The 56,862-nt window shown below is 69.3% G+C and carries 48 protein-coding genes and 1 pseudogene (2 of these 49 only partly in view); 24 read left to right on the top strand and 25 right to left on the bottom strand.

From position 1 onward, the window contains the following. On the bottom strand, positions 1-119 hold the 5' end (the start) of the coding sequence (gene thiE, locus SYV04_RS29655; RefSeq protein WP_321549314.1) for a thiamine phosphate synthase. Its footprint begins 556 nt before the window's first position; only the first 119 of its 675 coding nucleotides appear in the window; its start codon is at positions 117-119; its stop codon lies off the left edge, out of view. Between the two features lie 92 nt (positions 120-211). On the opposite strand from thiE, the gene SYV04_RS29650 reads away from it, so the two are divergent. The 3 genes from SYV04_RS29650 to SYV04_RS29640 are packed head-to-tail and all read left to right on the top strand — an operon-like array spanning position 212 to position 1,397. Beyond that, complete coding sequence (locus SYV04_RS29650; RefSeq protein WP_321549313.1) at positions 212-451, top strand: hypothetical protein; 240 nt, start codon at positions 212-214, stop codon at positions 449-451. Beyond that, positions 448-759, top strand: coding sequence for a DUF1844 domain-containing protein (locus tag SYV04_RS29645; protein ID WP_321549312.1), 312 nt, complete (start codon positions 448-450; stop codon positions 757-759). Before SYV04_RS29650 ends, SYV04_RS29645 begins: the two co-directional genes overlap by 4 nt. A 26-nt stretch (positions 760-785) precedes the next feature. Beyond that, entirely contained in the window at positions 786-1,397 is a 612-nt protein-coding gene (locus SYV04_RS29640; RefSeq protein WP_321549311.1) for a hypothetical protein, read from the top strand. 18 nt (positions 1,398-1,415) lie between these two features. Here SYV04_RS29640 and SYV04_RS29635 read toward each other — a convergent pair whose 3' ends face one another. The 3 genes from SYV04_RS29635 to SYV04_RS29625 all read right to left on the bottom strand — a co-directional run bounded on the left by SYV04_RS29635 (position 1,416) and on the right by SYV04_RS29625 (position 4,857). Next, on the bottom strand, positions 1,416-2,597 hold the full coding sequence (locus SYV04_RS29635; RefSeq protein WP_321549310.1) for an ARPP-2 domain-containing protein: 1,182 nt from the start codon (positions 2,595-2,597) through the stop codon (positions 1,416-1,418). A 1-nt stretch (position 2,598) separates the two neighbouring features. Next, on the bottom strand, positions 2,599-4,125 hold the full coding sequence (locus SYV04_RS29630) for a hypothetical protein (protein WP_321549342.1): 1,527 nt from the start codon (positions 4,123-4,125) through the stop codon (positions 2,599-2,601). 186 nt (positions 4,126-4,311) lie between these two features. Then, positions 4,312-4,857 (bottom strand): hypothetical protein, encoded by a 546-nt coding sequence (locus SYV04_RS29625; protein WP_321549309.1) that lies wholly within the window; start codon positions 4,855-4,857, stop codon positions 4,312-4,314. Between the two features lie 203 nt (positions 4,858-5,060). On the opposite strand from SYV04_RS29625, the gene clpB reads away from it, so the two are divergent. Continuing rightward, positions 5,061-7,691: an ATP-dependent chaperone ClpB gene (gene clpB, locus SYV04_RS29620; RefSeq protein WP_321549308.1), complete on the top strand. Its 2,631-nt coding sequence runs from the start codon at positions 5,061-5,063 to the stop codon at positions 7,689-7,691. A gap of 87 nt (positions 7,692-7,778) precedes the next feature. On the opposite strand, the gene SYV04_RS29615 is transcribed toward clpB, so the two are convergent. Further along, the gene (locus tag SYV04_RS29615) at positions 7,779-8,231 is read right to left on the bottom strand and encodes an arginine repressor (protein WP_321549307.1); all 453 of its coding nucleotides are present in this window, start codon (positions 8,229-8,231) and stop codon (positions 7,779-7,781) included. Positions 8,232-8,393: 162 nt separating this feature from the next. Here SYV04_RS29615 and SYV04_RS29610 point away from each other — a divergent pair, with 162 nt between their 5' ends. From SYV04_RS29610 to argC, 7 genes are read left to right on the top strand one after another with little or no spacing between them, the layout of a single operon-like run. Beyond that, a complete protein-coding gene (locus tag SYV04_RS29610) occupies positions 8,394-9,398 on the top strand; it encodes an N-acetylornithine carbamoyltransferase (RefSeq protein ID WP_321549306.1) in 1,005 nt (334 codons plus the stop codon). A 19-nt stretch (positions 9,399-9,417) separates the two neighbouring features. Continuing rightward, positions 9,418-10,257, top strand: a complete 840-nt coding sequence (locus tag SYV04_RS29605; protein WP_321549305.1) for an amino acid kinase family protein — start codon at positions 9,418-9,420, stop codon at positions 10,255-10,257. Beyond that, the gene (locus SYV04_RS29600) at positions 10,254-11,324 is read left to right on the top strand and encodes a M20/M25/M40 family metallo-hydrolase (protein ID WP_321549304.1); all 1,071 of its coding nucleotides are present in this window, start codon (positions 10,254-10,256) and stop codon (positions 11,322-11,324) included. Before SYV04_RS29605 ends, SYV04_RS29600 begins: the two co-directional genes overlap by 4 nt. Then, positions 11,317-12,669 (top strand): argininosuccinate lyase, encoded by a 1,353-nt coding sequence (gene argH, locus SYV04_RS29595; protein ID WP_321549303.1) that lies wholly within the window; start codon positions 11,317-11,319, stop codon positions 12,667-12,669. The genes SYV04_RS29600 and argH overlap by 8 nt, the downstream gene beginning before the upstream one ends. A 23-nt stretch (positions 12,670-12,692) precedes the next feature. Further along, positions 12,693-13,883, top strand: coding sequence for an argininosuccinate synthase (gene argG / locus SYV04_RS29590; RefSeq protein ID WP_321549302.1), 1,191 nt, complete (start codon positions 12,693-12,695; stop codon positions 13,881-13,883). Continuing rightward, positions 13,880-14,941: a DUF1611 domain-containing protein gene (locus SYV04_RS29585; protein ID WP_321549301.1), complete on the top strand. Its 1,062-nt coding sequence runs from the start codon at positions 13,880-13,882 to the stop codon at positions 14,939-14,941. Before argG ends, SYV04_RS29585 begins: the two co-directional genes overlap by 4 nt. Further along, positions 14,938-16,008 carry an N-acetyl-gamma-glutamyl-phosphate reductase gene (gene argC, locus SYV04_RS29580; protein ID WP_321549300.1) on the top strand — a complete coding sequence of 357 codons (1,071 nt, stop codon included), beginning with the start codon at positions 14,938-14,940 and terminating at the stop codon, positions 16,006-16,008. Before SYV04_RS29585 ends, argC begins: the two co-directional genes overlap by 4 nt. A 22-nt stretch (positions 16,009-16,030) precedes the next feature. On the opposite strand, the gene SYV04_RS29575 is transcribed toward argC, so the two are convergent. Together SYV04_RS29575 and truA are read right to left on the bottom strand one after the other, a co-directional pair. After that, on the bottom strand, positions 16,031-16,762 hold the full coding sequence (locus tag SYV04_RS29575; protein WP_321549299.1) for a hypothetical protein: 732 nt from the start codon (positions 16,760-16,762) through the stop codon (positions 16,031-16,033). A 37-nt stretch (positions 16,763-16,799) separates the two neighbouring features. Then, a complete protein-coding gene (gene truA, locus SYV04_RS29570) occupies positions 16,800-17,597 on the bottom strand; it encodes a tRNA pseudouridine(38-40) synthase TruA (RefSeq protein ID WP_321549298.1) in 798 nt (265 codons plus the stop codon). A gap of 112 nt (positions 17,598-17,709) precedes the next feature. Between truA and SYV04_RS29565 the strand changes: the two genes are divergently transcribed. Continuing rightward, entirely contained in the window at positions 17,710-19,821 is a 2,112-nt protein-coding gene (locus tag SYV04_RS29565; RefSeq protein WP_321549297.1) for an STT3 domain-containing protein, read from the top strand. A 66-nt stretch (positions 19,822-19,887) separates the two neighbouring features. Then, positions 19,888-20,508: a hypothetical protein gene (locus tag SYV04_RS29560; protein ID WP_321549296.1), complete on the top strand. Its 621-nt coding sequence runs from the start codon at positions 19,888-19,890 to the stop codon at positions 20,506-20,508. On the opposite strand, the gene SYV04_RS29555 is transcribed toward SYV04_RS29560, so the two are convergent. Further along, positions 20,505-22,196 carry a methyl-accepting chemotaxis protein gene (locus SYV04_RS29555; protein ID WP_321549295.1) on the bottom strand — a complete coding sequence of 564 codons (1,692 nt, stop codon included), beginning with the start codon at positions 22,194-22,196 and terminating at the stop codon, positions 20,505-20,507. The two genes, SYV04_RS29560 and SYV04_RS29555, sit on opposite strands and share 4 nt — an antisense overlap. A 260-nt stretch (positions 22,197-22,456) precedes the next feature. Here SYV04_RS29555 and SYV04_RS29550 point away from each other — a divergent pair, with 260 nt between their 5' ends. Together SYV04_RS29550 and SYV04_RS29545 are read left to right on the top strand one after the other, a co-directional pair. Continuing rightward, on the top strand, positions 22,457-22,606 hold the full coding sequence (locus SYV04_RS29550) for a hypothetical protein (protein ID WP_321549294.1): 150 nt from the start codon (positions 22,457-22,459) through the stop codon (positions 22,604-22,606). An 18-nt stretch (positions 22,607-22,624) separates the two neighbouring features. Continuing rightward, positions 22,625-23,818: a multinuclear nonheme iron-dependent oxidase gene (locus SYV04_RS29545; RefSeq protein WP_321549293.1), complete on the top strand. Its 1,194-nt coding sequence runs from the start codon at positions 22,625-22,627 to the stop codon at positions 23,816-23,818. On the opposite strand, the gene SYV04_RS29540 is transcribed toward SYV04_RS29545, so the two are convergent. From SYV04_RS29540 to SYV04_RS29530, 3 genes are read right to left on the bottom strand one after another with little or no spacing between them, the layout of a single operon-like run. Further along, the gene (locus SYV04_RS29540) at positions 23,805-24,992 is read right to left on the bottom strand and encodes a serine/threonine protein kinase (RefSeq protein ID WP_321549292.1); all 1,188 of its coding nucleotides are present in this window, start codon (positions 24,990-24,992) and stop codon (positions 23,805-23,807) included. The genes SYV04_RS29545 and SYV04_RS29540 overlap by 14 nt on opposite strands. A gap of 42 nt (positions 24,993-25,034) precedes the next feature. Further along, on the bottom strand, positions 25,035-26,021 hold the full coding sequence (locus SYV04_RS29535; protein ID WP_321549291.1) for a class I SAM-dependent rRNA methyltransferase: 987 nt from the start codon (positions 26,019-26,021) through the stop codon (positions 25,035-25,037). Between the two features lies 1 nt (position 26,022). Then, the gene (locus SYV04_RS29530; RefSeq protein ID WP_321549290.1) at positions 26,023-27,348 is read right to left on the bottom strand and encodes an amidohydrolase family protein; all 1,326 of its coding nucleotides are present in this window, start codon (positions 27,346-27,348) and stop codon (positions 26,023-26,025) included. A gap of 63 nt (positions 27,349-27,411) precedes the next feature. Between SYV04_RS29530 and SYV04_RS29525 the strand changes: the two genes are divergently transcribed. Beyond that, the gene (locus SYV04_RS29525; RefSeq protein ID WP_321549289.1) at positions 27,412-29,640 is read left to right on the top strand and encodes a YfhO family protein; all 2,229 of its coding nucleotides are present in this window, start codon (positions 27,412-27,414) and stop codon (positions 29,638-29,640) included. Between the two features lie 88 nt (positions 29,641-29,728). Here SYV04_RS29525 and SYV04_RS29520 read toward each other — a convergent pair whose 3' ends face one another. Both SYV04_RS29520 and SYV04_RS29515 read right to left on the bottom strand, forming a co-directional pair. Next, positions 29,729-29,989 carry a hypothetical protein gene (locus tag SYV04_RS29520; RefSeq protein ID WP_321549288.1) on the bottom strand — a complete coding sequence of 87 codons (261 nt, stop codon included), beginning with the start codon at positions 29,987-29,989 and terminating at the stop codon, positions 29,729-29,731. A gap of 167 nt (positions 29,990-30,156) precedes the next feature. Further along, positions 30,157-32,994 (bottom strand): fused MFS/spermidine synthase, encoded by a 2,838-nt coding sequence (locus SYV04_RS29515; RefSeq protein ID WP_321549287.1) that lies wholly within the window; start codon positions 32,992-32,994, stop codon positions 30,157-30,159. A 94-nt stretch (positions 32,995-33,088) separates the two neighbouring features. On the opposite strand from SYV04_RS29515, the gene SYV04_RS29510 reads away from it, so the two are divergent. The 5 genes from SYV04_RS29510 (at position 33,089) to SYV04_RS29490 (ending at position 39,009) form a co-directional block, all read left to right on the top strand. Beyond that, the gene (locus SYV04_RS29510; protein ID WP_321549286.1) at positions 33,089-34,063 is read left to right on the top strand and encodes a sensor histidine kinase; all 975 of its coding nucleotides are present in this window, start codon (positions 33,089-33,091) and stop codon (positions 34,061-34,063) included. A gap of 9 nt (positions 34,064-34,072) precedes the next feature. Then, positions 34,073-35,509 (top strand): sigma-54-dependent transcriptional regulator, encoded by a 1,437-nt coding sequence (locus SYV04_RS29505; RefSeq protein ID WP_321549285.1) that lies wholly within the window; start codon positions 34,073-34,075, stop codon positions 35,507-35,509. Between the two features lie 283 nt (positions 35,510-35,792). Further along, on the top strand, positions 35,793-36,539 hold the full coding sequence (gene mrpC, locus SYV04_RS29500; protein ID WP_321549284.1) for a Crp/Fnr family transcriptional regulator MrpC: 747 nt from the start codon (positions 35,793-35,795) through the stop codon (positions 36,537-36,539). Positions 36,540-36,706: 167 nt separating this feature from the next. Next, positions 36,707-38,542: a MutS-related protein gene (locus tag SYV04_RS29495; RefSeq protein ID WP_321549283.1), complete on the top strand. Its 1,836-nt coding sequence runs from the start codon at positions 36,707-36,709 to the stop codon at positions 38,540-38,542. A 98-nt stretch (positions 38,543-38,640) separates the two neighbouring features. Continuing rightward, positions 38,641-39,009: a hypothetical protein gene (locus tag SYV04_RS29490; RefSeq protein ID WP_321549282.1), complete on the top strand. Its 369-nt coding sequence runs from the start codon at positions 38,641-38,643 to the stop codon at positions 39,007-39,009. A 16-nt stretch (positions 39,010-39,025) separates the two neighbouring features. Here the strand turns inward: SYV04_RS29490 and SYV04_RS29485 are convergent, their stop codons facing one another. The 4 genes from SYV04_RS29485 to SYV04_RS29470 all read right to left on the bottom strand — a co-directional run bounded on the left by SYV04_RS29485 (position 39,026) and on the right by SYV04_RS29470 (position 45,261). After that, complete coding sequence (locus SYV04_RS29485; RefSeq protein WP_321549281.1) at positions 39,026-40,003, bottom strand: glycosyltransferase family 2 protein; 978 nt, start codon at positions 40,001-40,003, stop codon at positions 39,026-39,028. Positions 40,004-40,063: 60 nt separating this feature from the next. Next, the gene (locus SYV04_RS29480; RefSeq protein ID WP_321549280.1) at positions 40,064-41,497 is read right to left on the bottom strand and encodes a hypothetical protein; all 1,434 of its coding nucleotides are present in this window, start codon (positions 41,495-41,497) and stop codon (positions 40,064-40,066) included. A gap of 106 nt (positions 41,498-41,603) precedes the next feature. Continuing rightward, positions 41,604-42,776, bottom strand: a complete 1,173-nt coding sequence (locus tag SYV04_RS29475) for a thiolase family protein (protein WP_321549279.1) — start codon at positions 42,774-42,776, stop codon at positions 41,604-41,606. Between the two features lie 85 nt (positions 42,777-42,861). Then, positions 42,862-45,261, bottom strand: a complete 2,400-nt coding sequence (locus tag SYV04_RS29470; RefSeq protein ID WP_321549278.1) for a 3-hydroxyacyl-CoA dehydrogenase/enoyl-CoA hydratase family protein — start codon at positions 45,259-45,261, stop codon at positions 42,862-42,864. Positions 45,262-45,374: 113 nt separating this feature from the next. On the opposite strand from SYV04_RS29470, the gene SYV04_RS29465 reads away from it, so the two are divergent. The 3 genes from SYV04_RS29465 (at position 45,375) to SYV04_RS29455 (ending at position 48,981) form a co-directional block, all read left to right on the top strand. Next, positions 45,375-47,129, top strand: a complete 1,755-nt coding sequence (locus SYV04_RS29465) for a M1 family metallopeptidase (protein ID WP_321549277.1) — start codon at positions 45,375-45,377, stop codon at positions 47,127-47,129. Positions 47,130-47,245: 116 nt separating this feature from the next. Beyond that, positions 47,246-48,322, top strand: a complete 1,077-nt coding sequence (locus SYV04_RS29460; protein WP_321549276.1) for a M35 family metalloendopeptidase — start codon at positions 47,246-47,248, stop codon at positions 48,320-48,322. Between the two features lie 80 nt (positions 48,323-48,402). After that, on the top strand, positions 48,403-48,981 hold the full coding sequence (locus SYV04_RS29455; protein WP_321549275.1) for a protease: 579 nt from the start codon (positions 48,403-48,405) through the stop codon (positions 48,979-48,981). A gap of 3 nt (positions 48,982-48,984) precedes the next feature. Here the strand turns inward: SYV04_RS29455 and SYV04_RS29450 are convergent, their stop codons facing one another. The 8 genes and pseudogenes from SYV04_RS29450 to SYV04_RS29415 form a co-directional block, all read right to left on the bottom strand. Beyond that, positions 48,985-49,854, bottom strand: a complete 870-nt coding sequence (locus tag SYV04_RS29450) for a DNA-methyltransferase (RefSeq protein WP_321549274.1) — start codon at positions 49,852-49,854, stop codon at positions 48,985-48,987. 266 nt (positions 49,855-50,120) lie between these two features. Continuing rightward, positions 50,121-50,333, bottom strand: a pseudogene (gene rpmE, locus SYV04_RS29445) (50S ribosomal protein L31); the annotation flags it as partial. Between the two features lie 109 nt (positions 50,334-50,442). Further along, a complete protein-coding gene (locus tag SYV04_RS29440) occupies positions 50,443-51,348 on the bottom strand; it encodes a metallophosphoesterase family protein (RefSeq protein ID WP_321549272.1) in 906 nt (301 codons plus the stop codon). Positions 51,349-51,414: 66 nt separating this feature from the next. Then, complete coding sequence (locus tag SYV04_RS29435; RefSeq protein ID WP_321549271.1) at positions 51,415-51,546, bottom strand: hypothetical protein; 132 nt, start codon at positions 51,544-51,546, stop codon at positions 51,415-51,417. Next, positions 51,543-52,424, bottom strand: coding sequence for a tetratricopeptide repeat protein (locus SYV04_RS29430; protein ID WP_321549270.1), 882 nt, complete (start codon positions 52,422-52,424; stop codon positions 51,543-51,545). Before SYV04_RS29430 ends, SYV04_RS29435 begins: the two co-directional genes overlap by 4 nt. 73 nt (positions 52,425-52,497) lie before the next feature. Then, positions 52,498-54,033 carry a CheR family methyltransferase gene (locus tag SYV04_RS29425; protein WP_321549269.1) on the bottom strand — a complete coding sequence of 512 codons (1,536 nt, stop codon included), beginning with the start codon at positions 54,031-54,033 and terminating at the stop codon, positions 52,498-52,500. A gap of 2 nt (positions 54,034-54,035) precedes the next feature. Next, entirely contained in the window at positions 54,036-55,091 is a 1,056-nt protein-coding gene (gene cheB / locus SYV04_RS29420) for a chemotaxis-specific protein-glutamate methyltransferase CheB (RefSeq protein ID WP_321549268.1), read from the bottom strand. Positions 55,092-55,160: 69 nt separating this feature from the next. Further along, positions 55,161-56,862: the 3' portion of a hybrid sensor histidine kinase/response regulator gene (locus SYV04_RS29415; protein WP_321549267.1), read on the bottom strand. Its footprint extends 776 nt past the window's final position; 1,702 of the gene's 2,478 nt are visible here — the last part of the coding sequence; the start codon falls outside the window, past its right edge; its stop codon occupies positions 55,161-55,163.

The following is a 56,862-nucleotide window of genomic DNA, read 5'->3' as shown; positions in this document are numbered from 1 at the left end:
CGTGCTCCCCCAGCCAGCAGGCGCGCCGCCTTCTCCCCCAGCGATAGCTCCGGCCGGAGGGTGTCGTCACAGAGGAGATAGGGGCCTTTGGGAAGCAAGGGGCGGGCGGAGGCGTTCATCGGCTTCCAGGGGTGGGACGCGCGGCGTTGACAGGCAGCACCTCTGCTATAAGGTGGCGCGCCCTTTTCCAAGAGATTCCGAGGAGTTGACCATGGCGGACACGCTGGACCCGAAGCACCTCGACAAGCGCACCGCGGAGCGTTACCTGCGCAGCGGCTTGCTGGACGAGAAGGCCTACGAGCGCCACATCAAGGGCCTGCCGGACGTCGCCGACAAGGCGGCCACCGTCGAGACGGCCATCGAGGCCGAGGACTTCGACAACGACGAGGACCTGGACGACGATGAGGACGAGGCGGACGAGGACACCGCCGAGGACACGCAGGCCCCATGACGGACGAGAAGCGCGGCGAGACCTTCGTGATGCGGGGCGAGACAGGCTCCGCACGTAGCGATGGGCCCATCGCCTTCACCACCTTCATCATCGGGTTGGCCTCCACCACCCTCATCCACCTGGGGGAGACGGTCAACCCGGAGACGGGCCGCACTGAGCGGAACCTGGAGCTGGCCCGTGAGAGCCTCGACCTGCTGTCGATGCTGCGGGAGAAGACGCGCGGCAACCTCACCGATGAGGAGGAGAAGCTCTTCAACCACCTGCTCACCGACCTGCGCCTGCGCTTCGTAGAGGCAAGCAAGCGGTGAGTAGCCCCGCCCCAAAGCCTTCCGGCTTGCCCCGCGGCATCCACATCGCCGCGGTGCTGTGCCTCATCCTGTCGGGGGTGACGGGGATGTTCGCCGCCAGCGAGGCCAGCAGCCTCACGAACTTCTCCGAGCTTCGGGAGAGGGCCTCCACCGAGCGGCTGAACCTGCTCGGAGACCCCGCCGTCGAAGAGCGCTTCATCCTGGCCCAGCTCTCCGCGCTGGAGCCCATGCGAGACTCCCGCATCCTCACCCTGGGCGCGCTGGCGATCGCGTGCGCCTTCACCTTCGTTGCCGCGGGCCGGATGCTGCGGCCGGCGGGCCTGCCGCGCGAGGGCATGCGACGCATGCTGGGCGGGGTGGCCATCATCGCCGCCATCCTGCGCACCATCGACGGGGCCCAGTGGATGGTCGTCGTCAAGCGCTCGAGCACCGCCATGGCCGAGGCCATGAGCACGCTGCCCCAGTTCCAGGACCCCACGTTCGCCCAGCAGCTCAAGAGCACCGTGCCCATCCTCATGTCGGCGATCACCCTGGCGCAGACCGCGGTCATCGCTGGGGCGTTCGTGCTGATCGGCCAGTACTTCCACAGCGCGCGCGTGCGCGAGGCCATCACCGCCCAGGACGGCCCCGCCGAGTAGCAGGGACTGCCCGCCCCTTCAGCGGCGGGTATGCCGGCTCACGGCCTGGCTCAGGACCTCTGGCTTGAGCAGGTAGCCAAAGCCGGCGTTCCTCATGCGGACCATCAGCTCGTCCCGACTGGTCCGCAGATTGCGCGCCGCGTCCTCCAGGTTCCACCCCGCCGCCGACACCTGCTTGAGCAGGTAGGCCCGCCGCGTCTGCGCCGCCGACAGCCGGTACGTCTTGAGGTACTCGATCGTTCCGTCCTCCTCGCGGAGGATCATCTCGCCGAGGTGGTTCTCCTCCGACGGCTGCAGGCCCGTCACGAAGCGCTCCAGCGTGAACGGGCCGGCCTCGTACACGCGGGACGCGGAGACCTCGACGCCCATCAGCCCTCCCGCCATGCAGGACTGGACGAAGGCCGCCCAGTCCTGATGCAGACGCGCCACCTCGGCCCGGAGGTCTCCCAGGGAAGAGACCCGCCCCGGCTCGATGGAGCTTCCCAGCGGGGAGACCTCCTCCAGGAAGCCGTACTGCAGCAGCAGCTCGCCGTAGAAGTCCTCCAGCATGGGCCGGTGCAGCGCCCGGTAGTCGTCCGGGTGCGCCAGGATGAAGGCCGACATCAGCAGGTCCGCCCGGAAGATGAGCACCCCCACCTGCTGCTCGTGGATCTCGAACACACGCAGCGCCTCCGCGAACGCCGCGTTGGCCCAGCCCGGCACCGACTGCTCGACACGAGGGCTCAGCCCCGTGGACAACGCCTCCCGCGAGTACTCCTGCCAGGCGATCTCCGGCCCACCGAACTGCAGAGCGAGGAAGCCTTCCATCGCCAGGTGCAGCGGGAGCAGTCGCAGCTGATGGCGGTCCTCCCGGCGCACCATCCGGTGCAGCACCCGGAGCGAGAACGGCCCCACCTTCAGCTGCTTCCCGTCGGGCTTGACGAGCCGCGTCTCGACGACCGCCTCCACCTGCTGCTTGTCCCAGGACATCACCATCCCGTGCGGGATGTACGAGACGTACTTGAGCCCCGGTGCCATCGGCTCGCCTTCGAGCGCGACGACCGCCAGGTCATCCGGGTACGTCCGCCGGGCAAAGCGCAGGTCTCCCCGCACCGTGTCCCGCAGGACGGGCACCAGGCGGAAGTTGCCGTACACCTGTGCCGGCGCCAGCCGCAGGCCCTGGAGGCCGATCCGCTTCGTCACCGCGCTGCCACGTCCCATCTCACGCCTCCTCTTCCACCGCGGGGAGTTCTTCATCCTCGGGGGGCACTTCGGATGCTGATGCCCCCACGAGGCTCAGCGGAGCCGTCACGCCCCGCTTGCGTGCATCGCGCTCGATCATCTGTCGCACGCGTGCCGCCAGGTAGTGCTCCAGCTCCGACAGCGGGGCCGCGCCTTCCGCGAACCGCGCGAAGCCCAGCACCGTCGGCAGATCCTCCGCGTCGCGCACACCCACCGTGGGCACGCAGGCCCCGAGCGCCCGGGGGGTGAACAGCTCCGAGTCGAACACCGGGTTGGCGTGGATGATGGAGGTGCGGCGCCCCGGATCCAGCTTCGTCCGGAAGATGCGCGTGAGCTCCGCCACCGCGTTGGGAGGCCCGTTGTCGTAGCCGTCGGACACGACCACCACCAGGTCCGGCGCCCACTCCAACGCGTCGAGCAGCGGGGCGGAGAGATCCGTCTGCCCCCGTGCTCCCACCAGGAGCGGATCTTCGACCCGCGACGTCCAGAAGGCGCGGTACTCGCGCGCCGCGGCGGACAGCAGGTAGTGCGCCGCGAGCGCCACCCCCAACGGGCGACGGCGCTTCTCGTTGGAGCCCGAGCTGGAATAGCTGTTGTCCAGCACCGCAGCCACCCGGCCCAGGGCCAGCGGCGCCCGCCCCAGCGTCCGGGCCGTGGCCTGCGAGAGCGCGGCGTGCAGCTCCTCGCGCCGCTCCAGCCGAGCCGCCGGTGCCAGGGACAGCGCGTACAGCGCCAGCTTCGTGAGCGGCACCCGCGAGAGGTCCACGGAGAGCTCCACCCCCTTCGTGCGCGCGGCGCTCCCCTGCAGGCGCATCCGCTCGGCCTGGGTCAGGCGTGGCTCGATGCGCTCGAGGAAAACCGCGCGGGGAATGCCGTGCTTGTAGGCCAGCCCCTCGGCGATGGTGAAGGGCAGCTCGAAGAGGGCCTCCTGGGTGTAATGGGCCTGGCGGAACTTCTCCAGCAGCGGGCGGGTGTACACACGCTTGCGCCAGCCGTGGAACAGGAAGGGGCCCCGCTCATCTCCCAGCTTCAGGTGCCCATGCACCACCGCCGAGCGCAGCTTGGAGCGGTACTTCACCGCGTCGAAGTCCAGGTCCGGCCGCCCCGCCAGGTACTCACGGGCGATGGCGCGCGAACGGCGGTTGTTGATGCGGCGCGAGCGCAGCAGCTCCAGCACACGATAAGCCCGGGGCGGCGGCAGTGCCCGAAGCGTCGCGGCGATCAGCGCGCCCTCCTCCGCTCGGTCCGCCGACGGAGTGTCGCGACCGGTGGCCAGCAGGTTGAGGACGATCTGCGCCCGGTTGAAGTGGTTGATGCCCGCCGCCAGCGTGCGCGCGTAGAGCCGGCGGTAGTTGCCCAGGATGTACTCGTGCAGGAACTCGATGGAGACCGCCTGCCCGCGCGCGTCGTTATAGAACTCACGCTGCCCCGTGCAGGAGAAGCACGCGTTCACGAACATCACGAGGTCCTCGCGCGCGACCTGCTCGGCCGGCAGCGCGATTGCCATGTCCTTCACGTCCACCTCCCGGGTGCCCGAGGTTTCGGGTGGCACGAGCGCCGCTCGGGGTGTGAGGACACGACCAGCTAGTCAAGCTACAAAAGCTCGTTTCGGAAGTCGCATCACAGTCCCGCGAGCGGCGCTCCCAGAGTACCACGGACAGGCCTGACAAAGCTGACAGGCCCGCTCGGAGGATCAGGCCGCGTCCGGCGTAGCGTGGGGCAGCTGGGGGCTGGGCAGCAGTTCCTCCAGCAGCTCCTCCGCGTTCACAGCATCCAGCGTCAACAGCACGTTCGAGGCCGCGCGCGGCAAGCGCAGCAGCTCCTCGCGCGTGAGGCCGAAGACGTAGGCCAGGTGTCCCATCGGCCAGCGCGAGCGCATCAGCTTGAAGGCCGCGTCGTCCAGCTCCTCGGCCTGCTCGGGCAGCTCCACGTTCTCGTAGACCACCCGGTCGCCCCCCACGCGGCGACCGTTGCCGTAGGCGATGACCTCTTCACCGTCATCCGGATCGATGCAGTAGGCGTGGACGGTGGCGTTGGAGACCCGGGACAGCAGGCGTGCAAGCGCGTGGTGCTCGCCATACCAGTGAGCGCCCCTCGCCCCCGCGGAGGGCAGGCCCTCGTAGGCCAGCCGCACCACCTTGCGCCGGCGATGCACCGAGACGCGCAGGGACGGCAGGCTGCCGAGCACCCCGTCGCTCGCCAGCGCCTCACGCGCCAGCCGGACGAGACTTAGCCCCAAGAAGGATTCGAGCCTAACGAGATATCCGCCGTGCGCTTCCAGAGTAAGCCCCCCGAGAAAGGCGCGCGGCGTATAGCGGGCTGCCCTCGCCGTGGCAACTCCTTAACCCTGACAAAGCCGAAATTCCTAGGACCTGGAACTATTCTGCTCCCCTTGTACGGGCCATGCTTGCCAAGGGGTCTTCGACCCTTACGTTGAGTGACATGAGACTCGACAAGTTCACAGTGAAGGCGCAGGAAGCGATCCACGAGGGTCAGGCGCTTGCTCGTCGGGCGGACAACCCCAACTACGAGCCCGAGCACCTGGCCGCGGCGCTGCTGGGCCAGAAGGACGGCATCGTCGAGCCCATCCTTCGAAAGATTGGCGCGGACCCGAAGCTCTTCGCGGCGCGCCTCGGCGAGGCGCTGCAGAAGCTGCCGCGCATGCAGGGCGGCGAGAGCGCCACGCTCAGCCAGCGCCTGCTCAAGACGTTCGACAAGGCCGAGGACGAGGCCAAGGGGCTCAAGGATGAGTTCGTCTCCTCCGAGCACCTGCTGCTGGCGCTCACCCACGACAAGGGCGCCATCGGCGAGGTCTTCAAGTCCTCGGGCGTGACGCGCGATCGCGTGCTGTCCGGCATCAAGGACGTGCGTGGATCGGCCCGCGTCACCAGCCAGGACCCAGAGGCCACCTACCGCGCGCTGGAGAAATACGGGCGCGACCTCACGGAGGCGGCCCGCGCGGGCAAACTAGATCCAGTCATCGGCCGCGACGAGGAGATCCGCCGCTGCGTGCAGGTGCTCAGCCGGCGCACCAAGAACAACCCCGTGCTCATCGGCGAGCCCGGCGTGGGCAAGACGGCCATCGTCGAGGGCCTGGCGCGGCGCATCGTCGATGGCGACGTGCCCGAGGGCCTGAAGAACAAGCGGCTGATCACCCTCGATCTGGGCGCGATGGTGGCCGGTGCCAAGTACCGCGGTGAGTTCGAGGAGCGCCTCAAGGCGGTGCTCAAGGAGGTCGCCGACGCGGCCGGTGAGGTCATCCTCTTCATCGACGAGATGCATACCATCGTGGGCGCGGGCAAGGCCGAGGGCGCGATGGACGCGGGCAACATGCTCAAGCCGGCGCTGGCGCGCGGCGAGCTGCACTGCATCGGCGCCACCACGCTGGACGAGTACCGCAAGCACATCGAGAAGGACGCGGCCCTGGAGCGGCGCTTCCAGCCGGTGATGGTGGGCGAGCCCTCCGTACACGACACCATCAGCATCCTGCGCGGCCTGAAGGAGCGCTACGAGGTACACCACGGCGTGCGCATCCAGGACAACGCCCTGGTGGCCGCCGCCACCCTCTCCCACCGCTACATCGCCGACCGGTTCCTGCCGGACAAGGCGATCGACCTGGTGGACGAGGCCTCCAGCCGCCTGCGCATCGAGATCGACTCCATGCCCACGGAGATCGACGACGTGAAGCGCAAGATGACCCAGCTGGAGATCGAGCGCGAGGGGCTCAAGAAGGAGACCGATCCGCACTCGCAGGAGCGCCTGGGTCAGATCGAGCGGGAGCTGGCCGATCTCAAGGAGCGCTTCACCTCGCTCAAGGCGCACTGGGACTCGGAGAAGGAGGCCATCTCCGCCATCCGCAGCGCCAAGGAGAAGCTGGAGAAGGCCCGTAACGACCAGGCCGCGGCCGAGCGTCAGGGTGACCTGAACCGGGCCGCCGAGCTGAAGTTCGGCGTCATCCCCTCGCTGGAGAAGGAGACCAAGGCGCAGAACGAGAAGCTGGCCGAGCTGCAGAAGAGCCAGAAGTTCCTCAAGGAAGAGGTGGACGCCGAGGACATCGCCGAGGTGGTGGCCAAGTGGACTCACATCCCCGTCTCCCGGCTCATGGAGGGCGAGGTCCAGAAGCTGGTGAAGATGGAGGACCGGCTGGCCCAGCGCGTGATTGGTCAGCGCAGCGCCATCGAGGCGGTGTCCAACGCCGTGCGCCGCGCGCGCAGCGGGCTGCAGGACCCGAACCGGCCCATCGGCTCGTTCATCTTCCTGGGGCCCACCGGCGTGGGCAAGACGGAGACGGCCAAGGCGCTGGCCGAGTTCCTCTTCGATGACGACAGCGCGATGATCCGCATCGACATGTCCGAGTACATGGAGAAGCACTCCGTGGCCCGGCTCGTCGGCGCGCCTCCGGGCTACGTTGGCTACGAGGAGGGCGGTCAGCTCACCGAGGCCGTGCGGCGGCGGCCCTACTCGGTCATCCTCTTCGATGAGATCGAGAAGGCCCACCACGACGTCTTCAACATCCTGCTGCAGATCCTCGACGAGGGCCGGCTGACCGACAGCCAGGGTCGCACGGTGGACTTCAAGAACACGGTGCTCATCCTCACCTCCAACATCGGCTCTCAGGCGCTGCAGGAGGGCATGGCGGGCAAGGAGACGCTGGACGAGAGCACGCGCAACGAGGTGATGGACGCGCTGCGCGGCCACTTCCGTCCGGAGTTCCTCAACCGCGTGGATGAGATCGTCCTCTTCGAGCCGCTCAAGCGCTCGGAGATCCAGCGCATCGTCGACCTGCAGCTGGCGCGGCTCCAGAAGCTGCTCGCCGACAAGCGGCTCACGCTGGAGCTCACGGACAAGGCGCGCGCCTTCCTGGCCGAGCGTGGGTACGACCCGACGTACGGCGCTCGTCCGCTGAAGCGGGCCATGCAGAAGTACCTCATGGATCCGCTGGCGCTGAAGGTGCTCGGGGGCGAGTTCCTCCCTGGCGACCACATCCAGGGGGACGCCGCCGCCGAGGGGCTCACCTTCGGCAAGGTCCTGGTGGACCACAGCCGCCAGGAGCAGCCTCGGAAGTCCGCGTAAGGTCCCTCTCCCTCGGGGAGAAGAGCGCTCAGGTCTCGGGAGGCAGTACGGCTCCCGTGATCCTGGGCGTTCGTGTTTCCAGCGCGCTCAGGGCACGAGCCGCAGCAGGCGCTCCACCTGCTCCCGGACCTCGACGAGCAGCTCCGGGGCTCTCACCGCGATGAGCACCGTGTCGTCGCCCGCCACGGTGCCCGCCACGCCCGGGATGTCCGGCGCGCGATCCACCATCACGCCGATCACCTGCGCGTAGCCCGGCGCTGTCTTGAGCACCAGCAGGTTGGGCGGCGCTTCGATTACCGTCGCCCGAGACGAGCCGGGCGCCACCGTCTCCACGCGCTGATAGCGCCCGCCCACCTTCTGGATCGCCAGGCGCTTGAGGTGCCGCGAGAGCGTCGACTGGCTCGGCGCGTGGCCTTCCGACTCCAGCAACCGCTGCAGCACCGCCTGATCGGCGATCTCGTTCGCCTCCAGCAGCCGGAGGATGGCCTCATCCAGGTCCTTGCCCATGCGCCGGGACGATGCATGCACGTGCATATGCATGCAAGAGCCTCCTGAATACGGGTGAAAAATGCTCGGGAAAAAGTGGGTATTGCGCCGCGCGTCGAAATGAATAATATGCGCGTTCTCTCCGGCGGCATGCATGCTTATGCATGAATATGCATGCCTCTCCGGGGCCCCCCGTAGCAGCGTGAGGACCCCCCCATGAGGCACTTCACCCGCATCCAGGACGTTGGCCCCGAGGGCGTGGAGACGATCCTCGCGCAAGCCGCCGCGTGGAAGAGCCAGAAGCCCGGCGCGATCTTCCAGAGCCGCATCCTCGGCATGGTGTTCTTCAACCCGTCGCTGCGCACGCGCACCTCGTTCGAGGCGGTGATGCTGCGCTCGGGCGGGCACGCCATCGTGCTGGACGTGGGCAATGGCGTCTGGAAGCTCGAGGACCGCCCCGGCGCGGTGATGAACGCGGACCGGGCCGAGCACATCAAGGAGGCGGCGCCGGTGCTCTCCCGCCTGGTGGACATGCTCGGAGTGCGCACCTTCTCGGCCGGTGGCGGAGACGAGGAGGATGAGCTCGATCCTGTCATCAACGCCTTCCGGCGCCACGTCACCGTGCCGCTGGTGAGCATGGAGTCGGCCCGCGAGCACCCCTGCCAGGGGCTGGCCGACGTGCTCACGCTGCGCGAGACGTTCGGGACGACGAAGAAGCTGCCGGTGACGCTCACCTGGGCGCCGCACATCAAGCCCCTGCCCAAGGCGGTGCCCAACTCGTTCCTGCTCAGCGCCGCCGCCGCCGGCTGCGAGGTGCGGGTGGCGCACCCTCCCGGCTTCGAGCTGCACCCGCAGGTTCGCGCCGAGGCCGAGGCCTACGCCAAGGCCACCGGTGGCAGCGTCACCTATACCCATGATCAGGACGAGGCCCTGGCGGGCAGCCGGGCCGTGTACGCCAAGTCCTGGGGTCCGGCCACCCGCGCCGGGCACGCGCCTGGCGACGTGGCCGCGCTGATGGCCTCGTACGCGGGCTGGATGCCCACCCGGAAGGCCATGTCGCGCGCCGCCAAGGACGCCATCTTCCTCCACTGCCTGCCGGTCCGCCGCAACGTCGAGGTCTCCGACGAGGTGCTGGATCACCCCTCCAGCCGCGTCATCGACGAGGCGGAGAACCGCTTCCACGTCCAGCGTTCGCTCCTCCACTGGCTCCAGTCCACCTGACCTTCCGCCGAGGTTTCCCGTGCCCCTGTCTCCCGATCCTTATGCTGCGTTGCGCTCGGCGGCCCGCTACGTCCGGCAGTTCCGCCGAAAGACCTTCGTGGTCCTGCTCGACGGCCCCGTGCTCGGGGACGTGAAGCTGCGGCGCGCGGCCTGTGAGCAGCTCGCCCTCCTGTGGACGTTCTCCATCCAGCCCGTGGTGGTGCATGGCTCCGGCCCGGAGATTGACTCGCCCTTCGATGCCTCCTCGGGTCGCCTGCGCATGGACCTGCTGGCGGACCTGCAGGCCGCGGGCGTGCCCTGCGTGGGCCTGAGCGGCGTGGACGCGGGCCTGCTCAAGGCCCGTCGCCGTCCCGTGGGCGAGCAGGGCTCGGACTTCGCGCGCTCGACGGACTATGGCCCGCTCGGCGACATCGAGTCGGTGGACGCGCGCCTTCTGCAGCACCTGCGCGGCGGGGACTACGTACCGGTGGTGGCGCCGCTGGCGGGTGATCCGTCGGGCAGCGTCTTCAGCGCCAGCGCCGACACGGTGGCCGCCACGGTCGCCGTGGCGCTCGCCGCCGAGAAGCTCTTCTTCCTGCTGCCCACCCCGGGCCTGCTGCGAGACCCGAGCAGCCCCGTCTCGCTCATCCCCCAGGCCACGCTCACGGAGCTGGCGACGCTGGAGCAGGAGGGACGTCTATCCGGCCCCCTGGTGTCCAAGGCCCACGCCATCCGCCACGCCCTGGTGGGCGGTGTCGGCAGCGTCCACCTGGTGAGCGGCATGCAGCCCAACGCCCTGCTGGAGGAGGTCTTCACCAACGAGGGCAGCGGCACGATGGTGGTGCGCGAGTCCAACCGGGGCGCCGGGGCGCAGGGATGACTCCGGCCGCGCTTCTCGAGGCCCTCGTGGCCACCCCCAGCGTCTCCGGGCAGGAGGCGCGCATCGCCGATCAGGTCTCCACCTGGGTCGAGGGCTGGGGTGCGCGCGTCCAGCGCCAGGGCCACAACGTGTGGTTCTCGGTGGGCAGCGGGCCTCGGCGCCTGCTCGTCAACTCGCACCTGGACACCGTGCCTCCGTGCGCCGGGTGGACGCTCGAGCCGCATGCGCCGGTGTGGCGTGAGGGCCGGCTGTATGGCCTGGGCAGCAACGACGCCAAGGGCTGCGTGGCCTCCATGCTGCTGACGGCTCGTGCCCTGCTGGAGAACCGGGGAGCGCTGGAGGGCAAGGGAGAGATCGTCTTCGCCTTCACCGCCGAGGAGGAGACGGGCGGCGCGGGGCTGGGCACGGTGCTGTCCACGCTGGGGCCTCTGGACGCGGCCGTGGTGGGTGAGCCCACCAGCCTGAAGCCCTGCACCGCTCAGCGGGGCATGCTGCTGTTGCGCTGCGTGGCCCACGGTCGCTCGGCGCACGTGGCGCATGCGCATGCCGCCGAGGCCGAGAACGCCATCCACGTGGCGGCGCGGGACATCTCGACCCTGGCCGAGCTGCGCTTCCCCGCGCACCCGCTGCTGGGAGAGGCTCGCGCGCAGGTGACGCAGATCCAGGGCGGGCTGGCGCGCAACCAGGTGCCGGACCGGTGCGAGTTCTTCGTGGACCTGCGGACCACTCCGGCCATGGACCACTCGGCGGTGGCGAACCAGATCTCCGGGGCGCTGCGCAGCGAGGTGAAGGTGCATTCGGCGCGCTACCTGCCCAAGGCCACCGGTGACGGCGAGCCCATCGTCCGGGCGGCGGTGGCGGCCGCGGGCGGAGCCTCGACCGTGGGCTCGAGCACCACGTCCGACTGGGCCTTCCTGGGCAACCTGCCCGCGGTGAAGGTGGGCCCTGGCGACACCCTGCGCTCGCACAGGCCTGATGAGTACCTCGCCCTGGTGGAGTTGGAGGCCGGCATGGCCTTCTACCAGCGCCTCATCCACGGCTACTTCGCGGAGGTGGCACGTGGCTGAGGACAGGCTTTGGGCCAAGGGGCTGCCGCTGGACGCGGCCATCCATCGCTTCACCGTCGGGGAGGATCCGGTGGTGGACCTGGCGCTCGTGCCACATGACGCGCTCGGCAGCGCGGCGCATGCGCGGATGCTCGCGCGCGTGGGCCTGCTGCCCGAGTCGGACATGCGCGCGCTGGTGCTCGCCCTGCGCACGCTCCATGACGAGGCCCGCGCGGGGACTTTCACCATCCGCCCGGAGCAGGAGGACGGACACACCGCGCTGGAGGCCGCGCTGGTGGGGCTCGTGGGTGAGGCCGGTCGCCGCATCCACCTGGCGCGCTCTCGCAATGACCAGGTGCAGCTCGCCCTGCGGCTCCTGATGCGCGAGCAGGTGCTGGGGCTCGGCGCGCGCGCGGTGGAGCTGACCGAGGCCTTCCTGGACTTCGCCCAGGCACACGTGAACACGCCGATGCCCGGCTACACGCACATGCGGCGCGCCATGCCGAGCACCTTCGGCATGTGGGGCGCCGCCTTCGCCGAGGGACTGCTCGAGGAGCTGGAGTCACTCCGTGGCCTGTGGGCCCGGCTGGACCGCTGCCCCCTGGGCTCCGCGGCCGGTTTCGGCGTGCCGCTGCCCATCGATCGGCAGTACGTGGCCACCCTGCTCGGCTTCTCGCGCGTGCAGCGCAGCCCCATCGACGTGCAGAACAGCCGCGGCCGGCACGAGACGGCGGCGGTCTCCTGGGCCTGCTCCGTCGCGGGCGGCCTGGAGAAGTGGCTGTGGGATGTGGCCCTCTTCAGCACCGAGGAGTTCGGCTTCCTCGCGCTGCCGGACGCCTTCACCACCGGCTCGTCCATCATGCCGCAGAAGAAGAACCCGGACGTGGTGGAGCTGGCGCGCGGGCGCTGCCGCGAGCTGCGCGGCCTGGCCCGGCAGGTGGAGGAGGTCGCCAGCGGCCTGCCCTCCAGCTACCACCGCGACTTCCAGCTCCTCAAGCGCCCCACCCTCGCGGCGCTGGGCTCGCTCCGCGAGGTGCTGGAGGTGCTCACGCGCCTGGTCCCCGTCGTCCAGGTCCGCGCCGAGACCGCCGCCCGGGCCTCGGATGACACGCTGTACGCGGCCCACCAGGCCTACGTGCTCGCCGGACAGGGCCTGCCCTTCCGCGACGCCTACCGCCAGGTGGCCCACCAGCTCGCCGACGGAACCTTCAAGCCGGACCGCACCGCCCTCACGGCCACCCACCTGGGCGGCGCCGGCAACCTGGGCCTGGAGCAGGCCCGCTCGGAGCTGGCAGCCGCCCGCTCCTGGCTCACCGAAACCCACCGCGCGCTCGCTGTCTGCGCCGAGCGCGTCTGGACCCCTTGACGCAGCGAGGACACCAAGCACCCATGAGCAAGAAACACGTGGTACTGGCCTTCTCCGGTGGTCTGGACACCTCCTTCTGCGTGGTCTACCTGCGCGAGCAGGGCCACGCCGTCACCACCGTCACCGTGGACACTGGCGGCTTCACCGCCGAGGCCCTGGCGCGCATGCCCGAGCACGCCGCCAAGCTGGGCGCGGTGGCCCACCACACCGTGGACGCCAAGGGCCTGCTCTTCGAGAGCTACCTGCGCCACCTGCTCGCCGGCAACGTGCTGCGCGGCCAGGCCTACCCCCTGAGCGTCTCCGCCGAGCGCGTCTGCCAGGCCACCGAGGTGGTGCGAGTGGCCCGCGAGGTGGGCGCCCAGGCCCTGGCGCACGGCTCCACCGGCGCCGGCAATGACCAGGTGCGCTTCGACGTGGCCTTCCGCGCGCTGGCCCCGGACCTGGAGCTGCTCACCCCCATCCGCGAGCTGAGCCTCAGCCGCGCCCAGGAGATGTCCTTCCTGGCCGAGCGGGGCTTCCACATGCCCGCGAAGACGGGCGCCTACTCCATCAACGAGGGCATGTGGGGCACCAGCGTCGGCGGCAAGGAGACGCATGACTCCTGGAGCACCCTGCCGGAGGCGGCCTACCCCGCCGGCGTGGTGCCCTCGGACCTGAAGCCCCGCACCCTGGTGGTGAAATTCGAGCAGGGCCGCCCCGTGGCGCTGGACGGCCAGGCGCTCTCGCCCGTGGCCCTCATCGCCGAGCTGAACGCGCTGGGCCAGCCCTACGGCGTGGGCCGGGGCGTCCACCTGGGTGATACCATCCTCGGCATCAAGGGCCGGGTGGGCTTCGACGCGCCGGCGGCGGTGATGCTCATCACCGCGCACCGCGAGCTGGAGAAGCTGGTGCTCTCCGGCAAGCAGCTCTTCTGGAAGGAGAACCTGGGCAACCTCTACGGGACGCTGCTGCACGAGGGCCACTTCTTCGATCCGCTGGCACGTGACCTGGAGGGCTTCCTGGAGTCCTCGCAGACGCGGGTGACCGGTGAGGTGCGCCTGACGCTGCACCCGCGCGCCGTGGTGGTGGAGGGCGTGCGCTCGCAGCACTCGCTGATGGACGCGAAGGTGGCCAGCTACGGCGAGGCCAATCACATGTGGACGGGAGCGGAGGCCGCTGGCTTCGCGAAGGTGTACGGCGTGGCGCAGACCCTGGCCCTCAAGGTGAAGTCATGAAGGTACACATCGACAAGATCGGCAGCGTCACCCGCAACCTGCGGCTGGGGCGCACCGTCCACCTCTCCTCGGAGATCCACGCGGTGGAGGGCGCCGTCATCGCCGTGCGCATCCACGGAGAGAAGTCCGTCTACAACCAGCTCGAGGACGTACACGGGCGCATGGTGACGCTGCACGGCGGAGACATCGTCGTGGGCGCCCTGGGCCACCGCAACGCGCTGCACGGCTACGAGGGCGTGGTGCCCGAGTCGGTGGTGCCCGGCCAGCGGCTGCACGTGCTCAACATGGGCGGGGTGATCGGCCAATGCACCTCGCACAACCCGGGCGTGGGCACCCCGTTCGAGGCCGAGGTGCTCGGCCAGGTGCTGATGTTCCCCGAGTTCCAGTCCCGCTTCGGCCAGCCAGCCCACGTGCGCGCCGGAGCGCTCAAGGGCTCGGAGCGGCCGGTGAACTGCCCGGTGGTGTACGTGGTGGGCACCTGCATGAACGCGGGCAAGACGTACGCCGCGAGCGCGCTGGTGCGCCACCTGATGAAGGCCGGCTACCGGGTGGGTGGCGCCAAGCTCACGGGCGTGTCGCTGATGCGCGACACGCTGAGCATGCGTGACTCGGGCGCGGCGGTGGCCATGGACTTCACCGACGCGGGCACCGTGTGTACCAGCCCGAAGACGGCGGCCGAGGTGTCGCGCATCATCCTGTCCGAGCTGTCCGCCGCCGACGTGGACGTCATCGTCGCGGAGACGGGCGACGGCATCATGGGCGAGTACGGCGTGCAGGCCATCCTCGCCGACCCGGAGCTGCGCGGGCTGGGCGGCGCCTGGGTGCTGTGCGCCAATGATCCCGTGGGTGCCTCGGGTGGCGTGCGCCACATGAAGGAGGCCTACGGCATCTCGGTGGACGTGGTGGCCGGGCCCGCCACCGACAACCGGGTGGGCATCCGCTTCGTGGAGCGCGAGGTGGGGCTGCCGGCGCACAACGCCCGGGCGGATGCGGCCGGGCTGGGTGGACTCATTCTCGAGAAGATCGCCCCGCGGATCGCGGGCAGGAGGAGCGCATGACACGGGTTCACGCCTACATTCTGGGGGCTTCGGGTTTCGGCGGCGGCGAGCTGCTGCGACTGCTCGCCGGTCACCCGGCCGTGGCCGCCATCCGCGCTACATCCAAGGAGAACGCGGACGTCCCCTTCTGGAAGGTGCATCCGCACCTGCGCGGGCTGGTGGAGGGCCGCTTCGACTCCGAGCCAGACTGGCACTGGCTCACCGACTCGCAGCAGCCGGTGGTCTTCTCCGTGCTGGACGACCAGGAGCTGGCCCGTCAGCTGCCCGCGCTGGAGAAGCGCTGGGCGGAGCTGGGGCTCTCCGAGCGGCTCGTGCTGGTGGACCTCTCCCCGGACTTCCGGTTGGACCACCCGGGGCGCTACGCCGCGACCCACGGCCGCTCCCACCCCGTGCCCGACATGCTGGAGCGCTTCGTCTACGGGCTGCCCGAGTGGCGCCGCGACAAGCTCCAGGGCGCCAAGCGCATCGCCAACCCGGGCTGCTTCGCCACCGCCGTGCAGCTCGCGCTGCTGCCCGTGGCCTCCACGCCGGGCCTGGGCATGATCGCCGCGACGGCGGTGACGGGCTCCTCGGGCTCGGGCGCGCTGCCGGGGGAAGTCACCCACCACCCCACCCGCGCGCATGACTTCCGAGCCTACCGGGCGCTGCAGCACCCGCAGGAGTCGGAGATGGACGTGATGCTGGTGGCGCACAAGGCCTCGCGGCACCGGCTCACCTTCGTTCCGCACTCGGCGCCGCTGGTGCGCGGCATCTTCGCCACGGTGCAGTTCGAGTGGCCGGAGAACGCGGGCGGCGTGAGCGTCGAGTCGCTCAGCGCCATCTACCGCCGCTACTACGAGACCTCGCCGTTCGTGCGCGTGGTGGAGGGCACGCCGCGCCTGGCCTCGGTGGTGGGCAGCAACTTCGTCGACGTCGCCGTGGCCACCCGTGGCCGCACCGTGGCGGTGATGGTGGCGCTGGACAACCTCGTGAAGGGCATGTCCGGCCAGGCCGTGCAGAACCTCAACCTGGCGCTCGGGCTGCCCGAGGACACCGCGCTGCGGCAGGCGGCCTGCTACCCCTGCTGAGCGCGTAACGCGGAAGGGCCGCTCAGCTCCCCGTGGGGGGCTTGGCGGCCTCCGCGGGGGCCTCGGCCGTCGTCACCGGCGCGTCCGTCGGCGTGGTGGGAGCCACGGGCGCGGCGGGAGCCTCCGTCAGCGCGGGGCTCGTGGCGGCGGCCGGAGTTCCCTCCACCGGAGCAGCCAAGGCGGCCGGGGCGGCGGTCCGCTCCGCTTCGCGCTGGGCGCTCTTCTCCCCGCCGCGCTCGGCCTCGCGCAGGAAGTCCATGTACTCCGACTTCTTGGCCTGGGCCTGGGCCTGGGCTTGAGCAGCAATCCGAGCCGAGGCGGCGCGGCCGTTCACCACGGCGCGGTAGCTGAAGAAGACGCCCGAGGAGAACGCCACGGCGCGCAGCACGCTGGGCAGCCACCCGGCCCACATCCCCTCCAGGCCGTTGCTCACGAACTGGAGCGCGAAATAGAAGAACTGGCCCGCGAACGCGGCGCCCAGGGCGGTGGACAGGGGCTTCAGCTCGAGGATGCGCGCCGAGCCGTAGCACAGGGCGGGCAGCACCCCGAGCAGCCACAGGTTCTCCAGCGAGACGGCGACGAGGACCTGGAGCACATCCGGCAGTTCCTGGACACGCTCCGCCATCCGGAGCGTGAGGGAGCCGGTGAACATGGCTCCGACGACCAGCGAGATGAAGCCGAGTCCGACGATGAACTGGAAGCGGCGGACGCGGACCCGCAGCGGATCAAGGATTCCGGGCGACTTGGGGCTCACGCGGCGGGAGCCTAGCCCAAAGCCGGGCCCGGAAGCTTCACGGCTCGTCGTCGAACACGTCCGCCGAGCCCCCTGCCGTACGAGGAGGCGGCCCTTCTCCATAGAAGACCTCCTCCAGCACCAACCCCTGGGGAGGAGCGGTGGGGCCGGCCCGGGTCCGGTCCCGCGAGGCGAGCACCTCGGCCACCCACGCCTCGCTCCGGCGGCCCTTGCCCACCTCCACCAGGGTGCCCGCGAGGTTGCGCACCATGTGCTTGAGGAACGCGGTGCCCTCCACCACGATGGAGACGGCATCTCCCGAGCGCCCCTCCACCTCCAGCCGGCGCACCTCTCGCAGGGCGTGCGCGGCCTGGCAGTCCGAGGCCCGGAACGCGGAGAAGTCATGTCGGCCCAGCAGGTGGGTGGCGGCGCGGGCCATGGCCTCCACCTGGAGCGGGGCGAAGATCTCCCAGTGTGTGGAGCGCCGGAGCGGCGAGCGCGAGGGCCGGTTGCTCACCCGGTAGCGGTAGCGCTTGCCCTGGGACCAGCGGCGCGGATCGAACTCGGCGGGCACCTCCTCGGCGCGCACCACCGCGATGTCCTCGGGCAGCAGGCCATTGAGCCCCCTCCAGTAGGCCTTGAGCGGGAGTTGACGCTCCGTGTCGAAGCACACCACCTGCCCCGTGGCGTGAACGCCGGAGTCGGTCCGGCCCGCGGCCGTCACGTCCACAGGGCCGCCGAGCAGCCGGCCCAGCGCATCGAGGAGCTCCGCCTGGATGGAGCGCCCGTTCGGCTGGAGCTGCCAGCCCACGTAGCGGGTGCCGTCATATTCGAGGGTCAGTTTCAGGCGGGGCATGGGAGAGAGGGCCGCGAGGAGTCGCGCTGGGATAGGATGCACCGCTCTCCCTCGCCCGTCGATGCCGCTCGAACTCTTGTCCGCTCCCCTCCCCGCCGCAGAGCAGGCTCCGGTGCCGGCTTCCCCGTGGCTGCACCGCGCCGCCTGGGTGCTGGGACTCGCCCTGGTACTGCTGGGGGTGTGGGCGCGCTGCTCCGGGTGGAGGAGCGTGTTCGTCGGCGACGAGGTGGAGCTCGTCCCGGCGGACTCGCACTATTACGTCCGCTTCGCGCGCCTGCAGCTGGCCGCCTTCCCGCGCTTCGTCACGTTCGATCCCTTCGTGAACTTCCCGGAGGGCGCCTCCATCCTCTGGCCGCCGCTCCACACGCTCTTCGTGGCGCTGGCGATCGCTGGCCCCGGGTCCGCCGAGCTCGGGGCGGCGTGGGTGGGGCCCGGGCTCTCGGCGCTGCTGCTCGCGGCGGTGGGGCTCACGGTGGCGCGCTTCCATGGGAGAGGCCCGGCGCTCGCGGCGCTCGCCCTGCTCGCGCTGACGCCCACGGCGGTGGAGAGCGGGGCGCTGGGCAACGCGGACCACCATGTCCATGAACCCTTCCTGGCACTCCTGGCGCCGGCGCTCTTCGGGTACGCACTGGCCTCCGGGCGCCGAGGGCCCGCGCTCGCCGCGGGGCTGGTGGTGGGCTTCGGGCGCCTGCTGACGACCACGGCCTTCACGCTGCTGCCCTGCCTGGCGGTGGGTGGACTGGCGGCCGCCCTCATCGCCTCGCGGCGAGAGACTCCGGAGCGCGCCGCCTCCGCCCTGAAGGCCGCGGGAGCGGGCGCGGTCGGCTCCCTCGCGCTGGGCGTGCTCCTCTTCGGCCACCCGACGCGGCTCGACTACGAGTCGCTGACCGCCTTCCACCCGATCCTGGCGCTCGCGCTCTTCTGCGGCGCCGTGGGGCTGGTGGCGCTCCGGGCCCGAGACAAGCGCGGCGCCGTGTGGCTGGCCGTGGCCCTGCTCGCGGGCCTCGCGTTGAGCGGGGAGTTCCTCCGCGCCATGGGACACCTCGGTCGCGGGGACCCGATGATGGCCACCGTCGTGGAGACCGAGCCCCTGCTGAAGGACCCGAAGTGGGCGCTGGAGCTCCTCGGCCCACTGCTGCTCGCCCTGCCCTTCGCGGCCTGGGGGGCGTGGCGGCTGGCCGCCTCGGGCTCTCCGGTGGCCTGGCCCGCGCTCGCCACCGCGGGACTGCTCACCGCCGCCTCCGCCGTGCAGGCCCGCTTCGCCCAGGGGCTGAGCGGCGCCGCCACGTGCCTGGTCGTCCTCACCTTCCCGGCCCTGATGGCCGGGCTGCCGGCTGTGTGGCAACGCGTCGCGAAGGTGGCGGGCGCCATGGTCTGCCTCCTGCTGCTCGGGCCCCTCTTCCCCCAACCCGCGCGACCGCCCCCGGATCAGGTGCGCCTCGTGCGCCCGACACTGCGCTGGATGAAGGAGCACACCCCGCCCGCCGCGGACGATCCCTACCGGCCCTCCGAGACGCGCTACGCCGTCGTGGCGGACCACGAGCTAGGCCACTTCGTCACGCTGTGGGCCGAGCGCCCCGAGGTGGCCAGCACCTTCTTCCAAGCGTCCGCCCACGTGGCGGGCAACGCGCGCGCTGCCCAGGTGTTGGCCGAGCGCGACGACGCGCAGGCCTTCCGCCTGGCCCAGGAGACGGGCGCCCGCTACGTGCTCGCCACGCCCTCGGTGCGGCTCGTGGGCCATCCGCCCGATGCCGCGACCTCCGGACTGGTGGGGTGGCTGCTCGATGAGACGGGAATGGCCGTCGATGATCGGCCCGCCAGCGCCCACTTCCAGCTCGTCTATGACTCGCTCGAGCAGCGCCGCAAGACACCCGTCAGCGCCGCGCGCGTCTTCCAGGTGGTGCCGGGCGCCGTCCTCACGGGCCACGGCCCTCCTGGAGAGACCGTCACCGCCTCCCTGCGCCTGCGCAACCACCACGGCCGCACCTTCGAGTACGTGCGCAAGGCGCGGGTGGACCCCTCGGGCCGCTTCGAGCTGCGCGTGGCCTACCCCACCGAAGGCACTCCCTGGGTGGCTCCGCACGACGTGGGTGGAAGCTATGCGCTCAGCCTCGGAACCCGCACGCTGTCGGTGACCGTGCCTCGCGCGGCGGTGGAATCCGGAGCGAACATCGAGGCGCTGCCCGATTCCGAAGTGGCCGACAGCCCAAGGCCCGGCCCGTAGCGCGGCGCTTCTCCGTCCCAAAGGCCCTGAACTAAGGTCGAGACCGTTCCTTTCGAAGGAGGTCTCATGCACCGTCGGTTGTCGTCGAAGCGGGTAGCGCTGCTGTTCGTCGGGCTGCTGGGCGCGGGCTGTGGGGGCGAGGAATCGCGCCTGAACCCCACCGACTCCTCCGTCGAGGCCTCGGCCCAAGCGCTGACGACGAGCGCGACGTCGCAGGGGTGTACCTTCACCATCGCCGCGGTGGCGCAGCCGGGCCAGCTTCCGCCGTTCTACAACTACGTCGTCACCCGGCAAGCCTCCGTGGGCTGTCCTTACGCCGCCGCCTCCACCACGGTGGGCTCGTCCTACACCTCAAGCGCGGCCATCACGGGCAACTCCCTGGGCCTCGCTATCGCCTACACCAGCAAGAACACGCCGAGCGGCTCATCGCCCGTCTCCGTGTACGTCAAGCAGATCGACCCCAGCACCCTGAGCACCGTCCGCAGCTCGATGCTGACGTGCGGACCTTCGATCTACAGCGTCTCGTTCAGTGACCTGTTCATGCCGGACCTGAACACGGTCCAGGTCGATGGCAGCAAGGGGTGCAAGCTCTATGGCCTGAGCGAGATGGGTAGCGGCTCCTCCTATCACGCGTCCTTCAACGACTTCTTCAGCACCACGACCCCGCCTACGGTGGTGGCCTACTAGAAGCGCTTGAACTCACGGTCCTCGGCCGCCAGCTCGCGCGCCACGGACAGGGAGCCCTGGGTGGCGTTCTTCAAAGCCTGCGTGACGGAGAGCAAGGCCTGCTGCGGGCCCCCCCCACCGCCACTGGGGGGCTGCGTCCCAGGAGTTCGAGGTGGCACCGGCCGCGGCGTCCTCCCGTCTCCCTGGCCCACGCGGAAGAAGGACACCAGGTGCTGCAGCGTCTCCGCCTGGGCCGACAGCTCCTCGGCCGTGGAGGCCAGCTCCTCGGAAGCCGACGCGTTTCGCTGCGTCACCTGATCCACCTGCACCATCGCCCGGCTCATCTGCCGCACCCCCGAGGCCTGCTCCCCGCTGGCCGCCACCACCTCCTGCACCAGCTGCGTCGTCTTCTGGATCGACGGCACCAGCTCCATCAGCAACTCCCCGGAGCGCTGCGCCACCCGCACGCTGCGCCCGGCCAGCCCGCTGATCTCCTTGGCCGCCGTCTGGCTGCGCTCGGCCAGCTTGCGCACCTCCGTGGCCACCACCGCGAAGCCCTTGCCGTGCTCGCCGCCCCGCGCCGCCTCGATGGCCGCGTTCAGCGCCAGCAGGTTCGTCTGGTAGGCGATCTCCTCGATGATGGTGATCTTCTCGGCGATCTCTCCCATCGCCTCCACCGTCTGCGCTACCGCCTCGCCGCTCTCGCGCGCCTCCTTGGCGCCCTTGAGGGCCATCTGCTCCATCTGCCGGCTGTGCTGACTCGTCTGGTCGATCGTGGCGCTCATCTGCTCCAGGCTCGCCGTCGTCTCCTCCACGCTGCTGGCCTGCTCGCTGGTGCCCTGAGACAGGCTCTGCGAGGAGACCGACACCTGCGCCGCGGCTCCTGTCAGCGTCCCGGCCCCCTCTCGCACCTCTCCGATGACCTGCGCCAGCCGCCGGATCATCTCGCGCATGGCGTTCAGCAGCCGGCCCGTCTCGTCCTGGCCCGTCGCTTCGATGCGCATGGTGAGGTCCCCTTCCGCGATGCGATCGGCCACCTTCACGGCCTCCACCAGCGGCCGGGAGATGAGCCGCGCGAGGAAGAGGCACAGCAGGAAGCCCACCCCCACGCTGGCTCCCAGCGCGGAGAGGATCCACGCGCGGCCCTCCTCATAGGTAGCGCGGGCGGCCACCTCCGCGTCGAAGCTCTCCTTCTCGTTGACATCCCTCAGCGACTCCAGCGTGGCGGCGGCGCCCTCGAACAACTGCCGGGAGCGCCCGCGGATGAACACATGGGCCTCGTCGTTCTTGTTCTCTCGCGAGATCGGCAGCAGCTTGTCGTGCTCGATGAGGAAGTCCTTGAACAAGGCGTCGAACTCGTTGATCGATCGGCGCTCGACCTCCAGGACGATGAGCGGCTCGAAGTCCTGCCGGTTTCGCCGGATCTCCTTCAGGGCCAGGTCCATGTCACTCTCGAACTCCGCCATCTCCTGAGGGGAGGACGCGGTGATGTGCTGCAGCTCCGCCACCCGGAAGTTGGAGAGGTGGGTGCTCATGTCCGAGAGGTGGTCGATGCTCCCGATCGCGTTGGTGGTGACCACTTCCGTCGCACGGTTGAGCGCCCCCAGCTGATCGATGGCGAAGAGGCCAAGCGCGGTGGTGATCAACAGCACGACGAAAAAGGCACAGAAGAGCTTCGAGGCGATCTTGAGGTTCTGGAACCAGGACATGGGCTTCTTCGGAAGAGAGTGACTGCGGGGCTGAAAGTTCCCCGGCCGCTTCCCAGAATGTCAGAAATGAAGAAAACGAAGATACTCGGCCGGCCGACCGAGCGACGCGATGCCCTTCCGTATACCGCGCACCGGCGGATCAGGCTCGAAACTGGCCGCCGCTCCGGCCCCCGGGGCGAAATCTTGACCCGAGTCACATCCGGTGCAGCGGAACTCCCTCCGGGATGAAGTCAGCGTCCCCACTCACCCGAGAGAGCGCCATGAACCAAGAACTCCGCGTAAAGGCCACCGCGATCCTCGACACGGCAGTTACCCGGCAGCTGAGACCGCCTCCCATATGTCTGGCCTGTGGTCGGCTGCAAGCCCTGCCCGCGTCCAGCGCCTACCTCGTCACCGCGTCGGCCCGCTAGCCCGGAGTCGGTGCTGCCATGCCGCCTCGCGTAGGGCTGAACCTCGTCACCGACGACGCCTTCCGCGAGGCGGCGCGACCGCTCTTCGCCGAGGGGCTGGTCACCGCGCTCGAGTGGGACATCGACTTCGAGTGGGGATTCGCAGCGCGGGAGCTGCCGGACTGGGCCGGGCGCATGCTCGATCTCTATGGCGAGCAAGAGGCGCTGTACGGCCACGGGGTGTGGCTGTCGGTGCTCACGGCTGCCTGGCAGCCCCGCCAGGAAGCATGGCTTGAGCACCTCGCCCGCGAGTGCCACCGGCGGCCCTACCGCCACATCTCCGAGCACTTTGGCTTCACCGCAGCGGGCCCGTTCACGCGCAGTGCGATGCTGCCACTGCCGTACTGTGGCGCCGCGGTGGACATCGGCCGTGACCGGCTCGAGCGGCTCCGTGCGGCCACGGGCGGACCGGTGGGGCTCGAGGTGCTGGCCAACACGCTTTCTCCTGCCGATGCAGCCGATCAGGGCGCGTTCCTCGATGCCGTGCTGGAACCTGGCGACGGCTTCCTGGTGCTCGATGTCCACAACGTGTGGACCCAGGCGCTCAACACGGGGCTGCCGCCGGAAGTCCTGCTCGAGAGCTATCCGCTGGAGCGGGTTCGCGAACTCCACGTCTCGGGCGGAAGCTGGGGCCGCGCGCTCCGAGCTGGGGACTTCCGGCCGGTCCGACTGGACAGCCATGATGGTCCCCTCCTGCCTCCGGTGCTGGCCCTGCTCCGCCGGGCCCTGAGCCTGTGCTCACGGTGCGAGGTCGTCATCGTCGAGCGTCGAGGCGAGACCTTCGAGTCCGAGGAGACCCGCGCCGAGTGGCAAGCCCACTACCGCGCCGTGGTCGAGCTGGTGACCGAGGCCAGCGCAGCGCCCGTAAACCCCGTGCGTGGCGTCATCGCCGCCCCTCCACCGGCCCTGCTCGACATGCACGAGCTTGCCCAGTACCAGCGAGAGCTGATCACCGCCCTCGTCGAGGAGTCCGATGACCGGGCAATCCTCTCTCGGCTGCGGCAGGGCATCGCGGGCACACGACTGGCGCCGTACCTGGAGACGTTTGATCGACGCATGCTCGAGCTGCTGGCCGTCCTGGCCTCGCAGTGGGCCGCCTTCGATCCGGCCCAGGACACGGAATACAGCCGGGTGAGTCGTCCCGGCCGCTCCCGCGTGCTCAGCGGTACTTGAGCCAGGTGGAGAGCAGCTCTCCCACCATCTTGCTCACGGTGACGCCGTTGCGCTGTGCCATGGCCTCCAGCGCGGCGAGCTGCTCACCGGACAGGGGAATGCTCAGCAGGCGCTCGGAGGGGCTGCGGCCTTCCCGCACAGGGCTGGCCGCCTCGGGCGTCAGCTCCTCCTCCAACGCGACGATCTCCTCCGCGCTGGAGGTCTGCTTCACCAGCCGCCCCTGCTCCTCCTTCAGCTCATCGTGGAAGATCTGCCGCAGGAAGTTCGAGAGGTGCAGCGGCGTGGGCGTGAACTCGTACGTGTTGAGGAACGCGTCGATCGCCGAGCGCATCTCCGCCGCCGTCTGGTAGCGCTTGTCCCGATCCTTCTCCAACGCCTTCATCAGGATGGCTTCCACCGGCTCGGGGATGTCCGCCTTGAAGTACGAGGGCGCGTAGATCTTCCCCTCGGTGATGCTGCGCATCACCACCACCTCGGACTCACCCGTGAAGAGCTTGAAGCCGGTGAGCCACTCGTAGAGCGCCACGCCCACCGAGAAGATGTCGCTGCGCCGATCCACCGGCTTGCCCAGGCACTGCTCGGGGCTCATGTAGCTGAGCTTGCCCTTGAGCTCGCCCGCGCGCGTCTGCTCCACCTGGTTGGTCGCCTTGGCGATGCCGAAGTCCAGCACCTTCACCGTACCGTCGAAGGCCACGAAGATGTTCTCCGGCGTCACGTCCCGGTGAACGATGTTCAGCGGGTTGCCGTACAGGTCCACCTTCTGGTGCGCGTAGTGCAACCCCGCGCACACGTCCGAGGCGATGCGCAGCGCGTACACCAGCGGGAACTGGATCCCCACCTCCTCGGCCTTGGGGATGACGCGCCGCATGTCCCGGCCGAAGATGTACTCCATGGCGATGAAGTAGTTCTCGCCGATCTTCCCCAGGTCGTGGATCTGCACGATGTTGGGGTGGTTGAGCTGCGCGGCCAGCCGGGCCTCGTTCAGGAACATCTTCACGAAGGTGGCGTGCTTGGACAGGTGCGGGCGGATGCGCTTGATGACGACGGGCGTCTCCAGCCCCTCTCCGTCCACCTGGTGCGCGAGGAAGATCTCCGCCATTCCTCCGACCGCGATGCGATCGATGAGCCGGTACTTGCCAAAGCGACTGGTGTCTCGTGACGCAGCGGTGGACATCGCGGCGGAGACGATAGCCGATCACCGTGACAAAACCGCGATCTAGCGCAGCTGAAGGACGTTCACCTTGAGCCCGGGGGGGGCCTCCGGGGAGGCCGGGAAGTCGACCGGCGAGGGGCCGAGCGAGTGTACCGGCCGTCCCTGGCGCCCCGCACGAGCCACTCCTTCGGCCACCATCGCCTCGAAGCGGCGGCCCGTGAGGGTGGACAGGTTGCAACAGGCCACCAGCCGGCCTCCGGGGGTCACCAAGCGCGCGGCGGCCTCGGCCAGCTGGGGGTAGTCCCGAGCCGCGGAGAAGCGGGTGGTGCGCGTAGTGGAGAAGGAGGGCGGATCCGAAATCACCACATCGAACGCCTGCCCCTTCTTCGCCAGGCGCCCGAGCCAGTCGAACACATCCCCCGCGACATAGTCGTAGCGGTCCACCGGCTGGCCGTTGAGGCGGGCGTTCTCCTCGCCCCAGTCCAGCACGCGCCGGCTGGTGTCGATGTTGAGCGCGCGCCGAGCGCCGCCCGCCGTGGCCACCACACCGAAGGCGCAGGTGTAGGAGAAGAGGTTGAGCACGGTGAGGCCCTTCACCTGCCCCATCAGCCACGCGCGCGTCTCGCGCATGTCCAGGTACAGGCCCACCGAGAGGCCCTGCGCGGGGCGGATGAGGAAGCGCACGCCGTTCTCCAGCGCCTCCAGGGCTTCGACGGGCGCTCCTCGGGCGGGCACCTCGGGGGCGAGCGCCTCTCGGGAGGTGTTGGCCAGCACCCGGGCCTCGCGGGGGCGACGCTTGAGGTAGAGGCTGCGCGGAGCCCAGGCCTCCACGGCCGCGTCGAGCAGGGCCTGCTCCTCGGAGGGAGCGAAGTCCCGGTAGAGGCTCATCACCAGCACGTCCGCGAAGGCATCCACCGTCACGTCGGGCACGCCATCCGGAGCGCCGTTCACCCAGCGCAGCGCGGTGGTGCGCGGCTCCGTGAGCAGCGGTCCCCGCCGCTCGCGGGCCGCACGGAAGCTTTGGGCGAGTGGGACGCGGGCGGGGCTCATCTCAAGAGAGGCTGGCGCGGTTCCACACGCTGGCGAGCGCGGCGGCGGCGGCGTGGGCCAGCTCCACGAAGTCCGCGCCGAGCAACTGCCCCTCGCGCACGGTGACGCGGCCGTTGACGATCGTCCAGGCCACCCGCGCCTGGGCTAGCTGGCCGAGCAGGTGCGGTGAGTAGCCCGTCTCCGGGTCCGAGGTGGGCACGCTGTCGTACACCACCAGATCGGCGATGGAGCCCTCCTCCACTCCGCCCGAGGGCAGCCGGTACAAGCGGGTACACAGCTCCGCGGGGCCGCTCACCAGCAACTGCGCCAGCATCCCGTCCGGATCCGGCAGGCGGCCGGCGCGGGAGATCCGCATCAAGCCCACGAGGGCCGCCAGCGCCTCCTCCCAGAGAGTGCCCTGGCCACTGGTGCCCAACCCGATCAGGGGCGGCAGCGTGAGCAGCGCCTCCAGCGAGTCGCCGATGCGCTCGGCGGTGAGCTGCGCGCGGGGGCTGATCGCGACGAAGGTGCCCGTGTCCGACAGCCGCCGGGCCTCCCCAGCATCGACGGTGCGCGCCCGCGCGGCGATGGAGCGCGAGCTCAGCAGCCCCAGCTCGTCCAGCCGTGGCACCACGCGCTTGCCGTACAGCTCATAGGTGGCGGTGAGATCGTCCTGCCCGTCGGCGAGGTGGAACAGGACGGGCGCGTCGAGCTCCTCGGACAGGGTGGCGATCCGGCGCAGGAGGTCTTCCTCGCAGGTATGGGACGATTGGAAGCCCAGGGCGCCCCGCACCAGCGGGTGGGCGCGGTAGCGCCGCGCGAAGTCCGTATTCCCCTCGAGGCACTCCCGGGCGGAGGCCTCTCCGGAGAGGCTGTGGGTGAGGTGGCCCGTCACCAACCGAATGCCGAGCTGCTCGGCCGCGCGCGCCTGGACCGTGAGCGCTCCCGCGACATCCGCGGGCGCCTCCAGGTGCTCCACCGCCAGGGTGATGCCGTCCCGAAGCGCCCGGGCGATGGCGAAGCGGGTGAGCGCCTCCACCTCTCCCACCGTCAGGAGCGAGGCCACGTGCTTGCGCCGCTCCAGGCGGTTGTTCGGCGCGCGCAGCAGGAAGTTGCCCGTGGGGGGCAGGAGCTGGCCGCCAACCATGTGCGTGTGGCAGTCCACGAGCCCCGGAGACACCAGCCGGCCCCGGCACGCCACCTCCCAGTCGCCGGGGAGGACGGGCACCTCGGCGTCCGGAGCCACGCGGCGGATGAGGCCCTCCTGCACCACCAGGGCCATGCCGGTGCGAACCCGACCGTCCGCCCGGAACACGGCGCAGTTCTTGAGGAGGAGGCGGCCTTCCATGGACGCCTCGTCTTAGCATGGACGAGGGGCGCCCCAAGCGGAGAACCGGGTATACCGAGGGCCGTGGCCCTTCTGACACCTCCTCGCCGCGTCGTCCTGAGCGCCTGCGGACTGCTGGCCGTGATGGCCCTGGTCTACCACCCGGTGCTCGCCGGCCAGTTGCTGGCGGGGCGGGAGGTGTTCCGCATCTTCTTCCCGGACTCGGCCTTCCTCCTGGAGTCGCTGCGCGCGGGCGAGCTGCCGCTGTGGACGCCCTACCTGCGCCTGGGCCAGCCCTTCGCGGCCACGCTCTACTCCCAGGTCTTCTATCCGCCCCGATGGTTGGCGGTGCTGCTCGCCGGGCCCATCGCGGGGATGACGGTGCTGCACCTGTTCCACGTCGCGCTGGCGGCCGTGGGGGTGTTCCTCCTGGCGCGCCAGCTTCGGGTGTCCTGGCCCGCGGCGATGGTGGCCGGCGCCACGTTCGGCCTGTGCCCGATGATGACGACGCTGAGCATCCAGCAGAACGTCGTCGACGCGGCGGCCTGGAGCGGCTTCATCCTCCATGCGGCGCGCACCACGGCGCTGGCCCCGAGCGCCGCGAACGTGGCCCGGCTCACCGCGCTCACGGCACTCTCGGTGCTGGCCGGCTCACCGGAGACGACGCTCTGGCAGGGGCTGCTGTGCCTGCTGTCGCTGCCGAGGCCAAGGCTTCCGGGGCGATATGTGGCGCGGGCGGTCCCCGTGGCGCTCGGGCTGGCGCTGGCGGGGGCCGTGGCGGCGGTGGCGCTGCTGCCGGCCGCGGAGTTCGCGATGAACTCGCTGCGCATGGATGCGGAGGCCTTCGCGAAGCAGCGGCTGACCTGGTCCACCTCGTGGCCGCAGCTCCTCTCCGCGGTGTGGCCACTGGCGGACTGGCCGCGTGACACCTATTGGGGCCAGGATCAGTGGTTCATCCTCAACCAGTTCCTTGGGGCGCTGCCCTGTGCCCTCGGGTTCGTGGGCGCCGTCTGGGGTCCCCGGCGGGCCCGGCCGCTGGCGGTAGGAGCCTTGCTGCTGGCGCTGCTGAGCCTCGGGCGCCACTTCCCACCCGCGACCTGGGCGCTGCAAATCCCGCCCTTCTCGCTGTTCCGCTATCCGTCCAAATACTTCGTGGGCGCCGCCTTCTGCCTCTCGGTGCTGTCCGGCTTCGGGCTGGATGCCTTGGGACGGTTCGCCCGGCGCGTGGGGGCCTCCCGCCTCAAGGCCGCCCTGGCCTTCGTGGGGATGGGCGTGGCGCTGGCCATCAGCGGCCCCGTGGTGCGGCGCCTGCCCCTGCGCGAGATGGCCCAGAACGGCGTCATCTGGCCCCTGCTCTTCTGGGGGCTCGCGGCGGTCATCTTCCTCCTGCTGCCCTCCACCTTCGGACGCCCGCGCCGGGTACGTCACGCGGTCGCGGTGCTCACCGTCCTGGAGCTGGTGGCAGCGCACCAGTTCCTGGGCCTGCCGAAGCACGCTCCCTTCCGGAGCCTCGACCACGCCTCGGCGCTCCGGCCGTACCTGCCCCAGCCCTTCGAGGGCCGAGTGAGCGCCGGCATCATGGAGCCCGAGGCAACGGCCCAGGTGGGCGTCATCATCGAGCGGAGCATCGACTGGCTCGTCCCCAACCGCTTCGTGGAGGAGCACCTGCCCGCGCTCGAGGGCTACGGCGCGCCCGAGCCCGCCTACAGCGAGCTGCTCCAGTACGCGCGGGAGCGGAGCGTGTACGACCTGACCGGCGTCACCTTATATATACGCCGGGGCCCTCCTCCGTTCGCGGACCTGGAGCTGCTCCACCAGCTCGAGGATGGCGTCACCCTCTCCCGCTCCCGCACGGCCCTGCCGCGCGCCTTCCTGGTGCAGCAGGCCAGGGTAGTACACGACGAAGAAGCGCTCGCGGCGGTGCGTGCGCCCTCCCAACCCTTCCGGCGCACGGCGTTCCTTGCCACGGGCGAGCCACTGGATCGTCCCGCATGCGACGGCCAAGCGCGAATCGTGGACTCAGGCGCCCAGCACCTGGAGGTGGAAGCCGAGGCCTGTGACGAGAGCTACCTCGTGCTCAGCGACACCCACTACCCCGGTTGGAAGGCCACGCTCGACGGGGCGCCGGTGCCCATCCACCGCGCCAACTACGCCCTGCGGGCCGTGCGTACTCCGACGGGGACGCACCGGATCCGGTTCGAGTACCACCCGTGGAGCTTCCGGCTGGGGCTCGCCGTCTCCCTGCTGACCTGTGGGGGGCTCGCGGCGCTCATCCTCTACCGTCGCCGAATCGCCTCGCGGCCCAGGGGCTGAACGCCGCCCGAGCCCGCAAAAGACGAAGGGTGGAGCCACCGGCTTTTGAGCCAGGCGACCCCACCCCGCGGCTTCACGACACCTACGATCAGTTGTAGGTGTTGTTCATGCCGAAGTTCTTCATGGTCTTCTTCTTCAGCTCCTCTTCGGCCGTCTGACCATCGTTGGTCACGTCATCGTTACCGGCGAGGGCCGACGCGGAGGCGCCGAACAGCTTGCGGATGTTGTCGCCGAACAGCGTGATGACGCCGATGGCGGCGATGGCGATCAGGGCCACGATGATGATGTACTCGGTCATGCCCTGACCACGGGCCTTGCGGAGCATCTGCTTCTTGTTGAGCGCCTTCATGGGGTAACTCCTGCGGAGGGTTTGGGGTGGGGAACGGCACCCTTGCTGCTCGAGGGTGAAAGGACAGTAAAGGAATCCCGGCAACCTCACTATCCGTCAACGGGAGGATACATGTAAGCCCTTGGGATCTCACGGATTTCTGCAGTTTTACGGGATCTTTTGGGTTTTCAGGGTTCCATCGGAGCCGCCACGGCGGGCCCGGAAGCGGGTTTCTGATCAGGGCAATCGGAGGCCGGCAGCGCCTCGCAGAGCCCGCGCAGCGCCTGAGCCAGCTCCGCGTTCTGAGGATGATCAGCGGCGACCTGCCGTCCCAGGGCGGCGGCCGCGGAGGCGCCGAGGTTGGGAGTCCACACGGTCCGAGCGCCCCAGGAGCGCGCCGTCGCCAGCTTCAGCCACGGGATGACGAACTTCGGCTCTCGCTGGCCCTGGTTGATCAGCGGCTCCAGCAGGGACTGGGAGAGGGCGAGATCCGAGGTGGCCAGCGCCGACTTGGCGAGTGCCAGGGCGGCCTCGGGGCTGTCCGGCGCGAGCGCGTGCCAGCGGTCCGCGGCGCCTCGGACGAGCGGATCATTGGCCGCGTGGAAGCGCTCGAGGTTGCGGTGGAGACGGGCGAGCTGCTCGACGGTGGGCGGGTTCTCCTCCATGTAGCGGTGGACCCAGAGCCGCTTGCCGCCGTCGGCGCCCCGGCGCTCGTCGCGCACGCGCACCTCTTGCCGGCCGATGAAGAAGGCGATGGGCGAGGAGTACTCCAGGATGTTGTGGTCGTCGGTGTTGATGGGGCCGGGCCCGGCGAACTCGAGCTGCCCCTCCTCGCTGTGGATCTGCTTGGACAGCAAGGTGAAGAGATCGTGGATGTCCACCCGGGCGAGGTCCTCCTTCACGTCCGGGCGGGCCATGCGGGCGATCACCTTCTGCTGATCGAGCGACAGCGGCTTGCGGCTGGCCACGAGGATGATGTCGCTGGGCCCCAGCCACGTGGTGGCGTGCGGGAAGGTGTCACGCATGGTCCGGACGACGAGGCGGATGAGGTCCCGGCTGCTCTCGTAGGTGTGGATCCACTGCACCAGCACGCCATCGTCGGCCAGGTGCTTGTCCACGGTCTGGAAGAAGTCGCGCGTGAAGAGACCGGAGACGCCGGCCACCCAGGGGTTGGACGGCACGCTGACGATCAGGTCGTACTTGCGCGGCGCCAGGGCCATGAAGGTCTTCGCGTCGTCGACGTGGACGTGCGTGCGCGGATCATCGACGGCGTTGCGGTTGTCGTCCTTGAACAGGCGCGCCGCCTCGATGACGGCGGGGGAGATCTCCACCATGTCCAGGTGCTTGACCGGGTGGGCGAGCATGGAGCCGGTGGTGATGGCGGCGCCGGCGCCCACCACGAGCGCGTTCTCCGGCTCACGCGGGTGCAGCAGCATGCCGAGGTGACCGGCGAGCACCATCGTCTCGGTGTCGTCGCCATTGGAGGCGTCGATCTTCCCGTTGATGCGCATGAAGCGGTGCTCGTTGAGCTGACCCACGAGCACGCTGGCGAAGGTGTCGTCCTGGTAGAACTGAGCCTTCACGTCGCGCTGGAACCAGTCGACCTGGGACTGGTAGGCCGGCGGCTTGTGGCGCGGCACGCGGACCTGGGCGATGCCCGACAGCGTCACGGCCCAGCCATTCATGGCCACTAGGAAGATGACACCGGCGGCCAGCCCCACACCCAGCCCACCGAAGGCGCGCAGGGGCTTCGCGGGGCGCTGGGGCGAGGCGTAGAAGGCGGCACCGGCGGCCAGGAGGTTGCCCACCACGCCGGCGATGAAGTTGCCCTCCATGCCCCACCACGGCATGAGCACCAGACCGCCCAGGGCCGAGCCCAGGATGGTGCCTACGGTGTTCCACAGGTACACGCCGCCCAGCTCGCGGCCGACCTCCTCCACCTTGGCGGTGGCCACGCGCGCCGCGGCGGGGAAGGCCGCGCCCATGAAGAAGGTAGGCACCAGCAGCACCACGCAGCAGAAGCCAAAGGTGATGATCTGGTAGAGCGACCAGGCATCCGCCGTGTGGTTCATCAACCACTGGGCGTTGCTGAAGAGGTTCGGCAGCCGGACGTAGAGCGGCAGCGCCACGCACACACTGAGCACCAGCCCCACCTGCAGGTGGCCGAACAGGCGCAGCAGGTCACCCTTCCCCTTCCGGGTCATCAGCCAGAAGCTGCCCAGGCCGATGCCGAGGATGAAGGCGGTCAGGATGAGGGTGAAGGCATAGGTGGAGGCGCCCAGGACGATGGTCAGCAGCCGGATCCACGTCACCTGGTAGAGCATCGAGGTGAAGCCGGAGAGCATCACCCCCACCAGGGCGGCACGCACCGCCAGCCGGGGATAAGAGACGTTGTCCCCCTCCTCCGAGGAAGCCTCCTGAGAGGCGGCGGCCTCCGCGGACTGGGCGGGCGGGTAGCGGCGCGCCACGACGATGGCCACCAGCGCCAGCAGGATGTTGAGGGCCGCGGCGATCCGCGACGACACGGCCAGGCCCATGGCGGGGACCAGGGTGGTGCCCGCCAGGAAGACGCCCATCGCGGCGCCCAGGCTGTTGATGGCGTACAGGCGCGCCAGCTCGCGCTGGACGTGGGAGAGCTTGGAGGAGAAGTGCCGCACCAGCGCCGGCAGGGTGCCGCCCATCAGCATGGTGGGCACCACCAGCGAGAGCGCCGCCAGGACCAGCTTGGGCACCACCCGGACGCCCTCGGGCATGTTCACCGCCACGGCCAGGTACGCCGCGCTCAGGAACTCCAGCACCGAGGGGAACAGGAAGACATAGAGGCCCACCCCCAGCTCCAGCAGGCCGTACATGCGCAGGGGGTTCTTCACCCGGTCCGCGGTGCGCCCGAAGACGTAGGCACCGAGCGCCAGCCCGCCCATGAAGGTAGCCAGCACCACGGCGTGGGCCTGCCCGCTATTGCCCAGGACATTGGCCAGGTACTTGGACCAGACGAGCTCATAGACCAGAGCCGTGGCCCCGGACAAAAACAGGAAGCTCGAAACAAGATGCTTCGGAAAACGAGCGGCACTGTGCATGGGGACAGAGCGGAAGGTTACTCGGTATGTTCCGGTGCCACAAATGAACGCCCAGCTCTTACAAGCCGTTCAGCTCGCCTGGTCTCCGACCTTGCGGGTTACCCGTATCGAGGGCGACTGCCCTGCCCTACTCCACCGCCCGACCGCGGAGCTGCTGGACGCCCCGATCCACGTGGCGCTCGGCATCTCTCCCGAAAAGGCGCGGGAGCTGGATGCGCGCGCGCGGGAGAACCGCCGCGCCGTGGAGTTCATCTCCGCCCGCTTCGGCGGCGAGGAGCACTCCCCGCTGCGACTGGTGCTCGGAATGGAGGGGGACGAGGCCATCGCCGTCATCCAGGACCTGGACCTCCTTCTCGAGGGCGCCCCGCCGGTGCAGATCTCCAAGCTCTCCTCCTCGCTGAGCCATGAGATCCGCAACCCATTGAGCTCCGTGAAGATGGCGGTGCAGACGCTCCAGCGGAACACGGGGCTGTCGGACCGGGACAAGCGCCGGCTGACCATCGCCAACCGGGAGATCCGCACCATGGAGCGGATGCTCTGGCTCCTGTCCGAGTATGGCCGCGACAGCGTGCCCCGCCTGGAGCCCCAGCCGCTGCGCTCCGTCGTGCAGGAGGCCCAGGCCATGGTGGCGCCGGAGCTGGCCGAGCGCCGCATCGAACTCAAAATAGAAGAGGAGCCGGACCTGCCCCGGGTGCAGGTGGATGGCACCCGACTGCGGCCCGTGCTCGCCCAGCTCTTGCTCAACATCGCCATGGGCCAGACCGAGGACTCCCACATCACGGTCCACCTACGGCACGGGCCCGCGGGCCAGCCCCTCATGGTCTTCACGGACTCGGCCGCCGCTCTGCCGCCTGAGGAGCGAGGGACCTTGTTCGAACCCTTCGGCTCTCGCCTGGCGCGCGGGGCGGGGCTCTCCCTGGCGGCGCTCCGGCGTGTCATGCTCAATCAGGGGGGAGATCTCTCCGCCGAGGGAAGTGCGGAGCCGGGCCTGGTGTTCACGCTCACCTTCGCCTTGTGACAGAGCCGCATGGAGACCCTTCTCATCATCGATGACGACGTGGGCCTCCTGGAGAACCTCCAGATGCACTTCGAGGAGATCCTCCAGGATGGCGCACCGCGTTACCATGTGGTGACGGCCACGAGCGCCGGCGCCGGCCTCAAGGCCGCCCAGGAGGCCATGCCCAGCGTGGTCATCCTGGACATGATGCTGCCGGACCGCAGCGGCCTGGAGATCATCGAGGAGATGAAGGCGCTGTGCGGTGACGCGCGCATCATCCTCGTCACGGCGCACCACGACATGGAGACGACGATCCGGGCCATGAAGGCCGGGGCGTTCGACTACATCCACAAGCCCTTCTCGGACCCGGCGGCGCTGGACCTGGTCGTGGACCGGGCGCTGGAGTACCGGCAGCTCTCACGCCGCGCCGCCTCGATGAGCGTCGAGAGCACCGCGGCGCGCCTGGGCGACATCGTCGGCACCAGCCCGCTGATGCAGCAGCTGGTGAAGGAGATCGGCAAAGTCACGAGCAGCCGGGCCACGGTGCTCATCAACGGCGAGAGCGGCACGGGCAAGGAGCTGTTCGCCCGCGTCATCCACAACTACTCGTACGACGAGTCCAAGCCCTTCATCGGCATCAACTGCTCGGCCATCGTGGACACGCTGCTGGAGAGCGAGCTGTTCGGCCACGAGAAGGGCGCCTTCACCGGCGCCACCTCCACCAAGCTGGGCAAGTTCGAGCTGGCCGAGGACGGCACCGTCTTCCTGGACGAAATCGGCGACATGTCGCTGATGCTCCAGGCCAAGCTGCTGCGCGTGCTGCAGGAGCGCGAGTTCGAGCGCGTCGGTGGCGTCAAGCGCGTGAAGCTACGGGCGCGCGTCATCGCCGCCACGCACCGTCACCTGGCCGATGAGGTGGCCGCCGGGCGCTTCCGCGAGGACCTCTACCAGCGCCTCAAGGTCATCACCCTCCACATCCCGCCCCTGCGCGAGCGGCGCGACGACATCCCCCCGCTGGTGCATCACCTGCTGGAGCGCATCAACGAGAAGGTCCACAAGCGCGTCACCCGCGTGCCGCCCGAGGTGCTCGAGCACCTCAAGGCGCTGCCCTGGCGCGGCAACGTGCGCGAGCTGGAGAACGTGCTCACCCGCGCCGTGGTGCTCGCTCCCGGCGAGGTGCTGCTGGGAGACGATCTCCCCGCCCTGGAGCCGGGGATCTCCGAGCCCGGCCAGCCCGCCCTGCCCCTGGCGCAGCTGCTCGCCGCGCCGCCGGTGGACGACGTCAGCCAGATTCCCACGCTGGAAGAGGCCGAGCGCATGCTCATCCAGCGCGCCATGGCGGTGACCAAGGGTCATAAAGGCAAGACGTGCCAGATCCTCGGCATCAGCCGGCCGACCCTCGAGCGTAAGCTCCAGAAATTCGGGCTTTCTCAGGGACTCCCCTCGTCATTGGGTGGACAGGGCTGAGTTGCTTGGCGTGCCCGTCTCCGGCCGGACACTGTCGGTCCCGGAACAAAGCCCTCCCCGGATTGAACGTTTCGTTCACGTTGATCAGACTGTTTGAACGTTCCGTTTCAAATTTCGGACACAGCGGAGCCGGGGATTTCAACCTGTAGCGCTAAGTACCCAGCATTCTTGGGTTTGTTACCCCGGCGGCATTTCATTCCCGGGTTGGCACAATCCTTGGAAAAGAGGTCCTGCGTTCGTTGCTCGGGAAGCAGCCAACCCACCTCACGCAGGAGTGACCCAAATGCACGGCTTCAACCGTCCCCTCGGCCCCATCGGTTCCAATGTCGTTGCCCCGCTGCAGACCACCAGCTCCGGCATGATGGTGACCGCCAACAAGATCGTCCCTGGCCAGGAGGCGATCGACTTCAAGGGTTACTTCAAGGTCGAGTCGTTCCCGCACAACTCGGTCATCTACCGCTACGGCGACACGACGGACCGCGTGTACCTGCTCAAGTCGGGCCGCGTGCGGCTGATGCGGGTAGGCAAGAACGGCACCCGCTCGGTGGTGAGCATCCTTCGCCCCGGGGAGATCTTCGGCGAGGTGTTCCGTCCCGAGGGCACGTCCATCGAGGAGATGGCGATCGCTTCGGGCGAGGCCGAGGTGTGGTCCATCGAGGGCCGTGACTTCCGCGCGCAGCTCGAGGCGCGGCCTGCCCTGGCGCTGGACGTGGTGCGTGCGTACGCCGAGCGCGTGCGTGCCCTGCGCAAGCGCGTGCTGGGGCTGACCTTCAAGGAGGTTCCGGCGCGGCTGGCCGACACCCTCCTGACGCTGGTGGAGGCGCACGGTGAGCGCTGCCCGCACGGCGGTGAGACCGACCTGCGCGGCATCACCCAGCAGGACCTGGCGGATCTGGTGGGCGCCTCGCGCTCGTTCGTGTCGACGCTCATCAACGAGATGAAGCGTGACGGCGTGCTGGGCAACGTGGGCCGCATCCTCTGCGTGCGTGACCAGAAGGCGCTGCGGAAGATCGCTGGCAAGGAGAAGTAGAGAACGCCTCTTCCCGAACGAACGAACGAACGAACGAACACGAAGGGGCCTGGCCGCGTGCAGCGGTTGGGCCCTTCGTGCTTTTGGAGGGTTCAGGCACAGACGGGCCCCCACAAGGCCCCGAGCGTCGTTATCTTCCCGGCCCCAGCCTCTTGAACCTGGGCCCTATGACTGCCTCCTCCGATTCTTCTCCGCAGCACACGTACACCGATCGTCGCGCCATCGCCCAAGCGAAGCTGGCGGAGCTGGACCGGGTCAGCGCGCGCTATGCGAACCTGCGCGGCCTGGCGTTCCTGGCGGCGGCCGGAATCGCGGGCCTCGTCCTCTTCGGGAAGCTGCCGAAGTCCTACTGGTGGGCGGTGGGCGGAGCGGTCGCGTTCTATGCGGTGCTCGCCGTGCTGCACCACTACGTCTTCCGCCGGGAGGCCCGGGAGCGGCTGTACGTCACGTTGAATGAGCGCGGGTTGGCTCGACTGAGCGGCGCGTGGCGTGAGTTCGCGGAGCGAGGTGAGCGCTTCGCCTCGCCCTCCCACCTGTACTCCCCGGACTTGGATGTCTTCGGGCAGGCCAGCCTCTTCCAGCTGATGAACGAAACAGCGACCCGGACGGGGGAAGAGCGCCTCGCCTCCTGGCTGGCGGCTCCGGCTCCTGCGGAAGAGGTGGTCGCGCGACAGGGCGCGGCGAGGGAGCTGGCCCCACTCATCGACTTCCGACAGGACGTGTGCGTAGAGGCGAGAGACGTGTCCCGAGAGAAGGCGGACCCGGGCCTGTTCATCCGCTGGGCGGAGACGGGCCCTTCGCTCCAGTCGATCCGCTGGGCGCGACCGGTGGCGCTGGTGCTGCCTCCGCTCACGCTCGCGCTCTACGTATTGGGACAGTTCGAGGTGGGACCGCGCTGGCTGTGGTGGGTGGGTCTGTTCGCGCAGTTGGGCGTGGTACTGGCCACGCGCCGCACGCTGCGGCAGATGGAGGAGAGCCTGTCCGCGGGCGAGCACGGCTTCGTGCGGTACGCGCCCCTCTTCTCCCGCATCGAGCGCCAGGAGCTGAACCACCCGTTGCTTCAGCGGCTCCAGTCCGGGCTGCAGCGTGCGGGCGAGCCGCCAGTCTCCACGCACTTCCACCGGTTCAGCCGGCTGTACTCATTCGTCGAGTTCAAGCGGCACCAGTTCCACCCGCTGGTACACCTGTTCACGCTCTGGGACGTGCATGCGCTCTTCGCGCTGGAGAACTGGCGCGCTCGGCACGGCAAGGAGGTCCGGGGCTGGTTCGAGGCACTGGCTGAGTTGGAGGCGCTCTCCTGCCTCGCGGGCTTCGCGCATGATCGGCCGGTCTTCTGCTGGCCCACGCTGGTGGCCGAGGGCCCACGGGTGGAAGCGAAGGAGCTCGGTCACCCGCTGCTGGACAACCCGGTGCCGAACGATGTGTCCCTGCCGGGGCCGCGTCACGGGCTGCTCATCACCGGCTCCAACATGTCGGGCAAGACGACGCTGATGCGGGCGGTGGGCACCAACGTGGTGCTGGCACTGGCCGGGGCGCCCGTCTGCGCACGGGATTTCACGGTGTCACCGCTACACGTGCTCACGAGCATGCGGGTGAAGGACTCGCTGGAGCGTGGCGTGTCCTACTTCTACGCGGAGGTGCAGCGCATCAAGGCGGTGCTGGACGCGGCCGCCACAGCGAAGGGACAAGCGCTGTTCCTGCTGGATGAAATCCTCCTGGGCACGAACACGCGCGAGCGGCAGATCGCCTCGCGCGAGGTGCTGCGGCTGCTCCTGGGAACGGGGGCTTGCGGAGCGGTGACGACGCACGATCTATCGCTGGCGGAGCTGGCGAATGAACCCGGCGCGCACGTGGTGAACGTCCACTTCCGGGACCACCTGGAGGACGGAAAGATGGTGTTCGACTACAAGCTCCGTCAGGGCGTGGTGGACACCACCAACGCGCTCCGAGTGCTGCGCATGGCCGGGGTGCCCGTCAAAGAGGCAGAGCCGACCCTGCACTGAGTTCCCCGTGAAATCACGGAGACAGATAACGCGGTGGATTGATTGAAACGCCACCACTAATGCCCGTCGGTGCTTGCATGAGTGCGCATGAACTCCCCGTGAGAGTGATGGACCTCCTTGCGCGACTCCGGGCAGAGAACCCGTCTGCGGAAGAGCAGGAACTCCTCGCGGTTGCCATCGACGCGATTCTCTTCATCACCTCGACGGGCCAGCGATACGCCTTCGTGGACTATCTCCAGCAGAGGGAATCAGACGCGCCCCCTCCCCTAGCGGCTTCGTTCGATACGCGAGAAGAGGCGGAAGCCTGGTTGAAGAATCACCCTGCTCCGCCCGATGGCACCTTTGTGCGGATCGCAGGCCAGTACCACCACGTCCTCTACTCACGTGAAATGAACCTCCGAAGGTTCATTCCCTCGCCTGCTTGGGACTCCATGGGGGATGGAGGAAAGAAGCCCGCCTCAAGCTGAAGCTCTACTCAGGAAATCAGCCCACCTGTGCGTGGCTGGGTTCGACGCCACGACGCACGGGCGCAGCCTCGGGCTGTCCCACGGCGGGAATGGCCAGGTAGTGCAGGCGCTTGAGTTCCTGCCGTCCGCGCGTGACGGTGTCGAGCACCAGTCCACACGCCAGGCTCAGGGACGCCAGCATCATGATGCCCGTGGAGAGCACCGCCGTGGGCAACCGGGGCACCAGCCCCGTCTCGTGGAAGGTGATGAAGATCGGCACCGCGAGCACTACCGCCACCAGTGCCAGCAAGCCCGCGAGCACCGAGAAGAAGAGCAGTGGTCGCTCCTGCTTCAACAACCGAAGGATCATGCGGAGGATCCGCCAACCGTCACTGAACGTGCGCAGCTTGCTCGCCGAGCCAGCCGGGCGGTCCTTGTAGACGGCCTCCGCCTCCGCCACCGGCATGCGCAGCTCAAGCGCATGCACCGTCAGCTCGGTTTCGATCTCGAAGCCAGCGGCGAGCGCCGGGAACGACTTGATGAAGCGGCGCGAGAAGACGCGGTAGCCCGAGAGGATGTCCCGGAAGCGGTTGCCGAACAGCGTGGCCACCATGCCCGTCAGCATCGCGTTGCCAAAACGATGCCCGCGCCGGTAGGCGGCCTCGATCTCCGTCACCCTCGCCACGTTGAGCATGTCCAGCTGCTCCCGAACGAGCCACTCCACGCACCTCGGCGCGGCCGAGGCCTGGTACGTGTCGTCGCCATCCACCAGCACGTACACGTCCGCCTCCACGTCCGCGAACATCCGGCGCACCACGTTGCCCTTGCCGCGCACGGGCTCGACCCGCACCACCGCCCCCGCCGCGCGCGCCACCTCGGCGGTGCGGTCCGTCGAGGCGTTGTCGTACACGTAGACAGTGGCCTCGGGCAGCGCGGCGCGGAAGTCACTCACCACCTTGCTGATGGCCACCTCTTCGTTGAGGCAGGGGATCAGGACCGCGACGGTTGGGGACATGGCCAGGGACCTAGGAGGAGAACGGACGCAGCATAGCGCGGCCTTGCGCAAAGCCTCTTTTCAGGGACGCTCGCTCGGACAGCGAGGACGCGCCAGTTCTCCCTCCCGGAGAGGGCCCCCGAGCACCAACCGACCTCCCGAACAAGCCCTCAGCGCCCATACGGGAGCATCCTGCGCCTGCACGACGTACTCCCCCTGGAGCGCCGCCACGACATCCTCGTAGCGGTGCATTACCCAGGGGTTGGGGCCTGTGGCACGCACACGAAAGACCCGGGTGGGCGGCTCATAGTTGGCGTAGCTGTAGCAGCGCCCGATGCACGCACGGTCGATCAGATGCAGCAGCGCGGGAACCCGCTCATCCCGCAGCGGCGCCACCCACACCACGCGCTGCCCTGGAGGGAGCTGCTCCAGCACCTGCCCCATGTCCTTCTCCATGCGGTACAGCGCGCGGTGCTCGCGCAGCAGGAGCCCGAAGAACAGCACCGCGACCGCGGAGACCAGCACCACCTCGGAGCGCCGAGGCACCACCGCTCCCACCACGGCCCAGCCCACCACGGCCACCCAAAGGGACAGACGCTCGGCGATGAACGAGAGCACCACCGGCGGGTCCGGCATCACCACCGCCGTGGGTAGCGCCACCACCGCCACCACACCGAGCGCATACAACTGCACCTCGGGCCGCTCCACGAAGGCCCGACCTCCTTCTTCGCGGATGCGCCGCACCAGCCATACGCCCCACACGCCCAGCAGCCCCAAAGATACCCATCCGAAGGCCCTGCCGAAGACCCAGGCCTGGTCGACCCCCAGCGCATTGAAGAACTGCTCAGGGTCCCACATCGTCCGGGTCAGGCGGCGCAACACCAGGGGCACCACAGCCAACCCCACCACGGAAAGGGAAAAGAGGCCCGCTCGCCTCCGAGGCGTCAACCGCTCAGCCAGGGCTCGGTAACCAGCGAAGCACACCGCAGCGAGCACCGGATGCGGATGCGCCAGCACGGCCAATCCCCCCAGTCCCAGCGCCAACCCCCGCGCCCACCCGCTCCGCCGCCGGAGGAGCGCCAGCGCGAGCAGGCACATCCCCAGCGACGCGTAGAAGTTGAAGAACCCCATGTGGAAGACCCAGCCGTAAGCGAGGACCGCCAGCACGGGGATGAGATGCGTCGGGGCGCGCCCGCTCACTTCCGCCAAGAACGCGAAGGCCCCCCAGAAGAACACGAGCACGCAGACCGCCACGGTGAGCCGCTCCGCCCACACGGGCCCGAGCACCTCCATCAAGCCCGTGAGGACCCAGTCCACCAGCACATTGCTGTACTGCCACGCCGTCACCAGCCCGGGGACAGGCTGGCGCTTCAGCTCGAGCGAGAGCCACGCGTTGTACACATGGCTGAGCAGATCCCCCGCCATGATGCGGGGCACCCAGAAGAGGGGCACGAGCAGCGCCGCCGACACGCCCAGCACCCGCGCCATGCGCCAGCGAAGCTCAGGGGAGCTCATCCATTCCCCTCGTACGCTTTCGCATCAGCGCTCCCTCATAAAAGCCACGGCCCCTCCCGGAATGCGGGAGAGGCCGTGTCAGGACAGCACACCTGTCAGCAGCGGGCTACTTCGCCACCTCGATGAGCGCCGCGGCGCCCATGCCGCCACCAATGCACATGGTGACGACGCCGTAGCGGCCGTTACGGCGCTTCAGCTCGTACAGGATGGTGGCCACCAGCCGCGCGCCGGACACGCCCAGCGGGTGGCCCAGGGCGATCGCGCCGCCGTTCGGGTTCGCCTTCTCCAGCGGAATGCCCAGCTCCCGGATGCAGTGCAGCGCCTGCGCCGCGAACGCCTCGTTCAGCTCGAAGACGTCGATGTCCTCGACCTTGAGGTTGTTCTTCGCCAGCAGCTTCTTCACCGCCGGCACCGGCCCCACGCCCATGATCTCCGGCGGCACGCCCGCCACCTGGAAGTCCAGGAAGTAGCCCAGCGGCTTCACCCCGAGCGACTTCGCCTTCTCCTCGCTCATCACCACCGCCGCCGCCGCGCCATCCGTCAGCGGCGAGGCGTTACCCGCCGTCACCACGCCCTTGGCGTTGAACGCCGGCCGCAGCTTCGCCAGGCCCTCCAGCGTCGTGTCCGGCCGCAGGATGGTGTCGACCGAGACCGTCACCTGCTTCGCCTTGCCGTCCTCGTCGTAGTACGTCGTGGCGATGGGGAGGATCTCCTCCTTGAACTTCCCCTGCTCGCGGGCCGTGGCCGCCTTGCGCTGGGACTCGTAGGCGAACTTGTCCGCGTCCTCCCGACTCACGCTGTAGCGGCTGGCGATGTTCTCCGCCGTCACGCCCATGGAGGTGTACACCTCGGGGTACTTCTCCATGATCTCCGGGTTGGCGCTGACCTTGTTGCCACCCATCGGCACCATCGTCATCGACTCGGTGCCGCCGGCGACCGCCACCTGGATCATCCCCGCCTGAATCGCCTGCGCCGCCTGGGCGATCGACTGCGTGCCCGACGAGCAGAAGCGGTTGATCGTCATCGCCGGCACCGTGTCCGGCAGCCCGCCCAGCAGCGCGGCCTGGCGAGCGACGTTCATCCCCTGCTCCGCCTCCGGCATGGCGCAGCCGAGAATCACGTCCTCCACGTCGGCCGGCTTCAGCCCCGGTACCCGCGCCACCGCTTCCTTGATGACGTGGGCCGCGAGCGTATCGGGCCGCGTGTCCTTGAACTCTCCCTTGTGCGCGCGGGTGAACGGGGTGCGCACCGCGCTGGCAATCACGACTCGACCGGCCATCTTGCGTCTCCTCGCCCGGCAAGCAGCCGGGCATTCACAGTCTTCATTCCGAAAAGCTCTAGGGACTCTGGATAAAGGCCTCGCGCTAGTTCCGCAGCGGCTTGCCCTTCTCCAGCATGAACTGCAGCCGATCCTGCGTCTTCTCCTCGCCGCACAGGCTCAGGAAGGCCTCCAGCTCCAGCTCCAGCATCCGCTCCTCGGTCAGCAGCACCGAGGGGCTCGTGTCACCACCGGTGAGCACCCGCGCCAGCTTCTGGGCGATCTTCCGATCGTGGGCGGAGATCTGGTTGTTGAGCTGCATGTCGTACAGCAGCATGTCCACCGTGGCGAACCCGTTGGGCCCCGGCAGTCGGAACCGCGTGGGCCGAGGCGCCCGGAAGCCGGCCTCCGCCATGCCCAGCACCTTCGCCTTCGCGTCCGCCAGCAGGAAGTCCCGGTTGGCGGAAATCCCGTCGTTGGCGCTCAGGAAGCCCAGCTCCCGCGCCTCCTCCGCGCTGGTGGCCACCTTCGCCATGCCGATCGACAGGAACACCTTCTTGATGAAGGGGAACGCGTCGAAGTCCTTGTCCGCCGAGTAGGCGCCGTACACGTTGCGCAAGAGCTGCATCGTGCCGCCGCCGCCCGGAATCAGGCCCACGCCCACCTCCACCAGGCCCATGTACAGCTCCGCCGAGGCCTGGATGGCGTTGCCGCCCATCGCCGCCTCCGCGCCGCCGCCCAGCGTCAGGTTGAAGGGCGCCGTCACCACCGGCACCGGGCTGTAGCGCATGCGCTGGTTGGCCGCCTGGAACGCCGCCGCCATCTTCCGGATGGCGTCGAACTCGCCGTTCTTCGCCGCCCACAGCATCGCGAAGATGTTGGCGCCCGCCGAGAAGTTCCCTCCGTCGTTGCCGATGACCAGGCCCCGGTGGTTCTTCTCCGTCTCGTCCAGCGCCGTGCCCATCATCGCGATGATGTCATCGTCGATGGAGTTCATCTTCGAGTGGAACTCGAGCAGCGTGGCGCCATCGCCCAGGTCCCACAGCGTGGCGCTGCCGTTGCCGGCGATCTTCTTGTTGCCGCGCTTGAGGTACTCCACGCGCTGCGTGCGCGCGTTCTCCTGCACCAGCTTCACCGTCTTGCTGGGGATGTCCCAATACGTGTCGCGCCCCTCCGCCACGCCGTAGAAGGACTCGCGGCCCGCGGCCAGCATCTCCTCCACCCACGCGGCCGGCTTGAGGCCCAGCTCCTTCATCCGCGCCACGCCCGCGCGCACCCCGTACGCATCCCAGGTCTCGAAGGGACCCATGTCCCAGCCGAAGCCCCAGCGCAGGCCGCGGTCGATGTTGACGATGTCGTCGGCGATCTCCGGAATCCGGCGGCTGGTGTAGGCCAGCACGTCCAGCGTCACGCGCTCGGCGAACTTCGCCGCCTTGTCCTGGCCCTTCATCACCGTGGCCACGCGCTCGCGCACGTCCTCCACGTCCTTGGCCGCGCCCAGCGACTCGAAGCGCACCTTGTTCTGCTTGCGATACTCGAGCGTCTTCAGGTCGAGCGCGAGGATCTCCTTCTCCCCGTCACCGCCGCCGCCCTTGGACTTCTTGTAGAAGCCCCCGCCGCTCTTGTCGCCCAGCATCCCCTTCTCCACCATCTTCTGGAGGAAGTCCGGGGTGGCAAACGTCTGCCGCTCCTCATCCTGCGTCAGCGTGTCGTAACAGTTCTTCGCCACGTGGGTGAAGGTGTCCAGGCCGACGATGTCCGCGGTGCGGAACACGGCCGACTTGGGCCGCCCCATCGCCGGGCCAAAGATCTTGTCGACCTCCTCCACCGTCATCTCCGCCTTCTGCATCTCGGCGATGGTCCGCATCATCCCGTACACGCCGATGCGGTTGGCGATGAAGTTGGTGGTGTCCTTGCCGTAGACGATGCCCTTGCCGAGCACCTCCTCGCCAAAGCGATGCACCGCGCGCACCACCTCGGGGTTCGTCTCGGGGCCGGCCACCAGCTCCAGCAGCTTCATGTAGCGCACGGGGTTGAAGAAGTGCGTCACCAGGAAGTTCTTGCGGAACTCGGCGCCCCGGCCCTGCAGCATCCCCGCGATGGAGAGGCCCGAGGTGTTGGAGCTGATGATCGCGTCCTTGCGCGCGTGCTGCTCCACCTTGGCGAACAGGGCCTGCTTGACGGCCATGTCCTCCTTCACCACCTCGATGACCCAGTCGCACTCGGCGAGGCGGGCCATGTCGTCATCGAAGTTACCCACCTCGATGGCGGTGAACACCTGCTCGGACACGATGGGGCTGGGCTTCTGCTTGCGCATGTTGGCCAGCGCCCCCAGCACGAACTTGTTGCGGAAGGCCTTGGAGGAGGTGTCTTCGCCCGGCGCCGCCTTGGGCGGGACGATGTCCAGCAGCAGCGCGCGTACACCCGAGTTGGCCAGGTGCGCGGCGATACCGCTGCCCATCACGCCGGCGCCCAGCACTGCCACTTTGCGGATCCGCGTCGTCATCGAAAAAGGCTCCCTATTGAGGAAGAGGGACTGCACAAATGTCGGCGTTTGACCCGAAAGTCAATCGAGTCTCTCGCCTGCGGGTCGCCCTTGTGACTACAACCCCCGGGCCCATGCCCCGCCTCGACCCACACTCGTACAACGACAGCTCGCAGCCCGAGACCGAATCCCTTGACTGGAAGGCCCGGGTGGACTTCCGGACACGGCGCCTGCACGCGGAGGTGACCCTGACCCTCAAGGAGGCCTCCGCGGGCCCGCTGGACCTGGATACCCGGGATCTCGACATTCGCGCGGTGGTGGACGCCGAGGGCAAGCCCCTGCCCTTCCTGCTCTCGCCGCCGGAGGTGATTCTGGGCAGCCGCCTGCGGATCGAGCTGCCGGCGGGGGTGCGCCAGCTCACGGTGCGCTATCGCACCTCGCCCGAGGCCAGCGCCCTGCAGTGGCTGGAGCCCTCGCAGACGGCGGGCCGCCAGCACCCGTTCCTCTTCAGCCAGTGCCAGGCCATCCACGCGCGCTCGGTGGTGCCGTGCCAGGACACGCCGCGCATCCGCATCCGCTACAAGGCGGCGCTCACCATCCCCAAGGCGCTCAAGGCGGTGATGGCCGCCGGGTTCGTTCGCCGCGAGGAGCCCAGCGTGGAGGCGGTGGAGCACTACGAGATGCCCCAGCCGATTCCTCCCTACCTGCTGGCCTTCGCGGTGGGGAGCCTGGCCAGCAAGGAGCTGGGGCCGCGCTCGCGCGTGTGGGCCGAGCCCGAGGTGCTCGAGGCCGCCGCCGCCGAGTTCGAGGACGTGGACGCCATGCTGCGCGTGGCCGAGTCCCTCTTCAGTCCATATGGGTGGGAACGTTTTGATCTGCTCACCATGCCGCCCTCCTTCCCCTACGGGGGCATGGAGAACCCGCGGCTCACCTTCCTCACGCCCACGCTGCTGGCGGGGGACAAGAGCCTGGTGAACGTGGTGGCGCACGAGCTGGCGCACTCGTGGACGGGCAACCTCGTCACCAACGCCTCTGCCGAGCACTTCTGGCTCAACGAGAGCTTCACCGTGTTCGCCGAGCGCCGCATCCTCGAGGCCCTCGCGGGCTCGGAAGTGGCCCGGCTCCATGCCGCGCTCGGCCGCCGCTCACTGGAGACGGCCATCGAGCACTTCCGCGCCCAGCCGCAGTGGACCGTGCTGCGCACCCACCTGGCCGGCGTGGACCCGGACGAGGTCTTCTCGCAGATTCCTTACGAGAAGGGCTACCTCATGCTGTGCGCCATGGAGGAGCGCGTGGGTCGGCAGGCCTTCGACGCGTACCTGCGCCGCTACATCGAGACATTCAGCTTCCAGGCCCTCACCACCGAGGACTGGGTGGCCTTCACCGAGCGCGAGCTGCCGGGAGTGCTCGCCCAGGTCCACGCCGAGGACTACCTGCACAAGCCGGGCATCCCCGCCAGCGCGCCCGCTCCCCGCTCGCACCGGCTGGAGCAGCTGCAACGGCTCAAGGGCACCGTGCCCTCCGCCGAGGCGGTGAAGGACTGGACCGCCGCCGAGTGGCAGCTGTTCCTCGAGTGGATGCCCGCGGACACCTCGCGCGACACCATCAAGGCCCTGGACGAGCGCTTCCAGCTCACCCAGAGCCACAACTCGGAGGTGCTCGTGGCGTGGCTGGTGGCGGCGCTGCGAGCTCACTACGCGCCCGCGCTGGAGCGCGCCGAGGCCTTCCTCGGCGAGGTGGGCCGCATGAAGTACCTCAAGCCCCTGTACAGCACCCTGGGTGCATCAAAGGACTACCGGGCCCGAGCGCGAGAGGTCTTCAAGAAGTATGCGGAGCGCTACCACCCCATCGCCCGTCAGGGCGTGGAGAGCATCCTTTCCCGGGCTTGAAAGTACATTCGCATCTATACGGATTCATGCATTTACGTTATAGATGCGAATAACCCGAGTAGCCCCAGAGGCCTCGGGCCCGTGTCGTTTCAATCCCCCGAAAGGAAGTCCCTCAGATGAGCAAGTTCCTGCGCGGTCATTGGTCCTGGCTGGTTGGTGGTCTCGTCAGCGCGTCCGTACTCGGTGCCTGTGGTGCTCCCGAGGAGCAGAACCTCGAGGTCGCCGAGCCGGCCGCCGCGGGCGACGTGAAGGTGCAGCTGTCCCTGGGCAAGGCCACCCTGGCCGCCGGCGACAGCGTGTCGGTCAGCGTCACCCTGACCAACGTGTCGGGCCGCTCCGTGAAGCTGCCGTACTGGACCACCGCCGCGCGCGGCGTGAAGGAGCCCCTGTTCGACGTGCAGCTCAACGGCGCCCCCGTGGCGTACACCGGCCCGCACTACAAGTGGGCGGCCCCCCAGGCCGAGGACTTCATCACCCTGGCCCCCGGCCAGAGCGTGACGCACACCGCGGACGTCGGCGGCGTCTATGACTTCTCCGCCACGGGCAGCTACAGCCTGAGCTACGCCTCCGAGGCGCACGGCCAGGTGGCCCAGTTCGCCTCCAACAACGTGACGGTGTGGGTCGAGGGTCGCCCCGGCCTGCAGCCCCAGGGTAACGAGGGCAATGTGTCCGCCCAGGCCCTGTCGTACTCCGGCGCGTGCACCAGCAGCGAGCAGTCGTCCATCTCGACGGCGTTCAACAGCGCCAAGACGTACTCGACCAACTCGCTGAGCTACCTGACCAACACCACCCCGGGCAACACCGCGCGCTACAAGACGTGGTTCGGCAACTACACCAGCACCAACTGGAACACCGCCAAGAACCACTTCAGCGCCATCAAGAGCGCCTTCGACACCAAGTCGGTGGTGGTCGATTGCAGCTGCAACGACAGCGCCTACGCCTACGTGTACCCGGCCTCGCCGTACAAGATCTACGTGTGCAACGCCTTCTGGAGCGCCCCCAACACGGGCACCGACTCCCGCGCGGGCACGCTGGTCCACGAGATGAGCCACTTCAACGTGGTGGCCGCCACGGATGACCACGCCTACGGCCAGAGCGCGGCCAAGAGCCTGGCGACCTCCAACCCCACCCGCGCGCTGGACAACGCGGACAGCCACGAGTACTTCGCCGAGAACACCCCGGCGCAGAACTAACGCGGCCCGGCAGGCTTTGAAGTAAACGGAGACGGGGGCGGAAACGCCCCCGTCTTCCTTTTTCGTGGAGGCACCTTCACATGAGACGTGGGCTGTTTGGTCGAGTCGCGCGGTTGAGTCTGGTGCTCCTCTGTGGAGCGTGTGCCTCACGCAAGGAGGAGGCGGCGCCGCCTCCAGCCACGCAGGCCTCGGCCCCTACCCCGGAGGCAGCTCCCATGGCGGTGACGCTGGAGTGTGAGATGAGCGTGGCCCCGCGCCTGCGCGTGGGCGAGCCCGTGGAGCTGAAGTTCAAGCTCCGCAATGCCACCTCCGAGCCGCTGTCGGTGCTGACCTGGCAGACGCCGCTGGAGGGGCTGTTCAACAAGTACCTGAAGGTGACGCGCGATGGCGCCGAGGTGTCCTTCAGCGGGCCGACCATGAAGCGCGGCGACCCGGGCGCGGACGCCTACGTCACCCTCGAGCCCGGCGCGGCGAAGGAGGCCACGGTGGAGATCTCCCTGGCCTACGACTTCACCCAGCCCGGCAACTACCGCATCGAGTTCCGCAACCACCTGATGGACGTGGCCCCGAAGGGCGCGGCGCTGCCCCGTCCCCTGCCGGAGCACCAGTCCGCCACGTTGAAGTGCCCCGTGGTGGAGACGGTGCTCGCCGCGCAGTGAGCCTTAGCGCTTCACCGCGTCCAGGCGCTTCTTGGTGAGGTCCAGGTACTTGGCATCCAGGTCGATGCCCGTGTAGCGGCGGCCCAGCTTCAGGGCCGCCACGCCCGTGGTGCCGCTGCCGTTGAACGGGTCGAGCACCGTCGCGTCCTCGGGCGTGCTCGCCTCGATGATGCGCTCCAGCAGCGCCACCGGCTTCTGCGTGGGGTGGCTGCCGAACGCCTTCTCCTCGCGGCGCGGGGCGATCTGCGTCCACATGCGGCCGGAGCCATCCGCCGTCAGCTCCTCCTCGCCGGTGCGCGGCAGGTTCCACACGTCGCGCATCTGCTTGCCACCGTTCTCCGCCTTCATCCGCGCGTAGTTGAACGTGTGCTGCAGCGTCTTGGCCGGCTTCGGCGAGGCCCAGATGAGCAGCTCGGTGGAGTGCGTGAAGTAGCGGCACGAGAGGTTCGGGCTGGCGTTCGGCTTGTACCAGGTCACCGTGTTGAGCAGCTTGAAGCCGAGCTTCTGCATCGCGAAGCCCACGCTGAAGATGACGTGCTGCGTGCCGCTCACCCACAACGTGCCCGTGGGCTTGAGCAGGCGCTGGCACGCCTTGAGCCACTCGGTGGTGAACGCGTGGTCCTCCTCCACGCCCCGCGACACGTCCCAGGCGCCCTTCTGCACCGAGGCCCGCTTGCCGCTCTTGCACGTGAAGCCGCCGTTGGACAGGAAGTACGGCGGGTCCGCGAAGATCAGGTCGAACTGCTGCTCGGGGAACTTGTTCATCAACTCCAGGCTGTTCCCCTGGTACAGCCGGTACGCATCCCCCTTGGCGAAGAGGCTCTCGCTCAGGGAACGGTCGACAATCTTCAGCGCAGTGGCTTCCGCGGACATCTCGCCTCCGTCTCGGACTTCGTTGACGCGGCGGACTGTGGGGCCACTTGGGTGCTACATCAAATTTCTGATCTGTAGCACTTGAAAACTTGACCGCTGAAACACCGCGAGCAGGGCGAGAGCGCTTCGCGAAGAAGCCCTCCGTCACCCTGCTCGACGGTTACCGCAGGCGCTGAAGCGCGGCGTCGTTACGCCTTCGCCTCGCCCTTCTTGCCCTTCTTGGCACCCGCGGCCGGAGCGGCGGCGGCCTCGCCAGCGGCGGGAGCGGCCTCCTTGGCGGGGTTGGCGGCGTACTTCTTGCGGAAGCGATCGATGCGACCCGCGGTGTCGACGAGCTTGTACTTGCCCGTGAAGAAGGGGTGGCAGTTCGAGCAGATTTCCACGCTGAACGAGCCGCGCGTGGACTTGGTCTCGACGATGTTGCCGCAAGCACAGGTGACGCGCGAGGGCGGATAGACCGGGTGGATCTCGGGCTTCATGGTGACGTCTCCAGGCCTTGCCCCCACCCCTCATGGGTGGGAGGTCCGGCGGTTGGGTTGGCCGGCGCTTATAACGGCACGCCGGGTGCTGCACAAGACCGCCTTCGGCTCAGTGGTGCGCCGAGCCTGGAGGCTCGATCGCTTCCACCAGCTTCTGGACGGCCGCATCGGACGGGACATCCGCCCCAAGCGAGGTGTACGACAGTAGATGCGTCCGGGCACTCCCCGTTGCGCCGCCCTTCAGCGCTTTCTGCACGGTTGCCCGCTGGGTCTCCAGGCTGGTGATCGACTCCTCGAGCGCCCGCCGCGACGTCTCGTCCTTCGTCGCCGACAGCCGCTCCTTGGCCCGGGTCAGGTTGGACTCCAGCATCTTCAGCCGCTCCTGGTCCCGGCTCACGGTCGAGAGGTCCGCGAAGGGGCCCGCCCCGTTCACCGACAGCTCCAGGCGGGCGAGCTGGCGCCCACGCTCCCCGGGGGGAACGAGGGTGGCGAACCCGTCCTTGGAGGCCATGCCCGGCCCCCGCCCGTCGCCCGACTGGACGACGAAGTCCACGCCCTCGCCCTGCTGGGCGAGCTGCCGGGCCATGGTGTGGGGCAGCGCGGCGAGCACCACCACCACGTCCACCTTCTCGGTCTGGCGCAGCCGCTTGGCCTCCGCCAGGGCCGCGGGGATGGGAGGCTGCCCGATGGCATCGCCTACCCCACCCTCGGGAGACACCCCCACCACGCCCACCTTCAGCTCTCCCGCGGTGAGCACCGTGGAGGCCGGGAAGGCCTTCTTGCCCTCCTTCGTCAGGAGGTTGGCGGACAGGAGCTTCAGATTCGCGACCTTGCCGTGCTTGCGCAGGAAGTCCACGCCGCGCACCAGGTCGCGCGTGCCCACGGCCATGGCCGAGGTGCCCATCGCATCCATCTGCTGTAGCAGCAGCTTCGCCCGTGCCTCCTCGGTCGGCTCCCCGCCCGCGGTGGGGAACTTGAAGAGCGCATTGCCCGCATCCAACACGAGCACCGGCACGCCCTTGGCGCGCTCCTGCTCGATGACCTTCTTTCGTCTGGCCAGACCGCCAGACGGGTTGTGGCGTCAACCACAGGGGGCGATCTCGCCCCCATTGTCTCCGGTGAAGAGCAGCACCAGCTTCTTGGGCGCCGCGCCCGCCACCAGGGGCAGCAGCAGCAGCGCCAGCGCGGCCAGGGCCAGGCGGGGCAGTCTCATTTGGTTCCCTTCTTCGGGGCCGGGGCCGGAGCGGGCGCCGCCGGCTTCTTCTTCGCCTTGTCCAGCTCCGCGAGCCGGGTCTTGGCCGTCTTCGCCGCTTCCGACTTGGGGTGGCTCTTCACGAGCTCCTCCAGCGCCAGCCGCGACTCCTCCTTCATCTTCAGCTTGCCGAAGCACTCCGAGGAGCGCAGGTACGCGTCGGGCGCCGCCGGCGACTTCGGGAAGCCCTGCAGCACCTGGCCGTACTCGAAGAGCGCCTCGCGGCACTTGTCCTCGGCGAAGTACGTCTCGCCCATGCCGTAGTGCGCCTCGCCCATCAGCGGGTCCTTGGCCCACTTCTTCATGAACTCGTTGAAGAGCTGGCGCGCCAGGGGCAGCTCCCCCGCCTTCGCCTTCGCTTGGGCCAGCGCGAGGAACTCCTTCTTGTCCACGGGCCGCTGCAGCGCCTCGGCCTGCTTCTTCGCCTCGGCCTCCTTCAGCGCGTCCACGCCCTGCTGCGCCAGCTGCTTCTTCTCCGCGTCCTGGGTGAGCCGGCCGAGCGCCGCCTCCAGCTCGGAGATCTTGTAGAGGTACGTCTCCACCTGCCCGCGCAGCTGGGCCATGTCCTCCACCGTCTTCTGGAGCTGGATGCCGATGTCCGCGTCGTTGCGCCGCGCGGCCTTGTCCAGGCCCTCGAGCGCCTTCGTCACCTCGACCACCTTCTGATCGATGAGCGGCAGCGTGGCGTTGAGCTGCTCGCGCGCCGCCTTCAGCTCCTCGGTGAGGCGGGTGTTGTCAGAGCTGAGCCGGTCCACCTTGGCTTCGAGCGCGCGTCCGCGATCGGCCGGGTAGAAGCAGCCCGCGAGGGGCAGCAGGACAAGCAGGGCGAGCCTTCTCATAGGGGGGCGCATCTTAAGGTCAATCCTCCCGCGCGTCCGTTCCTTCTCGCATGCTCTGTCGGCCGCCTGTCCCTCAGCGGGGCCGGCTGCCGTCCTCCATCCGCTCCACGGCCCGCGCGCACGCCACCCGGAGACGGGCGTGGTTGAGGAAGAAGGGGGTGGGGCGCGCCCTGCCCTCCTCCAGCGAGCGCAGCGCCTTGCGGTACTCGGCGGCCGCCTCGGCGAACGCCTCACGCAGTTCCAGGAGCATCGCCAGCAGGTAGCGCGCGGCGGCGAGGTCCGGGTCCAGCGTCAGACAGCGCCGCAGGTACTCCTCCGTACGCGCGTCCGTCTCCCCCACCCCGTCGAGCACCTGGGCGAACAGACCATCCGCCTCGGCATGCACCGGGTCCTGCGGCCCCTGCTCCCGCGCGTCCGCCCCCTCGGCGAGCCCCACCGTGGGGAACTGGCCTGACTCGGGCCTCCCCACGAGGGCCGGCGCGGGCGGCACGGCTGGAAAACGCCCCGACTCCCGCTGCGGCTGCGAGGCCGGCACGGCTGGAAAACGCCCCGACTCCCGCTGCGGCTGAGAGGCCGGCACGGCCGGAAAGCGCCCCGAGTCCCTCGGAGTCGGGGGAGGCACGACGACAAAGCGTCCCGACTCCCGCCGGGACTCTCCACCCGAAGGCACGGCCCCCAAGTCGCGCGGCGCATCCCCCGGGGCCGACGGTCCGATGACGGGAAAGGAGCCAGCGTCCCTCCTGCGATCCGTGGGCAGCGGGAGCGGGTCCCCTGGCTTGCGCTTGAGCTGCGCGGCCATCAGGTCCTGGGTGCGGACATAGAAGAAGGCGTGCTCGCCACGGATGATGCGCAGGCTCGGAGGCGCGTGCAGCAGCGGCTCGGCGGAGGAGAGCACCAGCGTGCCGCCCATCGTGAGCCGCTCGGCCAGCGACTCCACCACCCGATCGAACGCCTCGGCCGTGAAGTAGATGAGGACGTTGCGGCAGAAGATGACGTCGAAGCCGTCGCCCCCGCCCACGGGGTACGGCATGTCCATCAGGTTGTGGATCTGGAAGCTCGCCCGCTCCCGCAACTGGGGCAGCAGCGCCGAGCGCGTCCCGTCCGGCACGAAGTAGCGCTCGCGGATGCCCTGCGGCAGCCGGCGCACCTGATCCGCGGCGAAGCTCAGTGACCGGGCGCGGGTGAGCACCGCGTCGGAGATGTCCGTGCCCAGCACCGTGCTGCTCGGGTCCGCCCCCGCCTCCTCGAGCAAGATGAGGAGCGTGGCCACCTCCTCGCCCGTGGCACAGCCCGCGCTCCACACGCGCAGCGGCCGCCCCTGCCCCTGCGCCACCAGCGGCTCGAGCACATGGGAGCGAAAGGAGGACAGCTGCACCTCGTCCCGGAACAGGTCCGTCTTGTGGACGGCCACCACGGAGATGAGCGCGGCCAGCTCCGCGACTCCCGCCGGCGACTGGAGGTACATGAGGAACTGCTGCTCGGACAGGTTTCCCTGGAGCGCCGCCAGCCGCTCATCCAACCGGCGCCGCTGAGAGCCACTCAGCGCCATGCCCGTCCGCGCCGAGATGAACGCGTGGATGAGCGAGGCGGACCGAGAGGAGTTCTCCACCTTCACCGCCCCGCGGCGAGGGGTTCACCGCGCGTGAGCCGCAGCAGCGCGGCGGCAACCTCATCCCCGGGGACGAGGTGGTCCACGGCGTTGCGCTCCACGGCCGCGCCCGGCATGCCGAACACCACGCAGGACTCCTCGTTCTGCGCCACGGTGACGCCTCCGGCCGCCTTGATGGCGGCCATGCCCGCCGCGCCGTCCTCGCCCATGCCGGTGAGGATGACGCCCAGGGCGCGGCGCCCGTACGCCTTCGCCGCGCTCTCCAGCAGCACCGTGCCCGAGGGCATGTGCCCATCGCGCTCCACGCCCGGCTTGAGCGACACGCGCCCCCGGAAGGGGATGACCATGTGCATGCCCGGCGGGGCGATGAGCACGTGGCCCGGCATCAGCAGCTCGCCGTCCTGGGCCAGCCGCACCTTCAGGCGCGAGGAGTTGGCGAGCCAGCCCGCCAGCGACTCGGCGAAGGCGGCGTTGATGTGCTGGACGATGGCGATGGGCGCCGGGAAGTCCGCGGGCAGGTCCGCCAGCATCCGGTGGAGGATTTGAGGGCCACCCGTCGAGGCCGCCACCGCCACCACGCCCACGTTGGCCGGAAGCAGCGCCGAGGGCCCGTCCTGCTTGGGTGGCGGCGCGCGCTTGGGGCCGCGCAGGTGGCGGATGACGCGCACCGAGGCCAGCAGCTTCAGCTCCTTGGCCAGGTTCCACGCCTCCAGCCCGTCGTCGATGGACGGCTTGACGCGCAACCCCAACGCGCCCAGCTCCAGCGCCCGACACGTCAGCTCCGGGGCCTGCGAGCGCGGATCCGCCGTGAGCACCAGGATGGGCGTGGGGCTCTCCGCCATGATGTGCTCCACGGCGGTGAGCCCGTCCATCACCGGCATGTCCACGTCCATGGTGACGACGTTCGGGCGCAGCTCCTTGACGCGAGCCACCGCCTCCTTGCCGTCAGCGCACGTCCCGACGATCTGGAGATCCGGGTCCTGGCTCAGCGCTTCGCAGATGAGCTGTCGGCAGATGAGCGAATCATCGACCACCAGCACCGACACTTTCTTGCCCATGACCAGTGCATACCCCGTGCGCGCGGCGGGGAGTATACCCAATGCCATCCCCTGTCCTTAGGGGAGCCTTCAGCCCAACAGCCGCTTCACCACGTCCACCAGGTCCTGGCGGACCAGGTCCCCCTTGGTGATGTAGCCGTTCGCCCCCACCGCCAACCCCCGCTTCCGGTCCTCCTCACCTCCACGCGTGGTGAGAATGATGACCGGAAGTCGGTTAAATTTCTCGTGATTCTTGAGCTGGCGGGTCAGCTCCAGGCCATCCAACCCAGGCATCTCGAGGTCGGTCACCACGAGGTCCACCGGGTGCAGGGAGAGCTGGTGGAGGGCCTCCACCCCATCCGAGGCGGTGATGATGTCGTACCCCACCGCCTCCAGGAGGGCGGAGATGAGCTCGCGGGTGAGGGGGGAGTCGTCCACGACCAGGATGCGGCGGCGCTGGACCTCGACGGTGCGCGGGGCGGCGCGCGGCAGCTTGATGGAGACGGAGCCGTGGGCGCCGGCGGTCAGGTAGGCGGCCGAGAGCACCATCGCCAGCCGTCCATCCGCCAGCGTGGTGGCGCCGGTGAGGTGGGAGAAGCGCGCGAGCAGCCCCTTGAGGGGGAGGATGGCCTGGACGCGCTCCTCCAGCACCCGCTCCACGGCCAGCGCGGCGGTGACGCCCTGGCTGCGCACGACGAGCACCAGCTCGCCTTCGGCGGGAGGTCGCTCGGGGGCCAGCCCCAGCAGGGCCGAGAGGTGCGCGAAGGGCAACACCCGGCCCTCGACGTCCAGCGCGGGCCGGCCGGCGATCTCGCTCATCGAGGACAGCTCCAGCTTGAGCGCCCGGGAGACGTGGGAGGCGCTCAGGGCCAGCGTCTCCTCCCCCGCCTTCACGAAGAGCAGCGGCGCCACCGTGAGGGACACGGGGACGCGGATCTCGAAGATGGTGCCCCAGCCCGGCGCGGACTCGACGCTGACGTCTCCGCCCAGGCTCTGCACCGCGCTGCGCACCGCGTCCAGCCCCACGCCGCGCCCGGAGATGTCGGTGGTGACGTCTCGCGAGGAGAAGCCGGAGATGAAGATGAGCTCGCGCGCCTGCCCCTCGGTGAGCGCGCTGGCTGCCCCCTCGTCCAGGAAGCCCCGGCGCACGGCCACCTTGCGCAGCATGCCCGTGTCCAGGCCCACGCCGTCATCCTCGACGCGCAGGATGATGCGGTTGCCCTCTCGCGAGGCGCGCAGCGTGAGGCAGCCCTTGGGGCGCTTGTTCGACCCGACCCGGTCCACCCGCGACTCCAGGCCATGGTCCAGCGCGTTGCGGATGAGGTGCAGCAACGGATCTCTCAGCGCCTCCACCACGGCGCGGTCGGCGCGGGTGTCCTCGCCGTCCGTCACCAGCTCCACTTCCTTGCCGAGCTCGCGGGCCAGGTCGCGCACCATGCGCGGGTACGGCTCGAAGAGGACCGACAGCGGCAGCATGCGGATGCGCTGCACCTCTTCGACCACCTGCCCCAGGTCCCTCAGCTCCTCGTTGGCCAGCAGCTTCGACTCGCGGTGCAGCGCGGCGGCCAGCTCCTTGGCCTTGCCCAGTCGCGCCGCCAGCGCCGCCGCCGCGGGGCCCAGGTCCTCGGCCTCGCGGGCCAGCTGGGTCAGCTCCCGGGCCAGCGCGAGGCGCTTGCCATTGGCCAGCTCCCGCCGACGCGCCACCTGCTTGAGGTTGGTGGCGGCGCTGGTGAGCAGGTCCAGGCTCGCGGCTTCGATGCGGACCGAGCTGTCGGCGCGAGGCTCCGGCCGC

Source organism: Hyalangium ruber, assembly GCF_034259325.1.
GTDB classification, from domain to species: Bacteria; Myxococcota; Myxococcia; order Myxococcales; family Myxococcaceae; genus Hyalangium_A; species Hyalangium_A rubrum.
The sequence above is the reverse complement of the archived record's forward strand: the minus strand, read 5'-3'. Positions and strand labels throughout refer to the sequence as shown.

Bases quoted from the DNA above. Each gene is read 5' to 3' on its own strand.
- SYV04_RS29495 (WP_321549283.1), top strand. From the start codon at position 36,707: ATGACTGCCTCCTCCGATTCTTCTCCGCAGCACACGTACACCGATCGT.
- SYV04_RS29510 (WP_321549286.1), top strand. From the start codon at position 33,089: ATGAACGCCCAGCTCTTACAAGCCGTTCAGCTCGCCTGGTCTCCGACC.
- SYV04_RS29455 (WP_321549275.1), top strand. From the start codon at position 48,403: ATGAGACGTGGGCTGTTTGGTCGAGTCGCGCGGTTGAGTCTGGTGCTC.
- SYV04_RS29470 (WP_321549278.1), bottom strand. From the start codon at position 45,261: ATGACGACGCGGATCCGCAAAGTGGCAGTGCTGGGCGCCGGCGTGATG.
- SYV04_RS29430 (WP_321549270.1), bottom strand. From the start codon at position 52,424: ATGAGAAGGCTCGCCCTGCTTGTCCTGCTGCCCCTCGCGGGCTGCTTC.
- SYV04_RS29530 (WP_321549290.1), bottom strand. From the start codon at position 27,348: ATGGAAGGCCGCCTCCTCCTCAAGAACTGCGCCGTGTTCCGGGCGGAC.
- SYV04_RS29480 (WP_321549280.1), bottom strand. From the start codon at position 41,497: ATGAGCTCCCCTGAGCTTCGCTGGCGCATGGCGCGGGTGCTGGGCGTG.
- mrpC (WP_321549284.1), top strand. From the start codon at position 35,793: ATGCACGGCTTCAACCGTCCCCTCGGCCCCATCGGTTCCAATGTCGTT.
- SYV04_RS29475 (WP_321549279.1), bottom strand. From the start codon at position 42,776: ATGGCCGGTCGAGTCGTGATTGCCAGCGCGGTGCGCACCCCGTTCACC.
- SYV04_RS29650 (WP_321549313.1), top strand. From the start codon at position 212: ATGGCGGACACGCTGGACCCGAAGCACCTCGACAAGCGCACCGCGGAG.
- SYV04_RS29545 (WP_321549293.1), top strand. From the start codon at position 22,625: ATGCCGCCTCGCGTAGGGCTGAACCTCGTCACCGACGACGCCTTCCGC.
- cheB (WP_321549268.1), bottom strand. From the start codon at position 55,091: ATGGGCAAGAAAGTGTCGGTGCTGGTGGTCGATGATTCGCTCATCTGC.
- SYV04_RS29635 (WP_321549310.1), bottom strand. From the start codon at position 2,597: ATGGGACGTGGCAGCGCGGTGACGAAGCGGATCGGCCTCCAGGGCCTG.
- SYV04_RS29450 (WP_321549274.1), bottom strand. From the start codon at position 49,854: ATGTCCGCGGAAGCCACTGCGCTGAAGATTGTCGACCGTTCCCTGAGC.
- SYV04_RS29585 (WP_321549301.1), top strand. From the start codon at position 13,880: ATGAAGGTACACATCGACAAGATCGGCAGCGTCACCCGCAACCTGCGG.
- truA (WP_321549298.1), bottom strand. From the start codon at position 17,597: ATGCCCCGCCTGAAACTGACCCTCGAATATGACGGCACCCGCTACGTG.
- SYV04_RS29460 (WP_321549276.1), top strand. From the start codon at position 47,246: ATGAGCAAGTTCCTGCGCGGTCATTGGTCCTGGCTGGTTGGTGGTCTC.
- SYV04_RS29645 (WP_321549312.1), top strand. From the start codon at position 448: ATGACGGACGAGAAGCGCGGCGAGACCTTCGTGATGCGGGGCGAGACA.
- SYV04_RS29550 (WP_321549294.1), top strand. From the start codon at position 22,457: ATGAACCAAGAACTCCGCGTAAAGGCCACCGCGATCCTCGACACGGCA.
- argG (WP_321549302.1), top strand. From the start codon at position 12,693: ATGAGCAAGAAACACGTGGTACTGGCCTTCTCCGGTGGTCTGGACACC.
- SYV04_RS29555 (WP_321549295.1), bottom strand. From the start codon at position 22,196: ATGTCCTGGTTCCAGAACCTCAAGATCGCCTCGAAGCTCTTCTGTGCC.
- SYV04_RS29540 (WP_321549292.1), bottom strand. From the start codon at position 24,992: ATGTCCACCGCTGCGTCACGAGACACCAGTCGCTTTGGCAAGTACCGG.
- SYV04_RS29615 (WP_321549307.1), bottom strand. From the start codon at position 8,231: ATGCATATGCACGTGCATGCATCGTCCCGGCGCATGGGCAAGGACCTG.
- SYV04_RS29610 (WP_321549306.1), top strand. From the start codon at position 8,394: ATGAGGCACTTCACCCGCATCCAGGACGTTGGCCCCGAGGGCGTGGAG.
- clpB (WP_321549308.1), top strand. From the start codon at position 5,061: ATGAGACTCGACAAGTTCACAGTGAAGGCGCAGGAAGCGATCCACGAG.
- argC (WP_321549300.1), top strand. From the start codon at position 14,938: ATGACACGGGTTCACGCCTACATTCTGGGGGCTTCGGGTTTCGGCGGC.
- SYV04_RS29535 (WP_321549291.1), bottom strand. From the start codon at position 26,021: ATGAGCCCCGCCCGCGTCCCACTCGCCCAAAGCTTCCGTGCGGCCCGC.
- SYV04_RS29520 (WP_321549288.1), bottom strand. From the start codon at position 29,989: ATGAAGGCGCTCAACAAGAAGCAGATGCTCCGCAAGGCCCGTGGTCAG.
- SYV04_RS29485 (WP_321549281.1), bottom strand. From the start codon at position 40,003: ATGTCCCCAACCGTCGCGGTCCTGATCCCCTGCCTCAACGAAGAGGTG.
- SYV04_RS29505 (WP_321549285.1), top strand. From the start codon at position 34,073: ATGGAGACCCTTCTCATCATCGATGACGACGTGGGCCTCCTGGAGAAC.
- SYV04_RS29630 (WP_321549342.1), bottom strand. From the start codon at position 4,125: ATGGCAATCGCGCTGCCGGCCGAGCAGGTCGCGCGCGAGGACCTCGTG.
- SYV04_RS29600 (WP_321549304.1), top strand. From the start codon at position 10,254: ATGACTCCGGCCGCGCTTCTCGAGGCCCTCGTGGCCACCCCCAGCGTC.
- SYV04_RS29560 (WP_321549296.1), top strand. From the start codon at position 19,888: ATGCACCGTCGGTTGTCGTCGAAGCGGGTAGCGCTGCTGTTCGTCGGG.
- SYV04_RS29465 (WP_321549277.1), top strand. From the start codon at position 45,375: ATGCCCCGCCTCGACCCACACTCGTACAACGACAGCTCGCAGCCCGAG.
- SYV04_RS29435 (WP_321549271.1), bottom strand. From the start codon at position 51,546: ATGAGACTGCCCCGCCTGGCCCTGGCCGCGCTGGCGCTGCTGCTGCTG.